Source organism: Flavobacterium sp. 140616W15, assembly GCF_003668995.1.
Taxonomy (GTDB): domain Bacteria; phylum Bacteroidota; class Bacteroidia; order Flavobacteriales; family Flavobacteriaceae; genus Flavobacterium.
The window spans coordinates 1,960,828-2,018,498 of record NZ_CP033068.1 but is presented as its reverse complement, the minus strand read 5'-3'; the positions used below and the strand labels follow the sequence as shown (position 1 = coordinate 2,018,498).

Genomic DNA, 57,671 nt, shown 5'->3' with positions numbered 1-57,671 from the left:
GTAAGGGTAACTTCTCCCAACTTAATATTTGTAAAGTCCAAACCAAGCTTTTCAAGTTCATCTTGAACTACCATTATGCAGCGGTTACAGACCATGTTTTTAACGAATAATGTATTCATGTTCCTTGTTTTATATTATAAATATATTAGCAAAATTAATATTAAAATTCAATTAACTATTCATTATAAATAGTAAACGGAGTAAAATATTTTAAGGCTTTAAAGAGCTAATAACTTATAAAATGACAATCTGAATTTATGAACTGATTAATAATAGGAGCTTTTTTTACCATTATAAATTTTTGTTAATCAGTAAAAGTTACAAATCAAAAAGAGAATATGTAGAGAGGATACTGAACAGATTATCTAATTTTGTATTTGTTCATCCTAATTTTTTATGTGGGTGCAAGTAAAAGGTAAAAAATGGAAAGATTAGAAAAAAATTACTGAATAGAAATATAAAACCAACTTCGGTGAGGCTGTTAATATTCAAGAGGATGACTGAATTTGATAAAGCGTTTAGTTTAACTGATCTTGAAATTGAACTAGAAACCGTAAATAAATCGACCATTTTTAGAACTTTGACTTTGTTTCATGAAAATTTGCTTATCCATACTATTGACGATGGATCTGGTTCTATGAAATATTCAATTTGCATGGAATCCTGTATGTGTACGCTTGGAGAGTTACATGTTCATTTTAACTGCAACCATTGTCATAATACCTATTGTCTTGAGAGCATTTCGATTCCACCAATTCAACTTCCTGAAAAATTCTTATTAGAAAGTGTCAATTTTGTAATGAAAGGAATTTGTAAAAAATGTTCTAAGTCATTTTAGATTCTACATCAATAACAATTCATTGGATCAAAACACACCATATTGTATTTGCAACTAGGTTCCCAAAACAGACTTATAACTTTGTCATAGAATTATAAAAATAATTAGAAATGTCAAAACAATGTTGTAGTACAGATACTTATTTAGAATCTCAAACAAAAGAGGAAAATAAGCATAATCATGGTCATAGTCACGTAAAAAAGGAGAAAAAAGGAGATCATCATAATCATAGTCACGGACATGATCATGACCACAGTCACGATCTCGAGGGAAAAACCACATTTCAATTATTCTTGCCATCTGGAATTTCATTAATCTTATTATTTATAGGTATAGGATTAGATAACTATTTTCCACAGGATTGGTTTACCAACTGGGTAAGATTGGGATGGTACATAGCCGCATATATTCCAGTTGGATTACCAGTAATAAAAGAAGCTATAGAAAGTATTCGTTATAAAGATTTCTTTTCAGAGTTTTTTCTTATGGTTATCGCTACAATGGGAGCTTTTGTTATAGGCGAATATCCCGAAGCAGTAGCTGTTATGTTATTTTATGCAGTAGGTGAGGTGTTTCAAACACTTGCAGTATCGCGTGCTAAAGGAAATATCAAAGCTTTATTAGATCAACGCCCTGATGAGGTTACGATATTAGAAGGAGGTAAGCTGGTAGTTATAAAAGCAGAAGAGGCAAAAATCGGAGATATTATCCAGTTAAAGCCTGGAGAAAAATTGGGACTAGATGGTGAACTAATTTCAGAAACTGCTTCATACAACACAGCCGCACTTACTGGAGAAAGTAAACCTGATACGAAAGCAAAAGGAGAAACGGTATTGGCAGGTATGATTAACCTGAATACGGTAAGTCAGGTAAGAGTAACTGCAGCTTACTCAGATAGTAAGTTAAGTAAAATATTAGAATTGGTACAGGATGCAACTGCTCAAAAAGCACCTACAGAATTGTTCATTCGTAAGTTTGCGAAGGTATATACGCCAATTATAGTGTTGCTTTCAATTGTAATTACATTATTACCAGCTCTTTTTGTTGATAATTATGTGTTTAGTGAGTGGTTGTATAGAGCATTGGTATTTTTAGTTATTTCTTGTCCTTGTGCGTTGGTAATCTCTATTCCTTTGGGATATTTTGGAGGAATTGGAGCAGCAAGTCATAATGGTATCTTGTTTAAAGGTTCTAATTTCTTGGATATTCTTGCAAATGTTCAAAATGTGGTAATCGATAAAACAGGAACAATGACCGAGGGTGTTTTTAAAGTTCAGGAAGTGATAATAAAACCTGAATTTGACAAAGATGAAATCCTTAAAATGGTTAATGCATTGGAAAGTCAAAGTACGCATCCAGTTGCTTCAGCTATTCATAATTATGTAGGAGAGGTTGATAACACCATTAATTTGTCTGAAACAGAAGAAATAGCTGGATATGGGCTTAAATCAACAGTAAATGGAAAGGAATTACTGGTTGGTAATTTTAAGTTGCTTGATAAATTTAATATTAATTACAATATAGATACATCAAATATTGTCTATACAGTAATTGCTGTTTCTTACGATAAAAAATTTGCTGGGTATCTTACAATCTCAGATAGTATTAAAGCAGATGCTAAAATAGCAATAGATAAATTGCACAGTATGAATATAAAAGTTACAATGCTGAGTGGTGATAAAAGTACCGTTGTGGATTATGTTGCAAGACAATTAGGAATAGATAATGCTTACGGAGATTTACTCCCTGAAGACAAAGTTAATAAGGTGAAAGAAATCAAGACTCGCAATGGCAGTGTAGCTTTTGTGGGTGATGGAGTAAATGATGCTCCAGTTATTGCTTTAAGTGATGCAGGTATTGCTATGGGAGGTCTAGGAAGTGATGCTGCCATTGAAACTGCCGATGTCGTAATACAAGACGATATGCCTTCTAAAATACCAATGGCAATACATATTGGTAAGCAAACCAAAAAAATAGTTTGGCAAAATATAGTATTAGCATTTTCTATAAAAGCAATTGTATTGATTCTTGGTGCAGGCGGACTTGCCACTATGTGGGAAGCTGTATTTGCCGATGTAGGTGTTGCATTATTAGCTATCTTGAATGCCGTTCGAATACAAAGAATGAAATTCTAAAGCCAAATTATTTATCGCTTAATCAGTAAATATCACAAATCATACAAGGAATATTGTAAACGAATTGAAAGGAGATCAACATAAATTTGCGGTATCAAATAATAATAAAAAATATCAATAAATATGGAAAAGAAAAATATTCAATTCAAAACAACTCTAAATTGTGGTGGATGTGTAGCGAAAGTAAAGTCTGATTTAGATAATAATGATGGTATCGGTCAATGGAATGTAGATACAGATAGTAGTGATAAAATCCTCACAGTTCAATCAGAAGGGATTACTGAAGAAGAAATAGTTGCTATTATCAAAAGTAAAGGGTTTAATGCAGAACCTATAAGATAATAGAAGATTAAAAGAATAAGTTTTAAAAAAAGAGGCTATTTCACCAACGTGAAATAGCCTCTTTTGATGTTTTATGGAGTGATTTGTTGTCTATTTAGACTAAAAAGGGTATGATGATTAATTTTTTATTTAAAATCTAAAAGGTCACATCATTTAAAATTTAAGGACTTATTTTAAACTGAAATTCACTTTTAACGATATAAATGTTTATTAGATTATTAAAATGTATTGGTAGCCATAAAAGGTTTAAAAATTAGCTATTTATGATTTGTTTTAAGAGTAGTAAGAGCTCCAGAAAATGTTGGATGATATGTTGTTTTTTTGATTCTTTGGAGGCAAAAATAAAAGGAATAATGAAATTAAAATTCTATCTAAATAATGTGTTGTAAGAATTCTTTATGAAAAAATTAAAAAGAGTGTGATTTTTAGATAGTATATTGCATAACAAGAACGAACTACTTTTTTGTATCAGATAAAAAAGGATTCGTAATAATTAAATTTGATTAGAATGAGATTGAGGAGAAAACCAAAAATGACCTTAAAGCGCTATTTTGAAGAAAACTTTAAAGACCAAAAGTTATGGGAATATAACAAAGGGAATGTAGAGTTACTGGTAGAATTAGTGAATTTGGTTCGTCCAAAAAAAATAAAAAAAACAACTGTTGTAGATTTATCAGAACTTATTGATTTGCTTAAGGGAAATCAAAATTATCGTGATGGTCTGATGGACTGTGTTAGTGCCCATTTAGAAAAGAAAAAATTTAATAAAATCCTTTCTGATGCAGGTATTCTACAGAATGCCAATTTCTTTTATGAAGTCCGCAGGCGATTATTTGCTAAATTAATTCCTGAACAACCCGAAAAAGACACGTTACAATTTATACTAAATCAGGTATTCTTTGTTAAGACAGATCCGCTATGGATTAAAAAAATACCTGAGGAGCAAATATGGGAGTTGTACTCTTTATTAGAATTTCGTTCTATTTATGAATCGAGCGATGAGAAGTCATCGCTTACCGAATTGGTTTTTGCGATGGAAGTTATTACCTATCGTATATGTGGATGTGCGATGGAAACTGATGTAATCCAGATGGTACCTGAATATGAAAATTATGAAAGTCCATTTCTTGCCTTTCAGCGAGAGCTGTTGCTAATAAGTGAGAAACTGATTGAATCTAGCGAAAACTTTATGCATCCGGATGATCTTGGTTATAAACAATTGATTATCCTGCACAAACAATGTACAGATTATATAGAAACTGCCTTTAAAAACAGTAGTAAATTTGGAATTTCATTACGAGTAAATCAGAGCTTGTTACGAATCCATCAGCAACTTAATCGTCTTAAATCATTATTGCCACTTTTAATACAGGCAGAAGAGAAAGATGCTGATAAGAATACAATTTACCTCTCTTATATATTGATTAAATACAATTGTGATAAAAATAATATCGATAAACTAATCAATGAGAGTACGCAGCTTCTATCTTATGAAATAACACAGCATACAGCCAATACAGGAGAACATTATATTACAAACAGCCGTAAGGAATATTACAAGATGTTTTATTCTGCAGCTGGTGGTGGGTTTATAGTTGGTTTATTGTGTATCATCAAACTATTATTAGGAAAAGTAGAGGCTAGTGGCTTTGGTCATGTTTTCTTATACAGTATGAATTATTCTATAGGATTTATTATAATTTATATCCTCGGATTTACATTGGCAACAAAGCAACCAGCGATGACAGCCTCTGCATTGGTAAGAGCCTTACAAGAAGGTTTTAAACACAAAGATCAAGATAAGAATGAGTACAAGTATAAAGAGTTTGCTATATTTTTTGCTCGTGTATTCCGCTCACAGTTTATTGCATTCGTTGGGAATGTTATTATTGCCTTCCCAGTTTCATTACTAGGAATCTGGCTAATTGATGAAGTTTTTCATTATAATATTGCTAAAGAAAAGTGGCCTGTTTTAATTAATGACCTGAATCCTATTTATTCTGCAGCAATTTTTCATGCGGCTATAGCTGGAGTTTTTCTGTTTCTATCAGGAATTATAGCCGGAAGTATTGCTAATCGTGACAAGCATAATCATATTTATTACCGTATTCAAGAACATCCATTGCTTAAGCTAAGTTTAGGAAAAAGAATGACAAAAAAATTAGCTTCATTGTATGAAAAAAAATGGGCAGGAATTATATCTAATTTCTGGTTTGGTGTTTTTATGGGAAGTACTGTTTTTATTGGAATATTCTTTGGATTAAATATTGACATCAGGCACATTACTTTTGCTAGTGGAAATTTTGCTATGGGATTATATGGTGCCGACTTTGTTATTACTGAATGGATGTTTTTCTGGTCAGTTCTAGGTATCGGTCTTATAGGATTGGTCAACTTTATGGTTAGTTTTAGTTTGTCACTAGGACTTGCTTTTCGCTCGAGAGACATTCCAATTTCTGAATTAAAACAAGTGACAAGCGCAATCATTAAGTATTTTCTAAGTAAGCCATCACATTTCTTTTTCCCACCAAAGAACAGTAGCTCACAGTAGTATTTATAATCTGTAGACAACAAATAGTTGTTTTTGTTTTAAGAGATTATCAGAGCACACACACATAATTTTAAAAGAGAATTTATAAAAGTTTAAAAAAATAAAATGGAGCTTATTACTTTAGAAAATATTGAAATTGATAGTATCGTTGAGGTATTAAATTTATCATTTTCAGATTATATTGTACCATTTAAACTCAATTCAGAACAATTAGAAGCTAAGATTATAGCAGAAAATATAAAATTAGATTTGTCAATTGGTGTTCTGTCATCGGGTAAATTAGTTGGGTTTATGCTTCATGCTATAAATGAATTAGATGGGCAATTAATTGCCTATAATGGTGCAACAGGAGTTATCCCAGGTTATAGAGGACAAGGTTTAGTAGCTAAAATGTATGATTATCTACTACCTAAACTAAAAGATTTAGATGTAAAGGAAATGATACTCGAAGTTATTGTAGGTAATAATGCAGCAATTCGAGCGTATGAAAAAATGAATTATAAAGTTCATAGAACCCTTAATTGCTATGGAGGATCTATTGGAATAAGCAATAAAAAAGTGTTGCTACAATTAAAGAATTGAAAAATTTTGACTGGGATACTTTTACTTCTTTTTGGACTATAGAGCCTACTTGGCAAAATACAGTTAAGAGTTTAGACAATAGCAAGGAACGTTGTGGTATCCTAGAGGCTTATATCGAAAATGAACCTGTAGGTTATTTAGTTTATAATCGTATGTCAAGACGAATTTTACAAATTGCTGTAGCTGTTAAGCATAGGCGTAATGGAGTAGGAGCGCAATTGGTAAATAAAATGTTAGAAACAATCGATTCTACAGAAGTATCTATGAACAATATTGAAGAAAATTCAATAGAAACAAATGCTTTTTTAAAGAATTTAGGACTTGTAAATAGGGTGTCTCAATACGAAATGAAAAGGAAAATTTAAATTTAAACTTCAAGATGGTTGACAGAATAATTTTGACATGAATTTGTTGAAATTCATGATGAGTTCAGAAGAAAATCAAAAAACTGATAAATAGATAAACTTTGTTTCATCTCAATAAAAATTGATTTATATACTCACAGTTTGTACTTTTGTAATTTTATGAATGATAACTTTATAAATGAATATTTTGGGATAGGAATACAAAACGGTAAAACTCCCGAAAATTTAGGTGTTTTGTGGCGATCAGCTCAAAATTTAGGTGCTACTTTTATATTTACTATAGGCAATCGATATGCCAAACAAGCCTGTGATACTCATGATGCGGTAAAAGCAATTCCGTATTTTCATTATGATACTTTTGACGATTTTTTTGAAAATTTGCCTAAAGGAGCACGATTGGTAGGTGTTGAATTAGATGAAAAAGCATCCGATTTAGAAACCTTTCAACATCCAAGACGTTGTGTGTATTTGTTAGGAGCAGAAGATCATGGTTTATCCAGAAAAGTAATGGATAAGTGCCATAATCTAGTCAAATTTAAATCTGAGAAAAGTTTAAACGTGGCAGTGGCAGGAACCATTATTATGTATGACAGAAACTTGTCTAAACCACGCTCTTAAAACAAATGCTTACTTCTAACTTAACTTCTGATGCTAATTGCTGATTTAGAGTTAATGTGCAAATAGAATAACAATTATATTTTGTTCCTTTTGGGAGAAGTTATAAAACTCTAAATATAAAACAATAGAGTAATTTAGCTATCAATATGTATTGATAATCATTTTTTATAAAATATTAAAAGCCTTTAAAAATCTAATTTTTAAAGGCTTTTTGTTTTAAAATTTCTAGTGTTTACTTTAGCTTAAATTGATCATGAAGTATCAATAATATTTAAAGTTATAACAGATTATTTTTTGAATATAGTTTTTCCTTCTTTGATGGTTTCTAATACTTTGATGTCTTTTAATTCAGTCGGATTTATTGTAAGCGGATTTTTATCTAAAATTACAAAATCTGCTAGTTTTCCTTTTTTAAGTGAGCCTTTTAAATTTTCATCAAAATACTCGTAAGCAGCATTTATAGTAATGGCTTTTAAAGCCTGATAAGGAGTTGCTCTTTCGGCTTCACCAATCACTTTTCCTGTTCTTGAAGTACGATTTACCGCTGTCCATACTGTAAATAAAGGGTTGATAGGGGTTACAGTAGCGTCGGAATGATTTGTATATTTTAATCCCATTTTTGCTGCAGTGGCTATCGGACTTAAGAAAAATGCTCTGTCTCTTCCTAAATTTTCTACGTGTACATCTCCCCAAAAATAGGCATGATTAGTAAAAAATGAAGGTTCGATTTTATATTTTTTATAGATCTCTAATTGGTCAGGACGAACAAATTGAGAATGAATAGCAATAGTTCTTCGGTCTTTATCTAATGGCTGAGAAAGCTCCTTACAAGCATATTCGTGTGCTTTAATAAGCATATCAATAGTAGCATCGCCATTACAATGTATAAAAATTTGATTGTCGTTAGCGTACGCTGTTTTGAAGATTTTGTTCAATGCATCTTGCGTCAGGCTAGGAAGCCCCCTGCAATCATGTGCACAGTCAGGAACAGGAGTTAAAAATGGTTTTGTAAAATAGGCTGTTTTACCCTGTGGAGAACCATCTGCTACAATTTTCGTTCCTTGTACTTTAAATTTATTCTTATACTGTTTAAAATGAATAGAAGAATCAGCTACATTTTTATCTAAATCGGCGTACCCAGCCAATGAAATTAAATCAATTTTTAATTTACCGCTAGCAGCTTGTTTTTTGAAAAATTGAATTGTATTGCGATCTGTCATTCCATCTTGCGCAGTTGTAAGTCCATTTTCTGCGTAATAATTTTGAGTCTTATCAAAATACTCTGCTTGTTTAGTGCTAAGAATCTTAAGCATATTACCCACAAAAGGATACATTGCAGTTTCTTGTACTAATCCGTTTGGTTCCTTTGAGTTTGACATTCGACCTATATTTCCTCCTGCAGGGTTTGGGGTATCCTTAGTTACATTCATTTCTTTTAGACCTAAAGAATTTGCAACTCCCATATGTCCGCTAGTATGTTGTAAATAAACAGGGTTTTTAGGAAAAACAGCGTCTAACTCCGTTTTGTTTGGGTGACGTTTTTCAGTTAATTGACTTTCGTCATATCCCCATCCAAATACCCAGTCACCATCTTTTATTTTGTTGTCTGATTTATATTTTTTTAATGCTTCTAGCATCTTAGGAATACTCGAAATTGTGCCAACTGGAGGAGGATTTAAATCAACTTGTCCCATAGTATTTGAAACCATCCCAAAATGGCTGTGTGGATCTATAAATCCTGGTAACAAAGTTTTACCATCCAAATCTACTTTGGTGCTTTCTGGAAATAATTTTTTGGCCTCTTTAAGATCACCAACAAAGACAATTTTTCCATTTTGTTCCACTATTGCTTCAGCATAATTAGCTTCGTCGGTTTCCATAGTTATAATGTGCCCATTATAATAGAGTTGAGATTCAGAAGTTTTTTGTTCGCTTAAATTTTTATTTTCTTTTTTTCCACAACTAATTAATAGTATCAAGGATAGAATAAGGAGTGATGTTTTTGTCATTTTATTCGTCAGTTTTAATTTATTAAATAGGATTACTTAATAATGCCTAGAACACTTTTTAGTTTTGTGAAGTTGCAGTAATTTATACTATTCAGTTTTATACTAAATCTAGGATAGTATCAAACTCATTTGGTTGTATGCCACTAAGATACAAATGTTTTTTGTAAGAAACGATTTTTTAAGGTGAATGAATAGATGTACTAACTTAAAATAGTGTTCTGCTTAGTTTTAGCGTATAAAATAAAAAAGTAAAATTTATTATTGGATTTTTAAAGGGGTTGGAAGTTACATTAAATGATGAATAAAGACTTGTGTTTGATAAAATAGAAGCTTCAGAATTGTAATAAATTTATAACAGGTTCCAATCAACTAAGGCTTCATTTTGCCTTTTAAGAGTAACGAAGCCATAGTAGTTTTTTTAATTATACTTTTTAAAAAAAGTTGTAAATGACTTGTATAACTCTTCCGGAGCTTCGGCTGGTACGTTGTGTGAAGCGTTCTTTATATAGACTAATTCTTTATGTTTTTTAGGGACATTTTTAAGAGATTTATAAATCATTCTACCAGATTCAATACCGATCGCATAGTCGAATTCTCCTTGAATGATTAAGATAGGGGTTTTAATAATAGCAATTTCATTTAAAATATTGAGATTATTGTATGCTTCTTGGCTATGAAATACTTCATTTATGTATTCAAATCTTACCATCGATTTTTCTAAAAGTTCGGGAGTGTATTTGTTTCTGGTATAAAAATCTGGATTTTTCAGTAGCTCATCAATTTTTGCTTTCTTTTCAGGTTGTGCCCAATAAACATTAAAACCAAGGTCTTTTGGGAATTGGTATCTTATTGTATCCATATCAGCAAAGAAGTTTTTAAATCCGCTTTTTTCTATAACATCTAACTTTTCAAGAATTTCTTTATATCTGTTTATTTTGCTCGGATCATTTGTTTCTTTGATAAGCTTATTTGCTAGTTTTTTTTCATGATCAATTAAAGCAAAGCTATTATTTTGGATATTTGCAGTACCTGAATTACTAATAAATGAATTGATTTTTTCTTGATGTTTTATTAAATATAAAAAACCAAGTGTTCCACCCCAAGATGAGCCTAAAAGGTTTATTTTTTTATTTGGATATTTATTTTTTATGTAATCTACCACAAGGTCTAAATCTTTTACAAATTGTTCAGTTGTGAGCATCGTTTTATCTTTCCATTCATCTGATTTACCACTTCCTCTTTGGTCAAAATAGACCATTAAATAATCTTTTTCAAATACATCTCTGTAAAATTCGTGGTCTAAATTAAAAGCCCCAGGCCCACCGTGTAATGTTATGATTATGGATTTATCAGGATTACCAACGACTTTTGTATAAAGATTTGATTTTTCAATGGGTATAAAAAACTCGGTATCTATTTGTTCATTTGGAGGCTGATTTTGTTTTTGTGCAACACAAGTATTTGAAAATAAAAAAGAGATTATTAGAGATAATAAAAGTAATCGTTTCATTGTTTTTTTTACGGTTTAGTTAAATGGCTACCAAACATTATTTTATGAAAAAAATGAGTTTAGGCTTTTCAAAAGTAGCTGAATTATTTTTGTTAAAAAAAGAAAATTTGGATATTAAATAACACTGTAAATCAGATGGTTTTAGCTCGTGATTTGCAATTGTACTATAAAACAAAACCCGATTTATAGCATGTTCTTTCCTAAAAACAATATAACTTTTGTTGGTTCTGTCGTATCTAAAGCTAAGTTTTATTTTTGCCTTTTTTTAATTCTTAAATTGATGAATACGAAAGGTCATTGCTACCCGAAGTTTATTATATTGCAGACAGTATATTTTAAGCTTAGGTTTACATTAAGCTATCGGGATGTTGAAGTGATTATGAAAATGCGAGGAATTTCTGTTGATCATACTACTATTCAGCGCTAGGTTTAGTTCATCTCAAAAATTAAAATCTGACAGCGTAAATATCTTAATAACATTGTAGAACAGGATCATCATTTTATTAAATGGTACATACAAAACGGATAAGGATTTAAAAAATTTGAATCTGCAAAGAGAGCTCTAATCGGTATTGAAGTTGTCCTTATGCTTAGAAAGAATTAGGGATATCTATGTTTAAATCATTTTTGTAAGTTAGTAGTCTATTTAAAATCACTTAAATTTTTATATTTGATTCTGATAGATGTGATAGAACCAGTTTTTTACCTTATAATAAAAAATAATTAATACAACACAATGAAGCAAGTTTTTAATATTTCGTTACTACTTTTCAGCACGGCTCTATTTGCACAAATTAAGGTAAGGGGTAGAATTGTTACAAAAGAAAACATTCCTATAGCATCTATTGAGGCTTTATTAATGAATACAGATTCATTATTTGTTAAAAGTGAACTCACCAATGAAAAAGGAGAATTTTTACTGGATGCTAAGCCAGGTCTTTACACATTACAGATAAGACAAAATGCAAAAATAGTTGCTTCTCAAAATTTTGAGTTACTTACAGATAAGGATTTGGGACAAATTGCTGTAAGTGAAACTGTTGAGTTAGAATCTGTTGTTCTTGTTGCAGGAGCAAGAAAAAAATTGATAGAAAGAAAAATTGACAGGGTAGTATTTAATGTAGAAAATTCAATTAGTTCTTCAGGGGGTAATGCCTTGACAGCACTTAGCGTAACACCTGGTGTACGAGTTCAAAATGAGATTATAAGCATCATTGGAAAAAGTACGCTTGGCGTTTTGGTTGATGATAAAATTGTACAACTTTCCGGAGATGATCTTATTAATTATTTAAAAACAATACCTTCAGATGCTATTCAAAAAATTGAAGTTATTACAACCCCTCCTGCTAAACACGAAGCTGAAGGAAATAGTGGATTAGTTAATATCATTATGAAGAAAGCAAAAGAAAATTCGTGGAATGCGTTAGTACAATCTACTTATATTCAAAAAACGTATGCTGGCCAAGCTACTATGGGAAGTTTTAATTACAATAAGAATAAATTAAGTTTCACTTCAGTTATTAATTACAGAGATGCAACTGATACATTTAAAAATAATCAAGAGACTTATTTTTCCGATAATTTGTGGTATTCGAGTAATCCTTTTAAAATTAATGCTAAGAGCTTAAATTTAAATGTAGGAGTGAATTATAAAATCAAGCCTTGGTGGACTATGGGTGCACAAGTTTTATATGTACAGAATAAACGAAATTTTGACAGCAAACCATACACATCAATTAATGATTACACATCAGGTAACGTTAACAGTTACTTAGCGTCAGTAGTTAATGCAAAATTAAAACCAAATATTAAGTCATATAATTTTTACAATGATTTCAAACTTGACACATTGGGAAGAAAGCTGACTTTAAATTTAGATTACTTTAATTTTAATAATAATGATTCCAGAGTTTATGATGGTAAATCTGTTACTCTAAACCCTGAACCTGCTTCTGAAGAATATTATGCAGGGGAAAATTCAAATATTCAGGATATTACCAATTTATCTGTAAAAGCAGATATTGAATATCCAACGACATGGGCCAAATGGAGCTATGGAGGAAAAATTTCCAGTTCTAAATCTAAGAATGACATTTACAGCTTCAATAGTGGTGTAGTTGATAATCCAGTTTCAGATTTTCCTTTGACTTATTCCAAATTCGATTATACTGAAAATATTCAGTCAGCTTATCTGTCTTTAAATAAAAAATAAATAAGAGCTGGGAATCACAATTTGGATTAAGAATGGAAGCTACGCAAACTGAAGCATTTGCAGAAGAATCAGGAACAACAGAAAATAATTATTTAAAACTTTTTCCAACATTTTACTTGGCTTACACAATAAATGATAATTCTTCACTTAGCATAAATTATAGCAAAAGAATATCAAGACCTGGTTTTGCTCAATTAAATCCAAATATATTTTTCAGCAATCCTTTTCAAAGCCAGAGAGGCAATCCGCTGTTGCAACCTGCTTTTATAGATAATGTTGATTTAAATTATACATTTAAGGATATTCAAAGCAAGGTTTATTTTAGTTATTCAAACAATTTATTTGCTGGTATCGAAATAACAGATCCAACTACAAACACAGTTATATCGAGTACTGAAAATTATTTGGACACACAAAGATATGGTGTTTATGAAACCTACTCTTTCAGTAAATTTAAATGGTTAGAAAGTTCATTTTCATTAGATGTTAACTATTCTATTTCTAAATCAAGGCTTGCAATTACCACACAGGAGCAGAAGGGATTCAATTCTTCGGTTTCTGTTGATAATCAGTTTACTTTAAATTCTAAAAAGACGCTACTTTTTTTGCAAATTATTGGTACGATTTCCCCGGAATAAATGGGATATATAAAAATAAGGCAACAAGTAATTTATCTTCTGGATTTCAATACCTACTAATGGATAAAAATTTGAAAATCTCTTTAAATGTGAATGATATTTTTAAAACAGCTGGACCTCGTCGAAATGCTACAGTTAATAATGTACTGAATAAGACTGTTATGTATTTGGACAGTAGAAATCTCCAATTTTCTGTTTCTTATAAATTTGGAAACAGTAAAATAAGAGTACAACAAAGACAAACGGGCAATCAAGAAGAGAGAAGAAGGACTGGAAATTAGTTTCTGTCGTATCTAAGGCTAAGTTTTATCTTTGCTTTTTTCAATCCAGATATAGGTAATGTCGGAAACCCACACTTGACTTTGATTATTTACTTTAGAGTCTTGATTTAATAAATTTGCTGCTATAGGATATTTGGAAGAAGAAATTGTAGTTCTTTTAATTTTGGAGTGTTATGAAGACGACCTGTCTTTAAAGTTGTAGTGACTCATTTATTTTTAAATAAATCAGGCGGAAGTTTTGCTAAAGCTTAGAACGATTAGTTATATTCAGAGCTTCATAAATAATCTTTAAATGGTACTTTACAGTGTTTTCTGATATGAATAATTCTACACCAATTTCTTTATTTGTTTTACCTTGTTTTACCAAAGCAATAATTTGATTTTGTCTTTCTGTTAAGTTATAGTTGGCTAGGTTTATTTTTGACTGTCCGGATTCACTTAGCTCTTTTGTTACATTTTCTAATTCATTACTGATATTATTAATTTTAAGTTCTGCAACTGTACGTTTATGTTTAGCAGATTTCAAAAGAAAGAATAAAACAAGTAAAATGATTACAAGGGAAATGATAGATATCGTAAGAACTGTACGTGTGTAATTTTGATTTTCGTTATCGAGATCTTTGCTTTTTTGTAGAAATTTTTTTTCTAACAGATGTAATTTTCCATTTCTATTGGTTGCATCGTATTTTGTTGATAAACTAAGTATTTTTTGCTGAGCTAGCGCGGCATTTTTAGTATCACCTATTTCATTATAAAAATGAGAAATATCATTATACATAGCAATAACATAGATGTCCATCTTGTATTTTTTTGCATAATACAATCCTTTCTCAAAGCTTTCTAGTGCCTTTTTATATTGTTTGAGATGCTTGTAAAGCCCTATTTTTTTTTTATAAATAAGAGGAAGATGTTTTGGAGCAGATTTCAATAATATCACTAAGGCTTCATCTAAATATATTTCACCTTGTCTGAAGTTTTTCTTACGAAGCTCCATTGTGCCCAATATCGATAAATAGAATGCTTTCGTTTGCGGATTGATATGTTTTAATTGCTCTTCCGAAATAGTCGGTAAAATTTGTGTAACCTTATCAAATTCAAGTAGATCAAAATGGATGAATAGTTTTTCGATCTTAATTTGTATTTCTACTTCTTCTTTTTTATTGCTCAGAAGTCCAGCTTTTAATGCTAAATCTAAATTGTTTAATGCCTCAGTATAATTAAACAATCTTTTATAAGTTTGGTATTTTTGAAAATATGCATTATAAAGATCGTAATGAGACGACTTTGGATTAGTAATGATCTTTTCTAAGTAAATGATAGATTTTTCGTAATTGTGACTATCGTTGAAAGCATTTATTTGTGCATTGAGTTTTGTATACTTATCGTTATTTCCAAAGCTAATTTGAGACGATAAAAAAATAAATATAAGGATGGCTGTGCGTAACAAGGTATTTTTTTTCAAATAGTATTTTACAAATATAGGTTGTTTTTATTCTTAATTCAAAGAGACTGGTTCGGTAAAAAAGCTTGTATCTACAATATATTACGAAGAGTAAGAGGTTAATTATTGACTTTTTTTGACTCGTTGTTTTAAAATTAAAAAAGGCATGTTCTAAATTTTGATTTGTTTTTTCTGTCATTTTAAAATTTTAATTTATTAATGTGTTGTTTGTTATTGTTTTAACGCTACCACTACCCATAGAGTAGTAGGGTAGTTCTCTTTAAACTACCCATTAACTACCTTGTTGTATTTTGTAGAAGTTGTAGAAGTTGTAGAGTTTTGTAGGCCTTTAAAAACAGGTGAAAATGATTTTTTTTTCTTGAAAAAAGGATAAAAAATGTTTAAAAAAACTTTACAAAATCAAAATTATTATGAACAAAAAGCTATCTCTATTAGTTTTATTTTTTTCTGGCGTATTACTTCAGGCGCAAGATCGAATTGGAATTGCATTTATTCCAATAAGCTATGATCAAACTACAATCTCTACTTCAGATGCGAGACTCGTACAAGAATACGTACTTAATTCATTTGTTGCAGCCAAGAAATTCTCGGTAGTTGATAGAGAGAAATTAGTAGAATTAGAAAATGAAAAGAAATTACAAAAAACAGAATCTTTTATTGACAGTAAAGCGAGTATTCAAGATGGGGTTAGTAAAGGAGCTAGTTATTTAATAGCTACAAATATATTGAGTTTAAGGCATTCAGAGGTAAATCGTCATGGATGGGAATCATTATTACAGTTGCAAATTAAAGTGTTAGATGTTTCTACAGGAGAAATTTTAGCAACAGAAAACATAAATAGCGAGTTTAAAGAGCCTGAAAAAATAGTAGTAGAATCTCGCCAAAGATATGCTGATAAAAAAGAAATTAAGGCAATAGAACAAAAAGAAGAACGCTTAAAAGCAATTCAGAAACATAAAGAGGATGCTTTTAACTTGGCATTGGAACGTTTGGTAGAGAATGTAGTAAAGTTTTCAAATACCAATTTTCCAGTTTCTTTGGAAATCCTGAGCTGGGATCTTAAGGATAAAAAACAATTTTCCATTGCAGCCGGTAGTAAAATCGGGATGCACAATGGTCAGATGTTAGATGTTGTGCAGGTAACAGAAACTTTAGTTGGAGGAAAAACAATTCAGAGAAATCAAAAAATTGCTCTTGCATGTGTTGTAAAAGTTGATGATGCAAACTTTTCGGAAGCGGTTATCATTTCAACAGAGAAAAATTATAAGAAGGCACGTGAGACAGAGAGCATATTAAAAGTATTAACACGATAATTATTTACATATAAAATTTAAAAACCATGAAAAAAATTTACTTAGCATTAGCAGTTATTGGCCTAGCATTAGGTAGTTGTTCAAAAAAAGTTTATAACCCGTATTCTGATTCTGAGGTTGTTGCGCACCCGACACAAGGGTCAGTAACTTTAAGTGGAAAAGGTGATGAAGTAGAGAATAACAGAAAAGATGAGGGAAAATCCGTAGCAGTTAAACTAGCACATAAAAAAGCACTCCAACAGTTGTTTTATTTTGGATTTACGGGGACAGACTTTAAAAATCCAATGATTCGTGAAGGAAAATCGGTAGAGGATAAACATAAAGCTTACTTTGATGAGTTCTGGAATAAAGGGTATGAGCGCTTTGTTACGAATTCTAGCAGTACTTTTTATGACTGTAAAGGAAGCAAAAAATGCATTAGTGCGGTATCAGTATTTACTGTTAACTACAATATGTTACGTAAAGAGTTTGAAAACAATAAAATAATTAATAAAATAGGTTTCTAATGCATATTTTAAAGAATTACATTAATTACCGTTTTGTATTTATTTTTGTTTTGATCTTTTGTAGTAATTGTTTTTTTGCGCAGGCACCACAAATTGCTGGTACGCAAAGTGATGAATCTACTCGTGCAGCGGCAAAGATTATGGTTGTCCCTTACAATAAACAAAATGAAGATATAAGAACTGTATTGGATGATAATCCTCATATAAGAACAGCAGTTTCTAAAGTAAAGGAGGCATTTGATCAAAGAGGGTGGTCTACTGTTGATTTTGTGGCTAATCTTAGAGCAGCTCAAGCTAATGCTGCATTTACTTCTGATAGACAATCAAATTTTAAATCAGATTTATTAACAACTTCTGGTGCCGATTTTTATGTTCAAGTCGATGTACAAATTACTACTGATGAAAGTGGCACGAATACTGTACTGAACCTTACGGCATTTGAAACACATACAGGTGCAAGTTTTTCTAATAAAACAGGTACTAGTAAGTTTGCAAGCAATGATTATGAAAAACTTATTACGAAAGCTTTTGAACGTATTCAGGAAGAGTTTCTAAATACATTAATGGTTAAAACGGATGAAATACGTGACATTGGTCGTGCCTGTATGGTAGAGTTTAATTTAGATGAAAATGTAGGGATCGATTTTGATAGCCCGATAGCATCTGGCGAATATCTAAACGAGCTTATTGAAGATTGGATTGCAAAAAATGCTTATAAAGGTAGAGCTAATCTAAGTGGCATATTAGAGAATAAAATGCTTTTTGACGAAGTAAGAATACCCCTCTACGATCAGGAAACAAATAAACCTTATAATTTGAATCGATTTGCAACGGAGGTAATTAAGTATCTTAGAAGTAAAGGTGTACAAGCTACCAGAAATATACATGGGCAAAAAATGTATGTCACTATTAAATAGGTTTTTATGAAATTTAAAAGAAATAAAAAAGTTTTGATGGGGCTGTTGTTTTGTTTGTGTTATCAATTTCACGGATTTGGACAAACTAAGGATTACAAGGCAAGTTATACTTTTGACAAGCCAAAGGGGAATCAAATAGCAAGCGAAGAACAATATGAGAATTTGATTGCGATTGTAAAAGACACCTATCCATCAAAGAATCTTTTTTCAAATCAGAGTCCTTTTGTTGTTGTGCCAGCGATTACTATTATCAGCGAAAAGGTCGCTGGTGAAGTCCAGGTTGTAAAAGTTGTAAAACTCGAAATAAGATTGACTGCGCAAGGAAAAGACAATGATTATGTGTATAATAAGTTTACTAAAGTATTTACGTTAACTGCAGATAATGTAAGTAGTGCAATTTCTAAAGCTATATTGTCAATCAGGAATGATCCTAAAATTATAACTTTTTTTGATCAAAGTAATCAGAATATTGTTTCTTTTTACCAAAAGAATTGTAACGTTATTTTGAATACTGTAAAGGTTAATGTTGACAGAAAAGAATATGCAAAAGCATTCGATTATCTGAGGTATGTTCCAGAAACTGTTACTTGTTTCAAAGAAGCAGAAGGAATTATGACTAAAATATTTTTAGATTTTAAAGAAGAAAATTGTCGAAAATTAGTGCAAAATGCTCAGGTTGCAGAGGCGCAAAAAGAGTATAAGACAGCTCTGTTATATTTACAGTTTGTAGATACAAATGTAGGATGCTATACGGACGCTGTTGCACTAGTAAAAAAAATTGGAGCGCGTGTTGATGAAAAAACACTTCGTGATTTCGAAATGGAGAAACTAGTATTTAGTAAGTTGTCAGATCTAAAAAAAATGGAAATTATAGCTAAAGAGGTTGATTATTTTGGTGTTACAATTAATGAGTAAACAGTCTTATTTTTAGATTAGTACGGATAGAAATCAATTATAATTAATTTTATAGATTTAATAAAAATCATACTTTAGGTAATGTTTCAGATATGTGGTGCGTAATTCTTTCAAAACACATTTAGAGACAACTAATAACTTGTAGTAGTTAAAAAAAAACAACCTTCGGGTTGTTTTTTTTGGTTTTATCGCATCTGAGAATAACTTTTTTATTTAGAACTTTAAACCGATTAAAAAATGAATATTAAAGATCATTGTTATTCAAAATACATAATACTTCAGGCAGTATATTTTAAATTAAGATTTGCACTAAATTACCGAAATGTTGAAGAAATAATGAAGATTAGAGGAATGATTGTAGTTCAATTGGTTGCCAAGAATCAGCCTTAAAGTTTTATGCCCCCATATTGTTTATTCATTCTGCATTTATCACTGCAATATTTAACTTCATCCCACACTTTTTCCCATTTCTTTCTCCATGAAAAAGGACGATTACAAACGGGACAAGTTTTAGTGGGCAGATTTTCTTTTTTTACTTTTCGCATTAGAATTGTTACTATTTCAATTACTGGACTTTAATTTCTTCTTTTTTCTGATGCCCCAAATAGCGGTACTTGCCTTTTTTCGGGTCTCTTCAATATCTATTATCGGAAATGGATAATCCTTAACAATTTCACATTCATACAATTGCTGATCAATCAAACCTAATTTCCACGGTTCATGAAGTAGATGCGGGGGAATATAGGAAAGCTCGGGAATCCATTTTTAATAAATATTCCTTCGCTGTCATGTTCTTCAGAGTTTTTAATGGGATTATAAATTCTAATAGTTCCGGTAGCAGTTACACCCACTTGCATTGGTAACCCTTTTGACATTTTAAATTAATTCGTCGATTTCGTCGACTGTAAATAAATCCTGTTTTGGACAATCTATTAATCGCTTAATTTTATTAGGCTCAGTGTCTTCATTAAATTTATAATCGTCAGTGATTTTTCTATCATAAATAATTGCAGTATTAAAAATAAAAAATTACCACAAAACTTTTAATTATGCTTTGGATGAAATGATTCTTCATTGTGAAAGTTAAATTAATATGTTCCAAAAGGAATTTTATTTTACATCAGATTTAAGAAAATCATTTAATAAAGAGTATTCAAACCAAACATCAAATTTAAAATTAATGACTATCTTCATTCAAAATATTTGGATAACGAAAGTATAAAAAGCGATATTGAGGAAGAATTTGGAAAACATGAAGAATCAAAACATAATTATGTTTCAACATTGATTCATAGGAGTATGAATTGGCATTTTATAGATAACCAAAGATTTAATGAAATTAAATCCGACTATCTGGCTAAGTCTTATTTAAATCAAATTAAATTTTAAAAAAAAAGTATAATGAAAAAATTGATTCTAATTTTATTTATCATATATCAGCAATTTGGATATGCTCATAATAATATAACAGAAGTTAAGAAATTAGTAATTACTGCTAAAGTTTGGGGCTTTTTAAAATATTATCATCCAAATGTTGCTGATGGAAGTAAAAATTGGGATGATGAATTACTGCAAATTTTACCACAAATCGAAAAGGCGACAACTACTGCCACATTTTCAAAAGTAATCGAAAATTGGGTAGACTCATTGGGGATTGTGAAAAATGTGAATATTGTTCCTGTAAAAGATATTGTCTATTTTGAACAAAATTTTGATTTATCTTGGATAAATCAAAATGAATTTTTATCTAATGACTTATCTATAAAACTTAAGCATATAGAGACTAATAGATATCAAGGTACGCCATTTTATGTTGGTCAAACCCTAGCGGGCAATATATTTTTAATGAATGAAAATTTTTCCAATTTCACTTGGAAAAAGAAGGATTTACGGATAGTAGCACTTTTTAGATATTGGAATGTAATTGAGTATTTCTATCCTTATAAATATTTAATGGATTATAAGTGGGATATTACTTTAGAACAGATGCTTACTAATTTTATCAATGTAAAGAGCGAAGATGATTTTAAATTGGCAATGCTGAAATTAGTCGTTCGCCTCAATGATACACATGCTACATTTTACTTTAAAACAGATGAAACTATTGGAAAATTTAGAAAATTTCTTCCTGTTAAATGTGTCATTTTAGATGAGAAAATGGTAGTGGTTGAAATTTTAAGTGATTCATTGGCAGAAAGGTATGATATTCAGATAGGGGATGTAATAACTAAAGTAAATAATAAATCAGTGTCACAAATTATTCAGGATGAAAGAAATAATATTAGTGCCTCTAATGAATCTGCATATCTGTTAAATTTGGTTACTAAGATTTCTTCTGGGTATGATGATACTATGAATTTGGAAGTTATTCGTAACAAAATTACGAGTAACAAAACCATTGAATGCTTTGATTATAATATATCACATAGTAATGAATTTAAGAAAACTAAAACAGAAAAATTTCACATATTAGAAGATAATATTGGTTATGTAAACATGGGTAAACTTAATGTGTCTGAAGTGCCTGAAATGATGGATAAGTTTGCAAACACAGAAGCTATAATTTTGGATTCTAGAAATTACCCAAGAGGTACAAATTTAGAAATTTCAAAATATTTAAATTCTAGTTCTAGGGCATTTGCTAAATATACATCTCCAGATTTGAGTTATCCAGGTAAATTTTATTGGAAAAAAGAAATGCATTTTTGTGGTATTGATAACAAAAACAGCTACAAAGGAAAAGTAATAATATTAGTAAACGAAAAGTCGTTAAGTCAATCTGAGTGGGCAACTATGAGTTTTCAAACCGCAGATAATGCTACTGTAATAGGTAGTCAAACAGCAGGTGCAGATGGTAATACGAGCCACATCGATTTTATCAAAGACTTTAATGCTCCCTTTTCAGGAATTGGCGTTTATTATCCTGATGGAAGAGAGACTCAAAGAATTGGAATTATTCCAGATATAGTTGTAAAACGTACTATTTTAGGTATTCAACAAGGAAGAGATGAAATATTAGACAGAGCTGTTCTTTTTATTAAAGAAAAAGGTTAATCGAACAAAATAATAAGATAAAAGGTTATTTTTCATTAATATCCAGTAAAAATATAATTTGCCCCTATTCTATAAAGTTTAGAAATTTAATAATATAGGGTTTGCTTTTTAATTAAAGTTTAACCCTTTTTTCAAATATAGTTAAGAACTGATTGAGGATTAATCACCTGTAGCATCTTAGCATTTTTGACTTTGGAGTCAAAAGTTAGCAAACCTTTGTTTATTGAAGTTTAATAGTTTTAGGTACAATGAGAAATCAGGGTTCTCTCGCATCTGGGAATAACTTTTATCTTTAGAATTTTAAAGCGATCAAAAAATGAGTACTAGAGGTTATTGTAATCCAAAACACATAATTCTTCAGGCTGTGTATTTTAAATTAAGATTTACACTTAGCTATCGTGACGTTGAGGAAATAATGAAGATTAGGGGGGTGATTGTGGATCATGCAACGATTCAGCGTTGGGTATATAAGTTTGCACCTTCACTTGAGGCAGAGATGAAGAAGAGAAAAGGCAGAGTGGGGACGAGTTGGAGATTAGATGAGACTTATATCAAAGTAAAAGGTATTTGGTGTTATTTATATAGAGCAGTAGATAGGGTCTGGTAATACAGTTGATTTCTTATTAACTAAGAGAAGGCAGAGGATGAGTGCCCAGTCATTTCTAATTAAAGCAATTAGTAATAACTACCGGCCAAGAGTAATAAATATTGATAAAAGCGGTTTTAATACCGCAGCAATTAAAGTTTATAACAGGCGTTCTTTCTCAAAGATTAAAATTCGGCGGTGTAAATATCTCAACAATATTGTCGAACAGGATCATCGGTTCATCAAGTGGCGCATCCAAAACGGATTAGGTTTTAAAAGTTTTGAATCGGTCAAACGGACGTTAAGCGGAATTGAAGTTGTACATATGCTAAGAAAGAATCAGATGGTTAGGCCAGGATTATCTATGTTTAAATCATTCTGTAAACTGGTGAGCTAATTTTTAAATTACTTAAATTCTTATATTTGATTCTCGCAGATGCGACAGAGCCGTCTGAAACGTTCATACTTCGTTGTCGACATATTCAAGTGATCTGGTTTGGAAAAAGTTGTAATTTGCAACTTATTTCAAACCTTAATTTGATACATTGTTGATTTGATACATTGTTGATTTGATACATTGTTGATTTGATACATATTCATTACCATATCTTACATAAAATCATTTGTTATATTTATCAGCACATAAATTCAATGTTTATTTTAAGATATTACTCACTTTAATGAAAACTACCTCGCAGTTACTTTATTTTTGTAAATTCGTGCATCTTTAAAAATAAGACAATGAAAACTAAATTTTATCTTCTAATAAGCTTATTGATTTCAACAAATACTTTTTCTCAAGCAGAACAACTGTCGAATGTAACTGTAGGAACTAAGTTTGACATGGTTTACGAGCCTATCACAGTGCAGGCCGAATATTCAAGATCACAAACAATATATTACCCTGATGAGATGCGTTTTAGAGGTACTATCACTTCACTTAAATATTTTCTAGAATTTTCATCTTCTACTTTTGAAAACTCCACTATATGGCGTGTAGCAATAGGTTATACCAATAAAACAGAATTTGCTCAAGGTGATCCCAATATCCCAGATAGTGAACTTACCGAAGTTTTTAATGGTAGAATCAGCGGGTCTGGAAATACTGTCATTTTAACATTCGATAAACCTTTTTACTATGATGGTCGACAAAATCTAGTGATCGATGTACAGGAAATAGAACCTGGAAAAACTGCCAGTCAATTTACAACTTTCAAAGGGGTTAAAAACTACAACAAACCACCTACAAGAACCCGAATGACAATGTCTGGTGGAGCAGCTATATATGAAAACGTTTATGCGTGTACCGAATTTGGAGGATCTTTGGAACGATGCGAACCATTCTATGGGGGTACGTTTAGTATCGTCACTGCTACATCTGTATTGGCAAATTGGCCCAGTAATGTTATATCGCCTGCCTTCCGCTATATGATTCAAAAGTTGGGAGATCCTATGCCAACTACCTATAAAGTTGTTAATGGAAAAAATGTGCTGTTGGAAAATCTGCAACCTGCTACTGGCTATACTTTCTACCGCAAAACGGATTGTGACATTACACCTACTAATTATTACTCTCAGCAGTTTACTACTGGCCCCTATAATCTTAAGGTTCCTACAACCATTACCTTTGACGGTAATAATACATTCGACTATTTTCTGACGGCAAGTAAAACTGTCGGAGTTTACATTTCACCAATTGCGGCTTCAAATTCTGAAAACGGCATACTTTTCAGAGGAACAGATGATGTGATAAAGTCCGGGGAATGGAAAACAACTACCAACGATTCTTGGAATGACAATCCGGCGTTCATTTCAAGAGCTTATTTTACCATTGATTTAACCAATTATACTGGAAATCCGATACTTCAATTTGATCTGAGGCAGACAAAAGATTCCAAATTCAGAATCGCGACAATAACGAACTCAGATTACGCACTAATTTCTGGAGTTTATACATCAACTACCGACAATTCTGACGAATTTAAAACCATAACGATTGATTTATCTGAGTCAAATGGAACTAAATTTGATTTGATTATGCAACATCTTGGTAGATATACCACCGAAGCTTCTCCGTATAATACTGCCTTTGTAGATAATGTAAAACTAATTGAAATGCCAGTTTGTAATCCTCCGCAAAAGATCATAGTCGCAAGGACAGAAAATAGTATAACACTCAATTGGACTTCTGCTGCCGACGAATGGGAAGTGGCATGGGTCGATCACGATATGACTGCTCCAAACTCTGGTACGGTCACAAAAGACAAGTTTTTTACCATTACAGGACTGACAGTTGCCAAATCCTATGATATATATATTAGAAACAAGTATGAAAACAGTTATTGTGAATGGAAGAAAATAATAGAATCGACTAATCCTACTACAGTAAAAGTACCATATCAACAGCTTTTCACAACCGCTACAACTAATTATGCTCCAGAATTACAAGATTTTTCGAGACAATTTTTGTATTCGAATGCATTAAACTTCTATCAAAAACTACAAGGAAATGGCTCAGCTTGGGTTGGTGGATCAACTACTACAGAACAGCAGGCATGGAATGACAACAAGGCTTTCACATCAGGAATTTCTTTTAGAGTTGATGCGACAAACGTAAGTAGTTTGAAATTGGCAATCACAATGAAGCAAAAATATTACTATAGCAAAAATACTTCTTGGTTCAGAGTATTGGTAAACGGAGTCCAACAAGGCTCCAGCCGAAACCCAACTACTTCTTATAATGATGCTTATGTAACATTAAACTATGATTTAACAGCATATGCAGGTACAGCTTTAGATGTTACTTTAGAACATTGTGGCAGGTATATGAATAATTACTATAATAATGCGCCAATGGATCTCACAATGGTAAGTAATGTACAGTTTAGTGGTCAGACTTTGGATACTGAGGATTTTAAACAAAAATCTGGCATAAAGGTATTCCCTATGCCATCTGATGGTTTTATCCATTTCAGTCACACCGAACCTATAGATGAAATAACAGTTTTTGACTTAAAAGGGACAGTATTGATGACAGTTAGTACTAAAGATAAAACGCAGGAAATTACTTTAAATATTGCTTCTTTAGCAACAGGGATATACATCGCAAAAATAAAGAGTAATGGAACCTATCAACATACGAAAATAGTACGTCAATAATGTGACAGAAACATTTGATAAAGTTGAAATTTGAATAGGAGTACAAAAATAAGCTTCATTTAAGTTTAACTTAGTTGTTTTTTTTTAAATATGTTTTTAGAAAATTTGTAGGTTCTGTCGCATCTATGATTAAGTTTTATCTTTGGTTTTTCAAAACTAATAAAAAATGAATACCAAAGGTCATTGTTATCCAAAATACGTAATCCTGCAGGCAGTGTATTTTAAATTAGGATTTACACTTAGCTATCGTGACGTTGAAGAAATAATGAAAATTAGGGGTGTGATTGTTGATCATGCCACGATCCAACGCTGGGTTTATAAGTTTATGCCTTTCATTGAGGCAGAGAGGAAGAATAGAAAAGCCAGAGTGGGGAAGAGTTGGAGAATGGATGAGACGTATATTAAAGTAAAAGGAATTTGGTGTTATTTATATAGAGCAGTAGATAAATTAAGCAATACACTAGACTTTCTTTTGACCAGATAAAGACAGAGAATGAGCACTCAGTCTTTTCTAATTACTGTAGCGATCAGAGTATACAACAAAGGTTCGTTCTCAAAGATTAGAATCAGACAGTGTAAATCAGATGATGATATGGCTCTGGTTGAATATTTTATAAATACAATGCTTTTTTTTAAAGTTTTTTTGTTTAAAAAACAATAAAGAAAGAAAACACTTCATAAAAAACATAAAATTTAAATGTATAAATTTGCTGTTATCAGGAAGTTAAGAAAAAGTGATGAAAAAGATTGTAAAAAATCGGCAGAATGCATTGTTGATCCTAGTAAACTGACTACTTTTGCATCCGCTTTGAGAAACAAGCGATACAGAAATAAAGATAAAGTTCTTAGACATATTGAATTGACAGCCGTTTCGAGAGAGATTTCGAAACAAAGAATAAAGAGTAATAGAATCGCAAGATTTGAATATAACCGATAGAATCTGAAGTCGCAATATAATATAAAAAATATACGATGAAGAGTTTGATCCTGGCTCAGGATGAACGCTAGCGGCAGGCTTAACACATGCAAGTCGAGGGGTATGCTTCTTCGGAAGTAGAGACCGGCGCACGGGTGCGTAACGCGTATGCAATCTACCTTTTACAGAGGGATAGCCCAGAGAAATTTGGATTAATACCTCATAGTATTATAGAATGGCATCATTTTATAATTAAAGTCACAACGGTAAAAGATGAGCATGCGTCCCATTAGCTAGTTGGTAAGGTAACGGCTTACCAAGGCTACGATGGGTAGGGGTCCTGAGAGGGAGATCCCCCACACTGGTACTGAGACACGGACCAGACTCCTACGGGAGGCAGCAGTGAGGAATATTGGACAATGGGCGCAAGCCTGATCCAGCCATGCCGCGTGCAGGATGACGGTCCTATGGATTGTAAACTGCTTTTATACAGGAAGAAACCCTGGTTCGTGAACCAGCTTGACGGTACTGTAAGAATAAGGATCGGCTAACTCCGTGCCAGCAGCCGCGGTAATACGGAGGATCCAAGCGTTATCCGGAATCATTGGGTTTAAAGGGTCCGTAGGCGGTTTAATAAGTCAGTGGTGAAAGCCCATCGCTCAACGGTGGAACGGCCATTGATACTGTTAAACTTGAATTATTAGGAAGTAACTAGAATATGTAGTGTAGCGGTGAAATGCTTAGAGATTACATGGAATACCAATTGCGAAGGCAGGTTACTACTAATTGATTGACGCTGATGGACGAAAGCGTGGGTAGCGAACAGGATTAGATACCCTGGTAGTCCACGCCGTAAACGATGGATACTAGCTGTTGGGAGCAATCTCAGTGGCTAAGCGAAAGTGATAAGTATCCCACCTGGGGAGTACGTTCGCAAGAATGAAACTCAAAGGAATTGACGGGGGCCCGCACAAGCGGTGGAGCATGTGGTTTAATTCGATGATACGCGAGGAACCTTACCAAGGCTTAAATGTAGTTTGACCGATTTGGAAACAGATTTTTCGCAAGACAAATTACAAGGTGCTGCATGGTTGTCGTCAGCTCGTGCCGTGAGGTGTCAGGTTAAGTCCTATAACGAGCGCAACCCCTGTTGTTAGTTGCCAGCGAGTCATGTCGGGAACTCTAACAAGACTGCCAGTGCAAACTGTGAGGAAGGTGGGGATGACGTCAAATCATCACGGCCCTTACGCCTTGGGCTACACACGTGCTACAATGGCCGGTACAGAGAGCAGCCACTGGGCGACCAGGAGCGAATCTATAAAACCGGTCACAGTTCGGATCGGAGTCTGCAACTCGACTCCGTGAAGCTGGAATCGCTAGTAATCGGATATCAGCCATGATCCGGTGAATACGTTCCCGGGCCTTGTACACACCGCCCGTCAAGCCATGGAAGCTGGGGGTGCCTGAAGTCGGTGACCGCAAGGAGCTGCCTAGGGTAAAACTGGTAACTAGGGCTAAGTCGTAACAAGGTAGCCGTACCGGAAGGTGCGGCTGGAACACCTCCTTTCTAGAGCCCTATATGTTAGCAGTAATGCACGTTAGGGAAAGAAGACGAAAGAATTTAAAGGTTCATCTCTAAAGATTATATTACTCTGCTGTTAGTTCAAATAATAAATTTAAGTAAAAACAGAGTCTCGTAGCTCAGCTGGTTAGAGTACTACACTGATAATGTAGGGGTCGGCAGTTCGAGTCTGCCCGGGACTACTATTTAAACTTAAATAAAAGGAAATTTTAGAAGTTGAGCATTTATGAGCGAATTCATAACTCATAATTCATCATCATTTTAAAAATGGGGGATTAGCTCAGCTGGCTAGAGCGCCTGCCTTGCACGCAGGAGGTCAACGGTTCGACTCCGTTATTCTCCACAGATCAATCCCTTAGTTGGGAGCGATAAAAGTTCATTGACATATTGAGATAAGAAAATAATAAAAGTAGAAAGCGTTTTTATTAGCGATAATAAAAACAAAAAAAAACGGTCATATTAATTTATGATTGGTACAATAAGCAAAATAAGGGCGTATGGGGGATGCCTTGGCTCTCAGAGGCGATGAAAGGCGTGATAAGCTGCGAAAAGTTACGGGGATCGGCACACACGAATTGATCCGTAAATACCTGAATGGGGCAACCCACTATGTTGAAGACATAGTACACCGATAGGTGGGCAAACCCGCTGAACTGAAACATCTAAGTAGGCGGAGGAGAAGAAAACAAAAGTGATTCCGTAAGTAGTGGCGAGCGAACGCGGATTAGCCCAAACCAATGTTGTTACGGCAATGTTGGGGTTGTAGGACCACGATATTTGTTGCACAAAGAATTAGAATCTACTGGAAAGTAGAACCACAGAGGGTGATAGTCCCGTATAGGTAATGAGTGTAAATGATAGTGGTATCCTGAGTAGGGCGGGGCACGTGAAACCCTGTCTGAATTTGGCGGGACCATCCGCTAAGGCTAAATACTCCTGAGAGACCGATAGTGAACCAGTACCGTGAGGGAAAGGTGAAAAGAACCGTGAATAACGGAGTGAAATAGATCCTGAAACCATACGCTTACAAGCGGTCGGAGCCCTTTCGTGGGGTGACGGCGTGCCTTTTGCATAATGAGCCTACGAGTTAACGTTGCTGGCAAGGATAAGTGGTTAAGCCACGGATCCGTAGCGAAAGCGAGTCTGAATAGGGCGCTTTAGTCAGTAGTGTTAGACGCGAAACCGTGTGATCTACCCATGGGCAGGTTGAAGCTGTGGTAACACACAGTGGAGGACCGAACCGGTTGACGTTGAAAAGTCTTCGGATGACCTGTGGGTAGGGGTGAAAGGCCAATCAAACTCGGAAATAGCTCGTACTCCCCGAAATGCATTTAGGTGCAGCGTTGTGCATAAAGTTATATAGAGGTAGAGCTACTGATTGGATGCGGGGGCTTCACCGCCTACCAATTCCTGACAAACTCCGAATGCTATATAATGTTTCACAACAGTGAGGGCTTGGGTGCTAAGGTCCAAGTCCGAGAGGGAAAGAACCCAGACCATCAGCTAAGGTCCCCAAATATATGTTAAGTTGAAAGAACGAGGTTTGTCTGCCCAGACAGCTAGGATGTTGGCTTGGAAGCAGCCATTCATTTAAAGAGTGCGTAACAGCTCACTAGTCGAGCGGACGAGCATGGATAATAATCGGGCATAAACATATTACCGAAGCTATGGATTTAGAGTTTACTCTAAGTGGTAGGGGAGCATTCTAACAGGGTTGAAGGTGTGTCGTAAGGCATGCTGGACTGGTTAGAAAAGAAAATGTAGGCATAAGTAACGATAATGCGGGCGAGAAACCCGCACACCGAAAAACTAAGGTTTCCACAGCTATGCTAATCAGCTGTGGGTTAGTCTGGTCCTAAGGCGAACCCGAAAGGGACAGTCGATGGCTAACGGGTTAATATTCCCGTACTACTAATTACTGTGATGGGGTGACGGAGTGATGAAAGCGCCGCGAACTGACGGAATAGTTCGTTGAAGTACCTACCTATAAGATCTGCAGGCAAATCCACAGATTTTGGGGAAATACGATAGTACTCGGAGACTTCGGTTGAAGAGATAGTGCGCCTAAGGGCTTCCAAGAAAAACCTCTAAACTTCAGGTAATTAGTACCAGTACCGTAAACCGACACAGGTAGTTGAGGAGAGAATCCTAAGGTGCTCGAGAGATTCATGGCTAAGGAATTAGGCAAAATAGACCTGTAACTTCGGGAGAAAGGTCGCCAGCAGCAATGCTGGCCGCAGTGAAGAGGTCCAGGCGACTGTTTATCAAAAACACAGGGCTCTGCAAAATCGTAAGATGAAGTATAGGGCCTGACACCTGCCCGGTGCTGGAAGGTTAAGAGGAGATGTTATCTTCGGAGAAGCATTGAATTGAAGCCCCAGTAAACGGCGGCCGTAACTATAACGGTCCTAAGGTAGCGAAATTCCTTGTCGGGTAAGTTCCGACCTGCACGAATGGTGTAACGATCTGGACACTGTCTCAGCCATGAGCTCGGTGAAATTGTAGTAGCGGTGAAGATGCCGCTTACCCGCAGTGGGACGAAAAGACCCTGTGCACCTTTACTATAGCTTAGTATTGACCTTGGATAAATGATGTGTAGGATAGGTTGGAGACTGTGAAGTGGCGTCGCTAGGCGTTGTGGAGTCATTGTTGAAATACAACCCTTTGTTTATCTGAGGCCTAACCCCGTTATTGCGGGGGACATTGCTTGGTGGGTAGTTTGACTGGGGTGGTCGCCTCCAAAAGAGTAACGGAGGCTTCTAAAGGTTCCCTCAGTACGCTTGGTAACCGTGCGTAGAGTGCAATGGCATAAGGGAGCTTGACTGAGAGACATACAGGTCGATCAGGTACGAAAGTAGAGCATAGTGATCCGGTGGTTCCGCATGGAAGGGCCATCGCTCAAAGGATAAAAGGTACGCCGGGGATAACAGGCTGATCTCCCCCAAGAGCTCATATCGACGGGGGGGTTTGGCACCTCGATGTCGGCTCGTCACATCCTGGGGCTGGAGAAGGTCCCAAGGGTTGGGCTGTTCGCCCATTAAAGTGGCACGCGAGCTGGGTTCAGAACGTCGTGAGACAGTTCGGTCTCTATCTACTGTGGGCGCAAGAAATTTGAGTGGATCTGATTCTAGTACGAGAGGACCGAATTGGACAAACCTCTAGTGTATCTGTTGTTCCGCCAGGAGCACCGCAGAGTAGCTACGTTTGGAAGGGATAAGCGCTGAAAGCATATAAGCGCGAAACCCACCACAAGATGAGATTTCTTTTAAGGATCGTGGGAGATGACCACGTTGATAGGCTATAGATGTAAAGGCAGTAATGTCATAGTCGAGTAGTACTAATAATCCGTAAGCTTATGTACGCCTTTTCCCCCGACGCAAGTCGGGGGGAGAAACTTTCTAAAAAATTATTTTTTCTTTATCTCAGTGTGTTAAGATATTATTGTAATTATTAATTATCAATTGTTAATTTTTATTACAAAAGTTGCCTAAAGCAACTAACGACCTTAAGGTGGTTATTGCGGCGGGGCTCACCTCTTCCCATTCCGAACAGAGTAGTTAAGCCCGCCTGCGCAGATGGTACTGCAGTTATGTGGGAGAGTATGTCGTCGCCTTTCTTTAGAATCCTCATCATGAATTTGATGAGGATTTTTTTTTGTTCGTAACTTTTTGGTTGACAAAAAAATACCGCAAAGAGCGCAGTCCCGATAGCTATCGGGATACGCAAAGGTTCGCAAAGTTTAATTAATAGACTTTGCGCTCTTTGCGGTAAAATTATGGTTGTTTTGTGTTTAAACAAAGCCTTTGTGTCTCTGCTACTTTGCGAGAACGAAAGATCAATCCTAAGCTAGTGGAGTTATAAAAAATAAGATCTCATTTAAATCTTTTTAAAAGACATATAATTATTCTTGCTTACCAAGGAATCAATTTAGGTAAATAAGCGTTTTTAGAGTTTTATATTGGGCTTGTATTTGATGATCTGGATTTGTTACGACATTAAAAATTATCTATTAAATTTATAATACTCTAAATCTTGGTGAGAAGTGCCGTTTAATGAGGCAATAATAGAATTCATAGCCATTACACTAAAAGTAATTCCATTTCCGCCAAAGCCTAAAACGTAATGTTCTTTTTTTGAGAATCAGGTTTGCCAAAATAGGGCAGTGCATCCTGAGTTTCTCCAAAGGTACCAGCCCATGAATAATCAATTTTGAAATTTATATCTGGAAAGCATTTTTTAAATTGTTTTAAAAGGTAGCTTTCTTTTCGTGGTAATAGTTTATCCCGTTTTTCGGGGTTGTGAAATTCTTCATCTCCACCACCCATTATAATTCTATTATCGGATGTTGCTCGAAAATATAGATAGGGTTCTGATGTATTCCAATAAATAGCATTCTTAAATACTTCTGGGACTTTTGTAAAACTCTCTGAAGCCAATGCATAAGTACTTTTTAAATCAACTACTTTTTCAGTAAGTGTTTGGGTACTTTCATAACCGCTACAATGAATACTATTTTCGGTTGTAATTGTGAACTTATCTTCTGTTATGGCAAGTGTTTTTCCGTTTTGCTGTTTAAATGCTATGATATTTGTGCGGTCATATATTTGCATTCCTTTTTGTGTGCAATATTTTAAAAGATCATAAGCCAGTTTATAGGGATCCATTACGCCTCCCGACTCAGATTTTATTGCAGCAAAAGCATTTATTCCCTGTTTTTTTAATTCAATTTCATCTAACCATTTTACTTTAAAACCGTTTTCTTTACGTGCTTTAAATTCTCTTTCTAAAAACGGAATATCTTTTTTTACAGAACAAAAATAAACACTCTTTTTAAATTCAAATTGGCAATCACTTTTTATTGAATCTATTATTTTTTTGAGGTCAAAGATTGCTTTTTCACAATTCTTATAACTAGATACTGCACAATCAAAACCTCTTTTTTCTATTAATTGATGTAAAGAAATATCAATTTCATATTACAATAGTGCAGTGCTTGCAGCTGTACTGCCATTACAGATATCACGTTTATCTACAAGAGTTACTTTTTTCCCTTCGGTTATCAATTTATAGGCTATTAATGCTCCAGTAATTCCGCCGCCGATAATTAAAATTGGTGTGCTGATATCAGCATTCAAAGAGGGATAACTTGTATCCATAGCATTTTTGATTGGCCAAAAAGTTTCGGTTGAATGTAGTTTCATGATATTATCTTTTGATACTAATTATTATTACTTTTTTTAGAACTAATAATTTTATTTGAAGCCTAAGTAGAAATGTTTCCTATATTATTTTTTTACATTGTCTTTTTCCTTCGAAGCTTCCTCTTTTTTATCTTTTTCTTTCGCTTTTTCTTTTTCCTTCTCTAATTTTTCATGTTCATCCTTAGCTTTTTTATCTGCTTCTTCTTTTTCTTTTTCCTTTTTTTTGAAATATCCTCTAAACAGGAAATTACTTTTGGCTGCTTCCATGTTTTGGCTAAATCCCTGCGTGCCACTTTCAAGATTGGTAATTGTTTTAGTTAATGTGTTTGCAAGCTTAGGATCGGTCATTAATCTTGATAATGCACCGTCTCCATTATTCATATTATGAGTAAATACGGCAAGCTCCTCGGATATTATTCCTGCATTATCTACACTTTTCTTTACACTTTTCATAATGTCATCCATTTCGATGGCATCTATAGAGGCTATTTTTCCATCATTAGCAATAATTCGGTTAGATTTATTACCTGGAGAAATAGTTAGGACTTTGTCTCCCATTAATCCCTCAGAACCAATACTGGCTCTGGCATCTGTTTTTATAAATTGTCTGACTTCATCTTTGATAATCAGTTTTACTACTACTGACGAATCGTTTATTAATTGTATGTCTTCAACAGTACCTATATTAATTCCTGAGAAACGCACGTTATTACCCACTTGTAAACCACTTACGGTTTTAAAAGTCGATGTTATATGGAATGTCGAACCAAATAAATTTTGTTGTTTTCCAATAAAATAAATGGTTAGCATAAAAAGGATTAAACCTATTGTTACAAACATTCCTAGTTTCCATTTAAATCCAGATTCCTTATTCATAATTTCTTATTGTTAAATGTTTATATAAAAAATGATCTTACCCATTCATCTTCACTTTTTCTAATTCTTCGTATTTTCCTTCGGCATGTATTACGCCATCTTTTAATATCATAACCCGATCGGCCGTTAATTTGGCACAAGACATATCGTGTGTGATGATTATAGATGTTGTCTTGCGTTTCTTTTTGATATCTAATATTAGTTCGCTTATTTCTTTTGATGTAATTGTGTCTAGTCCAGTAGTAGGTTCATCATATAAAATAATTTCTGGTTTTAGAATTAATGTACGGGCAAGACCAATTCGTTTTCGCATACCGCCAGATAATTCTGAGGGCATCTTATCTACAGCATCTTCCAAACCCACACTATCAAGAACATCCATAACTTGGGATTCAATTTCCTGCGCTGTTAATTCTTTAGAATGTCGCTTTAATGTGAATTCTAAATTTTCTCTTACCGACATTGAATCATATAAAGCGCCACTTTGAAAAAGAAAACCAATTTTGACTCTTATTTTATTTAGTTCACTTCTTTTTAATCCAATTATTTCCTCTCCTAAAACACTTATATTTCCTTTATCTGGAATTACCAATCCTACAATACATTTTATTGTAATAGATTTTCCTTCGCCAGATCTTCCTAAAATTACTAAGTCTTCCCCTTTGTTTACAGTGAGATTTACCCCTTTTAAAACATCATTATCGCCAAAAGACTTATGCAAGTCTTTAATCTCGATTACGGGAGTTCGTTTGTTAGGAGTAGTTTTTTTTACTATATTTTCTTGTTCGGTTTTCATACTAAAAGAATAAATCTGTGATTTGTACTGCGAGCATATCTAAAATAAAAATGGTTAATGATGCGGTTACTACAGCCGAATTTGCTGCTTTACCTACGCTCTCGGTACCATTTGAAGCATTAAAACCTTTATAACAGCCTATCATTCCTATAAAAAAACCAAAGAAAAAAGTTTTAATAGTAGCAGGAATGATATCTATAAAGTCTAGTGATTCAAAAACTTGCGAGATGTATCGGTATGCATTTACATCACTATGAATTGTTATTCCGACATAACCACCTAATATTCCGATTGCATCTGCAAAAATCACTAAAATCGGAACCATTAGCGTTGTCGCCAAAATGCGTGTAACTACTAAATATTTAAAGGGATTTATGGCAGCAACTTCCATCGCATCTATTTGTTCTGTTACTTTCATAGAACCTAGTTCGGCTCCAATTCCTGATGAAATTTTCCCAGCACAAATTAATGCTGTAATTACGGGAGCAATTTCTCGAATTAATGATAAAGCGACCATGCCAGGTAACCATGATTCTGCTCCAAAAGTGGCTAATGTAGGTCTTGTTTGTAATGTGAGTACTAATCCCATTATAAAGCCTGTAACAGCCACCAACGGTAACGATTTATATCCCATGAGATAACATTGCCTAAAAAATTCTTTGGTTTCGTAAGGAGGTATAAATACTTCCTTGAAGAACCTTTTAGTAAAAAGCGTTACATCACCTATATCTGTAAATGTATTTTTAAAGTATAAAGTTGGCATAATATATTTTTAATGGTGAAAATTATTTTATATTCTTCCTGAGTATAAAAAATGTAAAAAAATCTTGTGTTTATACTAAAGTATGCCCTTCTTAGAGATTCCTATAATTGAAGATTGGCTGCCTTTAAAAATCAAATTATTTTAGTTTGTATTTTAAATAATTGATTTGTGTGAGTTATGCTTATAAGCATATTGATAAAGGTCAGTATTTTATATACGGTTTGCTTTATATAACTTTAAAAAATAGTTATATAATTAACATAATGCGAATATAATTGTTTGTAAAAACGGAATTAGGGTATGCTAAATGCAAAATATGTTGACTTAGCTAAAAGTAGAATAGTAAAGAATTGTGATTTATAGAACGAGATAATTTCGTAATTTAAATCATATTAGGTGTTTAGGGAATGCTTTTTTAGGTTTAAAGCAATAGTCTAAATCCAAAAACAGGAAGCTCTCCTTGCATGAAATCTAAATCTTTGGATCTTTTAAAACCTAATCTTTCATACATTTTCCATGCAGTTTGCATTGCCATAGTCGAATGGATAATCAACTGTTGCTGTTTTTTTTCTTTTGCTTTTTCAATACAATCCTTTATTAAGAGCTTGCCAATGCCTTGCTCTCTGTTCATCGGATTTACAGCTAGTAATCTAAAACCTGAAGTATTTTTTTCTTTAGTTGCAATTCCTCCTGAACCATAATATTGCATATCGCCAAAATAAACTACGCCACCAACTATTTTATCATCAGAAGTAACTGCAACCAAAAGTTCTGTATTGGGTTTGGTAGTTAAGTCACCAATGTTAGCAAGCATTTTGTAATAATTGGGCTGTTCCGATTCTTTTGGAAAACCTTCTAATTGCGAATAAACCAGAACCATTAATTTTCCGATCTCCTCAAATTCATTTGCTTTAGCATTTCGGATGGTATGTTCTTGGTTGGTCATGATTTAATATGGTTTTGAATATTAGATAGGTAAATATATTAATTAACTATAATATCATGTTTAAAAAGCAATCCTTTGACTTCTTTTAAAGCAAAAATTGCTTTTTTAAGTTTTACTCTCGATGGATCTATGGTATAATTGTAACTGGTTTTAAAGTCGGCTTTGTTTGCAATTGCTTTATCAAATTCGGCGCGGTATAAATCGCAATTATCAAAAACTACATTTGTGATATCGCTAGCCATAAAATCTACAGCTACTAAACTGCAATCGGTAAAGGAAGTTCCTTTTATTTTTAAGGTATAAAACTTCGAAAAATCTAAAACACAATTATTAAAATTTACTTCGAATATAAGCTTATCGCACATGGCAAAATTTACATCTTTAATTTCGCAGTCATTAAAAGTAGCAGTTCTAAAAGCCACATAATTTATTTTGGCTTCGCTAAAAGTACAATTGTTAAATATACAATCGATAAAAGTAACAGCTAAGAAAGTACAGGCTGAGAAATTACAATTGCTAAAAGTACAGCATTCAAAATCCTTGAAATTCAGATCATCTCTGTTGTAAGTGATGTCTTTGTATTCTTTATCAAGGAAATAGTCTGTCATGTTTGTTGTGATGCAAAAAAGTAAATGGCTGTTGCAAATAAACAAAATTATTTAGTTGCGTATTCTAGATTTGAATTTAATTTTTTTGTGTTTTTTATTGAAATCAATCCTGTTGTAATTCTAAAATAACTTCCCATTCCTTACGTTTTATTTCAAATGATTTACTGGCATTGGCAGGACTTGTAGAGGGTAGGGTAATTAGTTTATAATCATCACTTAATGGAATGTGTTTTTTGAAAAAAGCAGCTGCTTTTTGTCCATTAAATAGGATGGTTTTAATATCGGAATGTTCTTTTAAGAATGCTTCAAAATCGTTTGTGATTTCATTTTTAATGGCGCTATCGAGACTTCCAACTCGATCGCAGTATTTTAAAACATCCCATAAAGCAATGTTGTTTTTTAAAAGAATTTCTTTTTTAGCTTGATAATCATCTGTTATGTCTTCTTTAAAAATGCTGAATACTAATTTCCAAAAGTTATTTTGTTTATGTCCATAGTATTGCCCTAATTCCAAAGATTTTATTCCAGGCATGGTTCCTAGAATTAAAATTGTGGCATTTGGTGATGCTATAGGTTCAAAGGAATAACTTTCCATTAGATTATTTGCTGTTTTGAGATATTACAATTAAAACTATTGCTATTAAGGCTAAGAAAAGACCAAGGTAATTCATCTTGGATTGTTTTTCTTTAAAGATTAAAATACCAATAAGACTTCCTAAAATGATGACTCCCATGTTCATTCCTGCAAAAACTGTCGAAGGATTTTCGGCAAATTCTTTGTGTGCTTTTAGATAAAAGAGAATATTACCAAAATTAAGAATACCTACCAGTCCGCCAAAAAGGATATTATTTGCAGTTAGTTTTACTTTCTTAATAGTAGTTTCATAAACAACAACTACTATCATTATAGCCATTGAGATTGTAAAAATAGCAAACAATGAAGTAGTGTAGGGAAGGTCGGTATGAGTTGCTATTTGTTTAAAAAGGATATCAATTACTCCAAAACCTAATAGAACTACTGCTGGATAAATCCATTTATTGGTCGTTTTTTCTGTGGGTTTATTCAGGATAAGCAATAAGGCAGGCAATGCAATTAAAAGCGCTATGATTTTAAGGAAATTAAAATCTTCTTTAAATAATAACCAAGCGGCTAGAATAGGAATAAATAACGAAAGGCGCTGTGCAGCATCTGTTTTTACAATTCCCATATGTTTTATGGACAGTGCCAAAAATAGAAATATAGAAGGCAATAAAATTCCAATTACGATATAAAGATTCCAAGGAGCAGCGGCTGAAATTGCAGTAATATCTGGGCTGAATGACAGATAACAAAGTGACAAGGCAAAAATATAATTGTAAGCCACAATTTGAGTATTGCTGGTATTGTATTTTCGTGCTATTTTAAATAAAACACCAACACTCACACTGCATAAAATACTTAATATTAGAAATAACATATATTTTCGGGTTTATTTTCGACGAAATAATTCGCTCCCAAATTTACTTCTATTTTAATTAAAAAAGCCTTCAAAAATTGCTATTTTGAAGGCTTTGTATTTGGCTGAAAATCAGTTTTATTTAATGAAATCCATTTCGACATGATCGATTCCTGCATCTACAAAATAATTGTCGGTTACTTTAAAACCATTCTTTATATAAAATTGTTGAGCAACAACCTGAGCATGTAAGTATATTTTTTCTTCTGATTTTACATCATCTAAGATTTTAAGTAATAGCGCTTCTCCAATACCTTTTCCTCTGTAGTTTTTTAATACTGCAATGCGCTCAATTTTGGTTCCTTTTTCTGTCTTTCTGTATCTGGCTGCACCAGCTGGTAACTCATTGTAAGTAGCTAAATAATGAACCGATTCGTTGTCATCCATCGATTCGCGTTCTACAGATACATGCTGTTCTTCTACAAAAACTTGTCTGCGAATAAAGAAAGCCAGATCTATTTGATCTTTGTCATTAACTAATTCTGTTTTGATTATATTGGGCAAAGTGTGATTTGATTTAGTCTCCATTTTATTGATTTTATACTGTCAAAAAATAATTTATATGCAAATATACGTAGTTGACTACATATATTCAAAATCAAAGATGAAATTTTAAGTTTTATTAATATTCAAAACCGATATCTTTTGGTAAACGAATAAAAACAGAGAATAAACGAGGAATTTATTTTTTGAATATTATAATTCTTTATTTTTGATTAGAACACTTTTGAATATGTATTATCAGAATTAGTCTGCAAAAAAGGATATAAATGAAAAAAGAAATTTTAGATAGAATTCAACAACTAGGAGGGAACATAAGTAAAGTAAAAGGATTGTCTTCGAATAACGATATTTTGTCTATTACTTTTGATACTGTTCTTTATAAAAGACCAATTGATACTCCATGGGAAAAAGCAGAGGATTCGGAACCTATTTATGGAATTTCGGAGTTTATTAACGAAAATCATGAACTTTTTAAAAAAGACCCAAAAGCTTTTTATGATAAGATAATCGAAAAATATTATCGATTAACTATTGAAGGTTATGGGCAGATGTTTTGGGAAGGACAGCCTTTCACCCCTTATAAACAGGGTACAGAAGATTACGAAGAGTGGAATGATGAGTTTATCGAAGATGATATTGATTTAAGCGAAATAACTAAGGTAACGAATGAAACTACTCCAGATTTTATTTACCTTTTTTCTAGTTATGGTTATCCCGATAATTATTATATCTGCTTATCTGATCCCAATCCTGAGAATCCCACATTGTTTGGTACCGATCACGAAGTCTTTTTTAGAGAAGTTACCAATGAAGGAAACCTAGAAGATTTCTTAAATATTTTTATGACGAAAGAAGAACTTTTAGAAATAGTAAAAAAACGAATTGAAAGTTAAATAATCTCAATAGGTTTAGGCGATAAAAACGTGAGGTTTTTTTCGTGTCCGTTATGATAAGATGTTAGATAGTTTAAATCTGTGTATTAAAAACAACAACTTTGTTTGCGTACACGAAGATAATTTCTGTGCTATTTATTTTTTAGGATATTTTTCAGGACTTTGAGAAGTATGAAAAATTGCATTCAAAAATACAGTTTTTGATTGTTCATCAACAATAAAAAATGCTATATATGGAAATTTTTTAAAAGGTAAAAAGCTATAATTATTATCGTGAAATTGGTAAAAAGGGTTTCTTTGTATAGATTTAATAGTCTTTTTATAATCATTAAGAAAATCTAATGCTACTTTTTTATTTGCTTTCAAAATATAATATTCAATTGCGTCTTCAATATTTTTGGAAGCTATAGGTGAAACAATAATCTTATAGCTCATACTTCTTTTTTAAATCAGTATAAAGTGATTCAGCGTCCGTGTAAAGATTTTTGTCTAAGTTTATTTGACTATCTAATATATCCTGTTGCTCAGAAGATAAGTTATAGGGTTTTGTATTTGCAATTTCGAATTTTATCTTTAATGCTTTCATAAAAGCTTTTACAGCTTCAATTTGAGAAGCATCCTCTGTGTATGCTGTGATGTTTATTACTTGCATGATATAAAATTTTAATAATGTTCATTGCTAACAAAGTTAAGACAAAATTATTTAATTAAGATTATAACAGAAAATAATAAGGGGAGGAGTTTTTATTATGACTTTACACATATTAAATTATTTTATGGACGCAAAGTGGTTCTTGAATAACTCTATATTCCATAAATACGCATCCAAAAGAAGTTCCTTCTATTCCTTCTATAACTAACCAACTTAATATCTCTCTATTTATAAGTTGATATAATTGATATTCAATATAATCAGGAGTATAATTTAATTTTTGATAATCAGGATGAGTTCGAATAAACTCTGAAAATTTCCATTGAGAAAATTGAATTTCATTGATTTCAATATCATAAGCATAAATCACTCCATTTTTTTGGGCTGTGCATCCAGCTCCGTGAAACCAATATTCAATTTCATTGATAGTACCTTTTCTTTCAAAAAAAGTTCTAGAAAATGAACATGGGTTTATGTCTTGTTTATATTTATTTTTTAGTAAAGCTTCAAAATCTCTTATGAAATTGATGTAGTCAGTTAAAATTGTTTCGATCATAATGTGGAGCAAATTTACTAATTACAATCCAATATAAATCATTTTATATGATGCTTAGAATTAATGGAGAAGTTTCTTTTTTTTGCTTTTTTAGTCGATATAAAAACTAACTGCTTCTTTATTATAAATGAAAGTTTTGTATTACAAATTTATTTCCTATATTTGGTATTCTTAAACTACGACCTTAAGAACGAAATAAAATTTGCCCTTGTGATATGGGGATAGCATTGAGAAGAATAAAAAAGCTCTTAACAATGTGGTTCATCTTAGCAACTAGGGTTTTATATTCACTAAAATGTCGAGTTATGAGTACAAACCACCTTTCAGAAGAAGCCAAAACAAGGCTTATTAATTTTTTTAGCCATGTAATAGAACCAAAAGAGATGGCTAAAGTAATTAGGCAAGCAAACTATCTTCTTGCTATAAGTGCTATTAGAGAAAATCAAGATCTTCAGAACGAAATGATAAACTTTGAAAACAGCTTTTATTGGCTCAATGAATTAGCCGAAGCTTTAAATCCTTATTTGAGTGTAAAATAAGTTTTAATTAGCATATTTTTAAAACCCTCGATTTTATTAAATAGAGGGTTTTTGTTTATTTTTTATCATTTAGTGTTTTCAGAAGTAATCTATAATAATCGGGTATTGCTTTTTCAAGTAATGATTTTATTTCAATGAATTCTTTTATGCTATTATTTTTTTCAAGGAAAAAATCATTTCCGTAACTATCATTAATTATTTTTTTACAGGGTTCATAATCTAAATTTTTAAGATGATATGTTTTGACCTGTGATAAAATTGTTTCTAAGTTTTCTAATGAGAAATAATTATCTTCTTCATTTATTTTTGTAATTATGTTTTCAATATGATTGATTACAATATCTTTCATTTCATCTGAAAAAATAAATTCAGTAAAATTTAGAAAACCAAACGTATACTCTAATATATTATCAATATTTGTAACTAACTCATTTTGTAGATCAGTAAATTCTTTATTTTCATTTTTAAGTTGGTCAAAAAGGAAAATATAAAATGGCAACAAGAATGCATCATTGATCCAAAGTTGCCTGCCTCTAAATTTTAATTGACTTTCTGATGACATTTTACAGGATTTTTTTTTTATTATTACTAGGATTTAGTAGTGTTTTTTGACTAAGCGTAAATAGAAATGCAAACTTTTTTCAGTACGAGACAGGTATATGAAGATTTCGTAGAGTTGGATTAAATATTCAGACCAGTAGGTAGTAGGGGGGTAAAATTATGATAATACGGATGATTATTCCATGAGAAGATATTCATCTCATCACTTACTAAAAATTCATTTAGTCTATAGTCTTCATCATGTACAAATATTGTTTCGATTTCATGATTTTCATAATTGAATGTATAATATGCATATTTAGAATTTATTCTTTTAAAGACATTTATATCTCCATAAAAATATTTTCTTTTTCATCAATTTCATTCGTTATTAAATCTTTAATACAAGAAGCTAAAAGTTGCCCATTTTTATTATACACTTCTATACCTTTTCTTTCCAAAATACCGTTATAAAAAAACTGATATTCCCATTTTTCATCATTATTAGCATTGGTCTCTTTATTGTAATAAAAGAACCAACTTATTCCTATTGGGAGATATTGATTAATTATATTATCAAGATTTTCATCTGGTGACAAATAATATTCTCCACCACTATAGGATATCTCTCCTTTTCTCCCTTTAAACCAATATTTCTGAATTAATTTAAGTTCTCCATTTTCATAAGTTTCCTTATGATATTCTTTTGATTTATCAATTTGCTGTTGAGTAATCTCTTCAAAATCGGTGTTTGTATATTTAATCATTGCAGTAAAAATTATGAAGTTGATATTGTTTCATTAGTGAGATACTCGTGGTAGGGGAGGCTTAAAGTTGTTTTCTTTTGCTCTATTGAGAGATTTAAAAAATTTCGTTATCTTCCTAGGTCATAATTGATTTATAAATTAAAATTATTAATTCTGTTTAATTTTGATATTTCTTCCAAATAATTTCCATTAAAATTTTTCCTTTTGGACTTTGATAGAATGCTTTAATTTTTTGATGTCTTTCGTATCAATTTTACCTTTATAAAATTCGCCTGTTTCAATTAAGAATTTAGCGTCAATTTTTAAATCTTTTGATTTTACGTGGAAATGAGGCGGATTATGGTCGTTAGGATAGATAATAATTTCGAGATGTTCAATCGTTTCTATTCGTTGTTTGTCCACTACATTTGGATTCTCTAGAAGAAATTCAATGAAAGAATCATCATAGCTTAAATAAGTACGAAGTGTTTGTGTTATTGCATTGAGTATAATTTCATTTGACATAATTTGATTTTAGACGTTTAGAAAATCATCTCTAATTCATAATTTATTCACTCATAAATGGCTACAATCTAATCAATTTAGACTGGCTTTATGTCACTAAATGTAAATATTTATTTAGCTAATATAGAGAAAATTTGTATAAATTATCATTTACTCGAGTAGGGAATCTAAATCGATGATGTCAAATATTATCTCTCTAAAAAATACCTTTTCGAGAAACTATTGATAGCTTTATTTTCTAAAAAAAAAGCAAATTAATTTCCATTAAACACCATTTTCTAATATAAACAACCACGTATTTATACTTGTTTATTCTATATGGACACAAGATTTCTAGTCCTGTCTCGATAGCTAGCACAATAGCTCCTAAAGAAACTCTAAGAGCTTTCATTTGATTAAAAATTTTAAAAAAATATAACAGAAAGTATGTCATTTCGAGGAACGAGACCCGAGCGATAGCGAATAGACGAAGTAAATCTTGGAGAGTATCTCTACAAAGATTGACGATTTTCTATGCGGAGCTTCTAGTGGAGATTTCTCCTGTGTCGAAATGACAAAAAATGAGAATCCAACTTTCGTAGAGTTAGTTGGGAAGATTGTTTCGGCATTTCGTTATCGCTTGGGTTTCCGATTGTGCTCAGAACGGCAAAAAATGAGAATTTAATCTTTGTAGAGTTACTCGTGAAGATTTCTCGTTCCTCGAAATGACAAGATTGGGGAGAAACTTTGTGAATCTTTGCGCTTTTTCGCGAATCTCTGAAAACCTTTTAAATATAAAAAAAGAGCGATACTAAATAAAGTATCGCCCTTTAAGGCAAAATTTAATTTGCATTCTAAAAACAGATTTTAAAATGCGGGATTTAAAAATTGCGTACAGTTCCTGTTATCTATAAAAAGAAAGCTAGTTATTCTTTAATGACATCACCTTCTTTAATTTCTTGGCTGGCAATTTTTATCAGTTTATCATTGGTATTTAAATTGCTATAGGTTTCGATTTTTAAAAGATTATATTTTTTTGTAAATGCAAGTTTTCAAATATTTGAATCATCTTCTTCATCAAAAGAGTTATTACTTTAATTTCTGAAAATTCTTTAGTTTAATATAATCTAAACTCTTTCGTAGTCGCCTTTCCAATCGTTGATTGATTTTTTTATAGAATTTCCAGAAAGATTTTCATTCAATGCTTTTTCGGTAAGTATAACCATTTCATTATCTGGACTAAATCGTAAAGCAAACAATTGTTCATCGGTTAATTGCTCTTCAAATTCTTCTAGTCTTTTACCTGTTATGACAAAATACCGATATCGAAGTTCTAATTTTACTATTCGGTTTTGTAATGTTAGTGCATAATGCTGACGTAGCATAAATGCTAATCCAAATAAAACTATAAAAATGAAACTAATAAATATCCAAATTAGTTTTTCTTCTGATGTAAACGAAAAGTAAATGCTAAATAGGAGCAAAATTAGTAGTACAGGATAATATACAAAATGATGGGGTGGGTAGTACTGAACATGATTCTTATAAGATTGAGTTTTCATAAGTATTAGTTTTTTTTAAAGGTAATCAAAACTGTAGTTTCCTAAGTGGTATTTATCAATACGTTAAGAGTTAAAAGTTTTGTTAAAAAAAACTAATTCATCATTTAATTAATTTGGGTATTGGTAAAGTAAGCTGAATCTGCGCTAAAGACTTATTGTTTTAAATTCCTATTTCCATTTATTCTTGAATGCTTCACTAGCAGCAATAAGTTCATTAAGTCGTTTTATTCGGGTAATTTCTTGTTTGGCACTCATGACCCAATTTTTAGAAACTTTTTTATAAGACGGAGCTAGGGCCTGAAAGTAATCCCATGCTTTTTTATTGGCTTTAAAGATTTTCTCAAATTCTTCTGAAAAATGTACTTCGGGAATTTCGTGTGTATATATTCTGGATTTATCTTCTTTTCGTAATTTAAAACTAGCAATTCCTGCGGTTTGCATTAATCCTAGTTGGGTTAAATCTTCGACCTTTTTGATATTTATAGCACTCCAGATACTTGTTGCTTTTCTGGGGGTAAACCGTATAGAATAACTATTCTTGTCTATCGATCTGCGTACACCATCAATCCATCCAAAACAAATTGCTTGATCTACAGATTGCGACCATGTCATACTCGGTTTATTGGTGTTTATTTTATGAAAACCTACTACTAATTCGGTTTCGTGTAGGTGATTTTGTATTAGCCATTCTCTAAATTCAGATTGGTTTTCGAAAAATAATGGTATCATTTAATTTGTTTCTACTAGTTTTTTTATTTCTATCAAAATCGGATTCCATCCTTCGCCATTATTTAATGCCTCGCAATATCTTCTTTGACCGTCTGCTACCTTAGAGTAATCGCCTTGCGAAATATTCAAAATTGTTTTTCCGCTATTTTCTGTCAATTCATAAGTTACATTCAGATAATTTTCTGGTATATCTGCAATTGTTGAATTTGGGTCGAAAGTAGAATAAATAAGTTTTTTATTGGGTTCGATGTTTACAATATGTCCTTTTACAAAAACTAAGTTTTGACCTTCGTAATTGGCTTGCCAAAGAAGTTCGCTTCCAATTTTCCAGTCGGATAAAGCTTCACAACCAAACATATAAACTTTTGTTTTCTCTGGATTTGTTAATGCATCCCAGACTTTTAATGCGGGAGCATTTATCTCGATGCTGTTGTTAATCGTTAATTGATTCGACATGATTATTTTGTTTTAGCCTGTTGTCTGTGTAAAAAAATAACACATAGAAACATAAATTTTAAATTATAACCTAAGATGAGTTTCTAGAAACTTCTGGGTCATTTTATTTGAGCTATGTTGCTATGTGTTAACCTAAATTTATATAACAGCTTACTATTTACTTTAAGTAAAATCTGTTATAAAATTATACTGCTTTTGCTGCTTCCAGAATTAGCTCTAATACTCCTTTTGGATGTGATGCTAATGAAGCATGGCTTGCATCTAAATGAATTATTTTCTTCGGATTCATTCTGTTTGCCATTTCTATTTGAGTGGCAGGTGGAATCATATGATCGTTATTAGATACTTGATACCAACTTGGTTTAGTTTTCCATGCTGGTTCGCCAGATTCTGCTCCAAAGCAGCTACCATGAATTGGTTTTTGTGCCAAAGCCATGGTTAAGGTTTCATTTTCATTGAGATCTTGACAGAAACTTTTGTGATATTCATCGTATTTAATCCATAAAAAACCTTTGCTATCTGGATATATGCTTGCTCCGCCCGCTGGTTGTTCTCTGCGCGCAAATATACCTCCCAGACTTTCACCTTTATCAGGTGCAAATGCAGCGATGTAAACTAAGCCTACTACTTTATCATGATGTCCTGCGCCACTTATTACCGAACCTCCATATGAATGACCTACTAATAGTACTTTACCATCTTGTGCATCGATTAAATCTTTTGTTCTCTGTATATCATCATCGAGAGATGTTAGCGGGTTTTGCACACTTCGAACTTTGTATCCTTCTTTATGTAAAGCAGGAATAATATGCTGCCAATGTGAGCCGTCGCCCCAAGCACCATGAACCAATACAATGTTTAAATCTTTTGTTGCCATGATAATAATTTTTAAGTTATTTTTTTTTAAAGCGCAGGTTTTATCTCATAGGGATTTCTTCGATAATCAGTTGTTTGATGTTTTTGGATAGTATTTTTTTGTTATTAATGCAATGGGAAGTCCAATGCAAAAAACATGTATTAAAATGGATAATAATAAAGGGAAATCTAAATTTTTGGCAGGTAAAACGGGAAATACAATTGGAAGAACAATTAGGTTCATTACAATCCATACAAAAATGCCATATGCAAATCCTGAGATTATGGTTTTCGTTTTTAAAAAAGGAATAAATGGATAAATTATAAAATAGAATAAAGCAAAGATAGTAGCAATTATAAAATGAAAAATCAATCCGTAAATTGCCATTTTTGGATCACCTGAGTAGGCATCTTGTTTAAAAACTCCACTTGCAATAGATTGTAAAATTTTAATTGCAGTAGTTTTTTGAAGTATAACTGCATAAATGAGAATAGGGGTAACAATATCCAATATACCAGCAACTAATCCTGATAATAAAACTGCTCCAACTTTTGATTTCATATAAATGATTGTTTTTAGCGCTTAAAAATACTGGATAAACTCACTGACTTGTTACAGCTCGGAAAATAGCATTTAATTGCTTTATATGTCTTTGCATATGAATAAGTGTGAAATTAATCCATTCGTAAATTGTAAATTTTACAAATGATGGAATCTCAAAACTGAGACACGTTAAAGTTAAATCATAAGTTTCGGATATGTGTAATAAATCTTCTTCTATTTTTTGAAGAGATAAAGTTAGCGAATTCTTATTGTTTTTAAATATTCTGAAGTATTATAAATTCTATATGATTGTGTTTTTTATGTATTGTTGTAAGTAATTAAGTGTTTAGGACTTAATGGTTTTGCCACAGATTAAAAGGATTAGAAGGATTTTTATAAAATGGAGTATTTGCTCTATTGGTTTTATCGTAATCTTGTTTCTCTGAGAGAAACCGAAGAGTTGTATGGGCTTCGACTCCGCTCAGCCTGACAAAAAGGAGAGAAGAAAGGATTAAGTTTTTTTACCATTAAGACATTAAGGGAAATTAAGTTTAATGCCAGAGATTAAAAGCATTAGAAGGATTTTTATAAAATAGAGTATTTACTCTATTGGTCTTATCGTAATCTTGTTTCTCTGAGAGAAACCGAAGAGTTGTATGGGCTTCGACTCCGCTCAGCCTGACAAAAAGGAGAGAAGAAAGGATTAAGTTTTTTTACCATTAAGACATTAAGGAAATTAAGTTTAATGCCAGAGATTAAAAGCATTAGAAGGGTTTTTTTATAAAATAGAGTATTTACTCTATTAGTTTTGTCGCAATCTTGTTTGTCTGAGAGAAACCGAAGAGTTGTATGGGCTTCGACTCCGCTCAGCCTGACAAAAAGGAGAGAAGAAAGGATTAAGTTTTTTACCATTAAGACATTAAGGGAAATTAAGTTTAATGCCAGAGATTAAAAGGATTAGAAGGATTTTTATAAAATAGAGTATTTACTCTATTGGTTTTGTCGCAATCTTGTTTCTTTGAGCGGAGCCGAAGAGTTGTATGGGCTTCGACTCCACTCAGCCTAACAAAAGGGAGAGTAGAAAGGATTAAGTTTTTTTACCATTAAGACATTAAGGAAAATTAAGTTTAATGCCAGAGATTAATAGCATTAGAAGGATTTTTTATCTTTTCACTCACATTTACTCACATTTTTTGTCACCCTGACGTAGGAAGGGTCTCCGCTAGTAGCTCGACATAGATTATGGAGTTTCTGGTGGAGATTCTTCGTTCCTCAGAAAGACAATATTATGAGAATTAGATTGTCAAAAACGTAGCGGTCTTTACAGTTAATTTTCCTTAATGGTTAAAAAAATCACTCGTTTTTTAAAATGTAATTTTTTATGATAAACAAGTCTTCAAAGCCAAGTTTGGTATAGATTCCTTTTCCCATTACAGATGCTTGCAATAAAGCATATTCGGCATTCAAATCTATAGCAAGATTGAGTGCATATTTCATTATTTCTTCGGCAAAACCTTTTCTTCTCATTTCTGGGATAACACCAACTCCATGGATTCCAATATTATTTTCGGTTTGGAATAACATAAAAGTACCGATTGGTTGGTTTTGGTATGTAACTAAATGAAATTGTACTTCATGGTAATTATGAACTAGAATTTCTTTACTAATTATATAACCAAATGCATTGGGATATAAGTCGGACCAGATTTTTGCATCTTCGTCATTCCATATACGTTTGAATTCTAGTGTGTTTTGTAGCTCAAATGGTTTGTCTAGTCTTAATGCCATGGCTACTTGTTCTGTTTTTTTTACCAAACCTTTGGCTTCTAGTATTTCATTAGAACTTGTTCCGTAAATATCCCAATATGGAATTACCAAATTAGGGTTGGCTTGTAGTGTTTCAATTGCTTTTTCGGCACTATGTTGATTAACATCCTGACTAAACCATAATTTATTTGGCCAACCTGAATTTTCTATTTTGCAATATTCGAAAGTATCATTTTTATGATTCGATTGAAAAGGAGTTCCTACTGTTTTCCATAAACGGGTAAGATTGTTAATGTTGTCTGCTATAAGATTTGTATTTTTTTCCATTTTCAATAAAGTTTAGAAGAATTTAAGTCAAAGATAAGTTTGGTATTTTATTTAAACCTTTACCTATGTTGATTTAGGTCTTCTGATCTAAACTTTTTCTTATTCGGCTTAGTTGTGTTGGAGTAATTCCTAAATGTGATGCTATATGGAGTAGGGGGATTCTATGCGAAATATCTGGATGCTTTGCTAGTAAATCGAGGTATCTTTCGGTAGTATTTTCCATAACGAGCGAAATCTCTCTTTGTTCTTTTTCGATTACCCAGTTTTTTTCAAGGTAAGCAATATAATAGTTTTTTAAATCTTCATTTTGGTTAATTAACTCTCTGTATTTTTTGTAGTTAATAGCAATAAGAACACAATCTTCTAACGCTTCGATTGTAAAATCAGAAGGTGTTTGTTGTAATAATGAAACTGTTGACCCTGCCAAAAAGCCTTCTAAGAAAATGTTCTTGTTATAGATATTTCCTTCTATATCGGTAATATAAGCTCTTAAAGCACCTTTGCATATAAAGTAAATCTCTTTGGCAATTTGTCCATTCCGTAAAAGGATTTCGCCCTTTTCTAAAAGTTGAAATTCAGCAATGTTTTCTATTAATTTCCAAGAGGTTTCTGTAATAGGTGCATAGCTTTGGAGCTTTAATTTTAAATCGCTGCCATATTTATCTTTATTGATTGTCATGAGTTTTTATATGTTCTATCAAAAGTATTTAATTATGCTGAATGAATTTTAAGTTGATATGAATATTTTGGTTTTGATACTGAAGTTTTGAATTGCCTCCAGCTTTAGCTGGAGACAATTTAAAAAATTTAGCAAATTACAATTGTTGATATGTTTTGCGGTCCTTCGACTCCGCTCAGGATGACAAAAATACGGATAAAAGATTCGGATAAATACAGGTGAAAAATTTGTATTAATCCACGTTTTCGGGATAGCAAATCCATGTCATCTGTGTACCATTAAGCACAATGTTTTTTATGAAAACGAGTGCTCTAGCCCTGATGGAAACGGCATCCTTTTGTGGCGGTGTTCACCATAAAAGATATAGTGAACAGCAGGTCCCGATAGCTATCGGGATAGCTCCTTATTCTGCTTAATTCTGGATAATAAAAAACGCTGTAAAACCTAAGTCTTACAGCGCCTTCTCAAAAAATAAATAATTAACGGGTAACAGGTATTATTTCCATCCTCCACCGAGTGCTCTATATAATTCGGTATTGGCGGTTAATTGTTCGCGTTTGATGTTGGCTAGTTCCAACTCGCTTTGTAATATATTTGCTTGTGCTGTAATAACTTCCAGATAATCTGCCATTCCGTTTTTGAATAGCATATTTGAGTTGGTTGTTGCTTGCTGCAATGTTTTTACACGCTCTTTAAGAAAATATTGTTGACTTTCTAGTTTTTCAATTTTAACCAAAGCATCTGATACTTCACTTACAGCAACGAGCACTGATTGTCTGAAGTTTAAGACTGCTTTTTCTCTCTCCGCTTTAGCAATATTGTACTGTGTTCTTATTCTTTTACTGTTTAACAGAGGTTGTGTTAATCCGCCAAGTGCAGTTCCGAATAAAGAAGCTGGGATATTAAACCAATTACTTGTTTCGAATGAATTTAATCCTCCGCTTGCTGTAATTTTAAGAGTTGGGTATAAGCTTGCTTTTGTAATTCCAACAGTAGCATTTGCTTTAACCAATGCTAATTCGGCACTTTTTACATCGGGTCTCTGTCTTACTAATGATGATGGAATTCCAGTTGTTAAATTTTGTTTTAATTCGATTGAATTCAGTGTAATTGTTCTTTCTTTTGAGCTAGGGAATGAACCTGTTAATACGCTTAATGCGTTTTCCTGAATGGCGATATTTTGCTCCAATAAAGGGATCAATTGTGCGGCAATTAGTTTTTGTGCCTCTGATTGCTGAATTGCTAATGATGTTACCTGACCTGCATCGTATTTTAATTTGATGATGAAAGTGGTACTATCATTTAATTTCAGGTTTTTTTTGGCAATTTCTAATTGTGAATCTAGCATTAAAAGATTGTAATATCCTTTGGAAACATTAGAAACTATAGTCGTTTGCAATGCTTTTTTTACTTCTTCTGACTGAAGATATCCTGCATAAGCTTCTTTTTTCTGACTGCGAATTTTACCCCAAATATCTGCTTCCCATGATAGTCCTATTCCAGCGGAATAATCTTCGATATGACTTTTATTTAAAGATTGATTCAGATTATGTCCATTGAAACTATTCTTAGATGGATTATTGATGCTTCCGTTTATAAAAGCATTTACTTCGGGGATATTTCCCCATTTTGCCTGCGTTAATTGATATTGTGCAATTTCAATATTTTTAGTTGCGATTTGCAAATCATTATTTTTTGTAATTGCACTGTCTATCAGTTTTACGATGTCTTTCTCTGTAAAGAACGTTTTCCATTCCATAGTAGCAGTACTTGTAGTATCGCTTGAAGCGGATGCACCCCTGAAATTATCAGGAAATGCATCTTTTGGAACTTCAATATCCTTTGAAACTTTACAGGATATGAATGTTGTGATGAGTAACAATACCACAACAGTTTTTGTTATATAATTTTTCATTTTATATGGTATCATTAATTTTTTTGACATTTATCTTCTGGTGCTTCAAGTACTTTTGAAACTTTCCAGGATATTAATGTAAAGACAACAAATACTGTTATCAGAACTGATGTTATATAATTTTCCATTTTTTATTTTTCTTCGTTATGTATTACGGCTAATGATTTTCCAGAAACCTTTTCTTGTAAATGTTGGAATACGATAAACAGAACTGGGATGATTAATACCCCAAGGATTACTCCTGAAATCATTCCGCCTGCGGCACCAATACTGATAGAGTGGTTTCCTTTTGCAGATGGACCTGTAGCGCTCATCATCGGGATTATTCCCACGACAAATGCTAATGATGTCATGATAATTGGTCTAAGTCTTAGTTTTGCAGCTTCTATTGATGCTGCGACTAATGATTTTCCTGCTTTTCTTCGTTGCGAAGCAAATTCGACAATAAGAATGGCATTCTTGGCGAGTAATCCTATAAGCATGACCAGAGCTACTTGTACATAAATGTTATTCTCGATACCAGTTAATCCGATAGCTACAAATACTCCAAATACTCCAACCGGGATTGATAAAATTACTGCCAAAGGCAAGATGTAACTTTCGTATTGTGCAGCAAGTAGGAAGTATATGAATATAAGACAAAGTAAGAAAATCGTTGTTGATTGTCCTCCTGAAGATATTTCTTCACGTGTTTGTCCTGAAAATTCATAGCTATATCCTGTTGGCAATTGTTGTGCGGCAACTTCTTCAATTGCTTTAATGGCATCTCCTGAACTAAATCCTGGCTTTGGAATGGCATTAATTGAAATTGAGTTGAATAAGTTATATCTCGAAGCAGTTTCGGATCCATAAATACGAGTCAGTTTTACCAAAGTATTGATTGGAACCATTCCGCCATTTTTGTTTTTTACAAAGACGTTATTAATTGATGATGGTTCAGCTCTATCTGCAATATCTGCTTGTACAACAACTCTATAATATTTACCAAATCGGTTAAAATCGGATGCTTGTGCACTACCAAAATAGGCTTGCATTGTTTGTAGAATGTCTTTTACATTAACGCCTAGCTGATCTGCTTTTTCATCATCGATATCCAATTGTAATTGTGGATAATCAGCTTTAAAGGTGGTAAATGCTACTGCAATTTCTGGTCGTTTCATCAATTCACCGATAAAGGTTTGTGAGATTCCGCTAAATTTATCTAGTTTACCTCCAGTTTTATCTTGAAGTACTAAATCTAACGCTTCTACGTTACTGAAACCTGGGACAGTTGGGAAGCTGAATACGAAGAAACTACCTCCAGAAATTGTACCTAGTTTTGCTTGAACATCGGCCATAATTTGATCGATATTTTTAACTGCTCCACGTTCTTCATTTGGTTTTAGTAATACGAAAATTACTGCAGATGATGGACTTGTTGAATTTGTTAATAGGTTAAATCCTGAAATTGCAGTTACAAATCTTGATGGATCTAAACCTCTTAATGTGTTTTCTGCCTCAGTCATTACTTTTTGAGTTCCATCTAATGATGTTCCTGATGGTGTATTAACTGCAATTGCAATAAATCCTTGATCTTCTGTTGGTATAAAGCCTGCAGGAGTAGTTTTTACCATTAAGATAGTTGCTGCAGTTATTACAGCTAATCCTCCTAAACTAACCCATTTATTACGGATTAAGAATCTTAAACTTCCAACATAACGGTTGGTTAATGAGTTGAAGCTTTTATTGAATCCTATAAAGAATTTTTCTTTAAACCCTTTTTTAGCTTCAGGATCAGTTGCATGCGTTGCATGATTATTTTTTAAGAATAAAGCAGCAAGTGCAGGACTTAAAGTTAATGCATTAACTGCCGAAATTAGAATTGCAATTGCTAATGTAAAGGCAAACTGGCGATAGAAAACTCCTGTAGAACCTTCCATAAAACCTACTGGCAAGAATACCGCAGCCATTACCAAGGTAATAGAGATAATTGCTCCTGTAATTTCGTGCATTGCTTCATTTGTAGCTGCTTTAGCCGATAAATTCTTATGCTCCATTTTAGCATGCACTGCTTCGACGACGACAATTGCATCATCGACGACAATACCAATTGCAAGAATCAAGGCAAATAATGTTAGCAGATTTATCGAAAATCCAAATAGCTGCATGAAGAAAAACGTACCCAAAATTGCAACTGGAACTGCAATTGCAGGAATTAATGTTGATCTAAAATCTTGAAGGAATATAAATACTACAATAAATACTAATATAAATGCTTCTACCAAAGTGTGTTTTACCTGATCGATAGATTGGTCTAATGAAACTTTTGTGCTATAGAATACATTTTGTTTTATTCCTGCAGGGAAGCTTTTAGCTGATTTTTCCATCAGCTTGTTAATTGCTACCTGAATATCATTTGAGTTCGATCCTGCTAATTGTATGATACCTATTACAACCCCTTTTTTACCATTTAAACGAGTTAAACTATTGTATGAATAAGCTCCAAGTTCAACTCTTGCAACGTCTTTTACACGAAGTATTGAACCATCGGCATTAGCGCGTATAGCTATTTTTTCATATTCTTCAGGTTTTGTTAATTTACCTTTATACTTGATAACGTATTCAAAAACTTCTTTACTGCGTTCTCCAAATTTACCTGGAGCTGCTTCTAAGCTTTTATCTTGTATCGCTTTCATTACCTCGTTTGGCGTAACCTGATAAGTTGCCATTTGTGTTGGATTTAGCCATACACGCATCGAGTAATCTCTTACTCCACCAAATATGCTCGCTGAACCTACTCCAGGAATACGTTTTATTTCAGGAATAATATTGATTTGAGCATAATTGGCAATAAATGTCTGATCATATTTAGCTTCGTCTTCGGTATATAAACCTATACCCATGATAAAGCTATTTTGTTGTTTTGCAGTTGTTACTCCTTGCTGAACTACCTCTGATGGCAATTGACTTGTTGCTTGTGAAACTCTGTTTTGAACGTTAACTGCAGCCTGATCTGCATCTGTACCCAATTTAAAGAAAACAGTAATGGCTAGCGTACCATCATTACTAGCTGTTGAGCTCATATAAGTCATGTTCTCGACACCATTTATTGACTCTTCTAGTGATGGTGCTACCGAACGTAAGACAGTTTCGGCACTTGCTCCCGGATATACTGCTGTTACCAAAACCGATGGAGGTGCAATATCGGGAAACTGTTGTAAGGGTAGTTTTGTAAGTCCAAGTACACCCAATATCACCAATAAAATGGAGATAACAGTTGCCAGTACAGGTCTTTGTATGAATATTTTGAACATTTTCGTTAAATTATTTTTTGTTAATTATTTGGGCAACTTTAGCAGTCGATTTCTCGGGCTGAATTACTTGACCTTCCTGAAGTTTATCGATACCACTTAATACAATTTGATCACCAGATTTAACACCATCTTTGATCAGGTAATCTGTTCCCATTTTTCCGATAATTGTGATCGGCATTTTGTTTACCTTGTTTTCTTTACTTAGTGTATAAACAAAAACTTTGTCTTGCATTTCTATAGTAGCTGATTGCGGTACCAAAATGGCATCATCATGCTGAATTCCTAAACGAATTTTCCCTGTGTTTCCTGAACGTAATGTTCCATTTGAATTAGGGAAAGTTGCTCTAAGTGTTATTGCGCCAGTATTTTTATCGAATTGGCCATCAACCATATCGATTTTCCCTAATTGTGTATAAGCATTACCATCTGCAAGTATTAAAGATACTGGTGGTAAGTTTTTGATTTTATCTCCAACAGTATTTCCAGAATATTGAGTTTTGAAATTGATAAAATCGGTCTCTCCTAATGAGAAATAGGCATATACCTCATGAACATCTGATAATTTTGTTAATGGTTCTATATCAGATACTGAAACTAAGCTTCCTTGTTTTTTTGGAAGTCTTCCGATGTATCCGCTTACTGGAGCTGTAATTGTGGTATAACTTAAATTAATTTTAGCAGATTCTACCATTGCTCTGGCTTGTTCAATGTTTGCAGCAGCAATTCTATGAGAGGCTTTTGCCGTTTTTAATTGATAATCAGAAACTACTTTGTTTTGTACCAATGGAGTTAGTTTATCAATTTCTAGTTGAGCATTGATTAATGCAGCTTCGGCTCCGTGGAGGTTTGCTAATGCATTGTTAAGTTGTTCACGAAATGGACGTTCGTTTATTTTGAATAGTGATTGTCCTTTTGAAACGTAAGCTCCTTCATCTACTAAAACCCGGTCTAGGTTACCGCTCACTTGTGGACGAATTTCTACATCAATCGTTCCTTGTATCGAAGCAGGATATTCAGAATCTGTTGTAGCATTTGTGTTTTTAATAGCAAGTATTGGTAATAATGGGGCAGTAGGAGCAGGCGCTTGAGCCTTATCTGCACATCCTATTACAACTAAGGCAATAAGGACACTGGTAATTATTATTTTTTTCATTTTAGCATTGATTTTAATTTGTTGAACATTTGAGTTATTTAAATTTGGATTGGGTTTTGTATTAATTTGATTCACATTTAATTGTATTAAACTATTTAACGATGTTAAGTATAAAAGCGTAAAAATTCATATAATTATTCCTTCCAGTTATAATGAATTATAATTGGTATTAAATTATTTATCACTGTTAAGTGAAGCCTTAAAAAAAATCCGATTCAGTTCAAAACGATATGATGGGATTCGGAAACTCTATTAAATTATTTATCAGTGTTAAGTAGAA

48 protein-coding genes, 2 tRNA genes, 3 rRNA genes and 5 pseudogenes (1 of these 58 running past the window's edge) are annotated in these 57,671 nt (G+C 32.7%); 26 read left to right on the top strand and 32 right to left on the bottom strand.

Features of this window, described 5'->3' with window-relative positions; all coding sequences use genetic code 11:
- A protein-coding gene (locus EAG11_RS08570) for an AraC family transcriptional regulator (RefSeq protein ID WP_129538820.1) crosses the window boundary here: on the bottom strand, positions 1-119 show its beginning. 445 nt of this gene lie to the left of the window's left edge; the window shows 119 of its 564 coding nt (coding positions 1-119); it begins with the start codon at positions 117-119; its stop codon lies beyond the left edge, outside the window.
- A gap of 377 nt (positions 120-496) precedes the next feature.
- Between EAG11_RS08570 and EAG11_RS08565 the strand changes: the two genes are divergently transcribed.
- From EAG11_RS08565 to EAG11_RS08540, 7 genes are all read left to right on the top strand, one after another.
- Complete coding sequence (locus EAG11_RS08565; RefSeq protein WP_129538819.1) at positions 497-838, top strand: Fur family transcriptional regulator; 342 nt, start codon at positions 497-499, stop codon at positions 836-838.
- A 110-nt stretch (positions 839-948) separates the two neighbouring features.
- On the top strand, positions 949-2,973 hold the full coding sequence (locus tag EAG11_RS08560; protein WP_129538818.1) for a heavy metal translocating P-type ATPase: 2,025 nt from the start codon (positions 949-951) through the stop codon (positions 2,971-2,973).
- A gap of 123 nt (positions 2,974-3,096) precedes the next feature.
- Positions 3,097-3,315 (top strand): heavy-metal-associated domain-containing protein, encoded by a 219-nt coding sequence (locus EAG11_RS08555; RefSeq protein WP_129538817.1) that lies wholly within the window; start codon positions 3,097-3,099, stop codon positions 3,313-3,315.
- A gap of 532 nt (positions 3,316-3,847) precedes the next feature.
- Positions 3,848-5,866 (top strand): site-specific recombinase, encoded by a 2,019-nt coding sequence (locus tag EAG11_RS08550; protein WP_242499305.1) that lies wholly within the window; start codon positions 3,848-3,850, stop codon positions 5,864-5,866.
- A 105-nt stretch (positions 5,867-5,971) separates the two neighbouring features.
- Entirely contained in the window at positions 5,972-6,448 is a 477-nt protein-coding gene (locus tag EAG11_RS22190) for a GNAT family N-acetyltransferase (RefSeq protein WP_242499304.1), read from the top strand.
- Complete coding sequence (locus EAG11_RS22185; protein WP_242499303.1) at positions 6,445-6,813, top strand: GNAT family N-acetyltransferase; 369 nt, start codon at positions 6,445-6,447, stop codon at positions 6,811-6,813. The genes EAG11_RS22190 and EAG11_RS22185 overlap by 4 nt, the downstream gene beginning before the upstream one ends.
- A 159-nt stretch (positions 6,814-6,972) precedes the next feature.
- Positions 6,973-7,431 (top strand): RNA methyltransferase, encoded by a 459-nt coding sequence (locus EAG11_RS08540; RefSeq protein WP_129538815.1) that lies wholly within the window; start codon positions 6,973-6,975, stop codon positions 7,429-7,431.
- Positions 7,432-7,718: 287 nt separating this feature from the next.
- Here EAG11_RS08540 and EAG11_RS08535 read toward each other — a convergent pair whose 3' ends face one another.
- Both EAG11_RS08535 and EAG11_RS08530 read right to left on the bottom strand, forming a co-directional pair.
- Positions 7,719-9,440, bottom strand: a complete 1,722-nt coding sequence (locus EAG11_RS08535) for an amidohydrolase (RefSeq protein ID WP_129538814.1) — start codon at positions 9,438-9,440, stop codon at positions 7,719-7,721.
- Between the two features lie 418 nt (positions 9,441-9,858).
- Positions 9,859-10,950 carry an alpha/beta hydrolase gene (locus EAG11_RS08530; RefSeq protein WP_129538813.1) on the bottom strand — a complete coding sequence of 364 codons (1,092 nt, stop codon included), beginning with the start codon at positions 10,948-10,950 and terminating at the stop codon, positions 9,859-9,861.
- Positions 10,951-11,686: 736 nt separating this feature from the next.
- Here EAG11_RS08530 and EAG11_RS22780 point away from each other — a divergent pair.
- Both EAG11_RS22780 and EAG11_RS22775 read left to right on the top strand, forming a co-directional pair.
- Positions 11,687-13,800 (top strand): annotated as a pseudogene (locus tag EAG11_RS22780) (TonB-dependent receptor domain-containing protein).
- Positions 13,797-14,081 carry an outer membrane beta-barrel protein gene (locus tag EAG11_RS22775; protein WP_129541059.1) on the top strand — a complete coding sequence of 95 codons (285 nt, stop codon included), beginning with the start codon at positions 13,797-13,799 and terminating at the stop codon, positions 14,079-14,081. Before EAG11_RS22780 ends, EAG11_RS22775 begins: the two are co-directional and overlap by 4 nt.
- Positions 14,082-14,129: 48 nt before the next feature.
- Here EAG11_RS22775 and EAG11_RS22175 read toward each other — a convergent pair.
- Positions 14,130-14,246 (bottom strand): annotated as a pseudogene (locus EAG11_RS22175) (IS3 family transposase); the annotation flags it as partial.
- Between the two features lie 76 nt (positions 14,247-14,322).
- Positions 14,323-15,543, bottom strand: coding sequence for a helix-turn-helix transcriptional regulator (locus tag EAG11_RS08505; protein WP_129538810.1), 1,221 nt, complete (start codon positions 15,541-15,543; stop codon positions 14,323-14,325).
- A 410-nt stretch (positions 15,544-15,953) separates the two neighbouring features.
- Between EAG11_RS08505 and EAG11_RS08500 the strand changes: the two genes are divergently transcribed.
- The 5 genes from EAG11_RS08500 to EAG11_RS21660 all read left to right on the top strand — a co-directional run bounded on the left by EAG11_RS08500 (position 15,954) and on the right by EAG11_RS21660 (position 19,584).
- Complete coding sequence (locus tag EAG11_RS08500) at positions 15,954-16,856, top strand: CsgG/HfaB family protein (RefSeq protein WP_129538809.1); 903 nt, start codon at positions 15,954-15,956, stop codon at positions 16,854-16,856.
- 26 nt (positions 16,857-16,882) lie between these two features.
- Positions 16,883-17,362: a hypothetical protein gene (locus EAG11_RS08495; protein WP_129538808.1), complete on the top strand. Its 480-nt coding sequence runs from the start codon at positions 16,883-16,885 to the stop codon at positions 17,360-17,362.
- Positions 17,362-18,279, top strand: a complete 918-nt coding sequence (locus EAG11_RS08490) for a DUF6175 family protein (RefSeq protein ID WP_129538807.1) — start codon at positions 17,362-17,364, stop codon at positions 18,277-18,279. The genes EAG11_RS08495 and EAG11_RS08490 overlap by 1 nt, the downstream gene beginning before the upstream one ends.
- Positions 18,280-18,285: 6 nt before the next feature.
- Positions 18,286-19,194, top strand: coding sequence for a hypothetical protein (locus tag EAG11_RS08485; protein WP_129538806.1), 909 nt, complete (start codon positions 18,286-18,288; stop codon positions 19,192-19,194).
- A gap of 237 nt (positions 19,195-19,431) precedes the next feature.
- The gene (locus EAG11_RS21660) at positions 19,432-19,584 is read left to right on the top strand and encodes a hypothetical protein (RefSeq protein WP_164998676.1); all 153 of its coding nucleotides are present in this window, start codon (positions 19,432-19,434) and stop codon (positions 19,582-19,584) included.
- Here the strand turns inward: EAG11_RS21660 and EAG11_RS08480 are convergent.
- Both EAG11_RS08480 and EAG11_RS22170 read right to left on the bottom strand, forming a co-directional pair.
- Complete coding sequence (locus EAG11_RS08480; protein WP_129538805.1) at positions 19,581-19,739, bottom strand: DUF2256 domain-containing protein; 159 nt, start codon at positions 19,737-19,739, stop codon at positions 19,581-19,583. The two genes, EAG11_RS21660 and EAG11_RS08480, sit on opposite strands and share 4 nt — an antisense overlap.
- Positions 19,740-19,755: 16 nt before the next feature.
- Positions 19,756-19,935 (bottom strand): FAD-binding domain-containing protein, encoded by a 180-nt coding sequence (locus tag EAG11_RS22170; RefSeq protein ID WP_305775268.1) that lies wholly within the window; start codon positions 19,933-19,935, stop codon positions 19,756-19,758.
- A 660-nt stretch (positions 19,936-20,595) separates the two neighbouring features.
- Here EAG11_RS22170 and EAG11_RS08470 point away from each other — a divergent pair.
- The 10 genes and pseudogenes from EAG11_RS08470 (at position 20,596) to rrf (ending at position 32,107) form a co-directional block, all read left to right on the top strand.
- Positions 20,596-22,248, top strand: a complete 1,653-nt coding sequence (locus tag EAG11_RS08470) for a S41 family peptidase (protein WP_129538804.1) — start codon at positions 20,596-20,598, stop codon at positions 22,246-22,248.
- A gap of 316 nt (positions 22,249-22,564) precedes the next feature.
- Positions 22,565-23,231 (top strand): IS6 family transposase gene (locus EAG11_RS08465; protein ID WP_371414633.1). Its coding sequence is split into 2 segments (ribosomal slippage): positions 22,565-22,846 and positions 22,848-23,231, totalling 666 coding nucleotides; the frame shifts between segments, so codons are not numbered across the junction.
- Positions 23,232-23,575: 344 nt separating this feature from the next.
- Positions 23,576-25,993 (top strand): T9SS type A sorting domain-containing protein, encoded by a 2,418-nt coding sequence (locus tag EAG11_RS08460; RefSeq protein ID WP_129538803.1) that lies wholly within the window; start codon positions 23,576-23,578, stop codon positions 25,991-25,993.
- Between the two features lie 166 nt (positions 25,994-26,159).
- A pseudogene (locus tag EAG11_RS08455) lies at positions 26,160-26,468 on the top strand (IS6 family transposase); the annotation flags it as partial.
- Between the two features lie 222 nt (positions 26,469-26,690).
- Positions 26,691-26,930: a hypothetical protein gene (locus EAG11_RS08450; protein WP_129538801.1), complete on the top strand. Its 240-nt coding sequence runs from the start codon at positions 26,691-26,693 to the stop codon at positions 26,928-26,930.
- 32 nt (positions 26,931-26,962) lie between these two features.
- Positions 26,963-28,476, top strand: a 16S ribosomal RNA gene (locus EAG11_RS08445).
- Positions 28,477-28,599: 123 nt separating this feature from the next.
- A tRNA-Ile gene (locus EAG11_RS08440) sits at positions 28,600-28,673 on the top strand.
- Positions 28,674-28,760: 87 nt separating this feature from the next.
- Positions 28,761-28,834, top strand: a tRNA-Ala gene (locus tag EAG11_RS08435).
- 133 nt (positions 28,835-28,967) lie between these two features.
- Positions 28,968-31,852: ribosomal RNA gene (locus EAG11_RS08430) — 23S ribosomal RNA — on the top strand.
- 145 nt (positions 31,853-31,997) lie between these two features.
- A 5S ribosomal RNA gene (gene rrf / locus EAG11_RS08425) occupies positions 31,998-32,107 on the top strand.
- The 16S, 23S and 5S rRNA genes sit together here with 2 tRNA genes alongside, the layout of an rRNA operon.
- A 496-nt stretch (positions 32,108-32,603) precedes the next feature.
- Here rrf and EAG11_RS08420 read toward each other — a convergent pair.
- The 9 genes and pseudogenes from EAG11_RS08420 to EAG11_RS08380 form a co-directional block, all read right to left on the bottom strand.
- Positions 32,604-33,647 (bottom strand): annotated as a pseudogene (locus tag EAG11_RS08420) (NAD(P)/FAD-dependent oxidoreductase).
- A 129-nt stretch (positions 33,648-33,776) separates the two neighbouring features.
- Positions 33,777-34,568 carry an MlaD family protein gene (locus EAG11_RS08415; RefSeq protein ID WP_129538800.1) on the bottom strand — a complete coding sequence of 264 codons (792 nt, stop codon included), beginning with the start codon at positions 34,566-34,568 and terminating at the stop codon, positions 33,777-33,779.
- A 20-nt stretch (positions 34,569-34,588) separates the two neighbouring features.
- Positions 34,589-35,364 (bottom strand): annotated as a pseudogene (locus EAG11_RS08410) (ABC transporter ATP-binding protein).
- A 1-nt stretch (position 35,365) separates the two neighbouring features.
- A complete protein-coding gene (locus EAG11_RS08405) occupies positions 35,366-36,127 on the bottom strand; it encodes an ABC transporter permease (protein WP_129538799.1) in 762 nt (253 codons plus the stop codon).
- Between the two features lie 421 nt (positions 36,128-36,548).
- The gene (locus tag EAG11_RS08400; RefSeq protein WP_129538798.1) at positions 36,549-37,073 is read right to left on the bottom strand and encodes a GNAT family N-acetyltransferase; all 525 of its coding nucleotides are present in this window, start codon (positions 37,071-37,073) and stop codon (positions 36,549-36,551) included.
- A gap of 38 nt (positions 37,074-37,111) precedes the next feature.
- Positions 37,112-37,681, bottom strand: a complete 570-nt coding sequence (locus EAG11_RS08395; RefSeq protein ID WP_129538797.1) for a pentapeptide repeat-containing protein — start codon at positions 37,679-37,681, stop codon at positions 37,112-37,114.
- Between the two features lie 103 nt (positions 37,682-37,784).
- A complete protein-coding gene (locus EAG11_RS08390) occupies positions 37,785-38,276 on the bottom strand; it encodes a DNA-deoxyinosine glycosylase (protein WP_129538796.1) in 492 nt (163 codons plus the stop codon).
- 4 nt (positions 38,277-38,280) lie between these two features.
- Positions 38,281-39,138, bottom strand: coding sequence for an EamA/RhaT family transporter (locus tag EAG11_RS08385; protein ID WP_129538795.1), 858 nt, complete (start codon positions 39,136-39,138; stop codon positions 38,281-38,283).
- A 117-nt stretch (positions 39,139-39,255) separates the two neighbouring features.
- The gene (locus EAG11_RS08380; RefSeq protein ID WP_129538794.1) at positions 39,256-39,705 is read right to left on the bottom strand and encodes a GNAT family N-acetyltransferase; all 450 of its coding nucleotides are present in this window, start codon (positions 39,703-39,705) and stop codon (positions 39,256-39,258) included.
- 242 nt (positions 39,706-39,947) lie between these two features.
- On the opposite strand from EAG11_RS08380, the gene EAG11_RS08375 reads away from it, so the two are divergent.
- Positions 39,948-40,574 (top strand): hypothetical protein, encoded by a 627-nt coding sequence (locus tag EAG11_RS08375; protein ID WP_129538793.1) that lies wholly within the window; start codon positions 39,948-39,950, stop codon positions 40,572-40,574.
- A gap of 135 nt (positions 40,575-40,709) precedes the next feature.
- Here the strand turns inward: EAG11_RS08375 and EAG11_RS08370 are convergent, their stop codons facing one another.
- The 3 genes from EAG11_RS08370 to EAG11_RS08360 form a co-directional block, all read right to left on the bottom strand.
- Positions 40,710-41,009 carry a type II toxin-antitoxin system RelE/ParE family toxin gene (locus tag EAG11_RS08370; protein ID WP_129538792.1) on the bottom strand — a complete coding sequence of 100 codons (300 nt, stop codon included), beginning with the start codon at positions 41,007-41,009 and terminating at the stop codon, positions 40,710-40,712.
- Complete coding sequence (locus tag EAG11_RS08365; RefSeq protein ID WP_129538791.1) at positions 40,999-41,226, bottom strand: DUF2683 family protein; 228 nt, start codon at positions 41,224-41,226, stop codon at positions 40,999-41,001. The genes EAG11_RS08370 and EAG11_RS08365 overlap by 11 nt, the downstream gene beginning before the upstream one ends.
- 112 nt (positions 41,227-41,338) lie before the next feature.
- Positions 41,339-41,782 (bottom strand): hypothetical protein, encoded by a 444-nt coding sequence (locus tag EAG11_RS08360; protein ID WP_129538790.1) that lies wholly within the window; start codon positions 41,780-41,782, stop codon positions 41,339-41,341.
- Positions 41,783-42,087: 305 nt separating this feature from the next.
- On the opposite strand from EAG11_RS08360, the gene EAG11_RS08355 reads away from it, so the two are divergent.
- Positions 42,088-42,321 (top strand): hypothetical protein, encoded by a 234-nt coding sequence (locus tag EAG11_RS08355; RefSeq protein ID WP_129538789.1) that lies wholly within the window; start codon positions 42,088-42,090, stop codon positions 42,319-42,321.
- Between the two features lie 55 nt (positions 42,322-42,376).
- On the opposite strand, the gene EAG11_RS08350 is transcribed toward EAG11_RS08355, so the two are convergent.
- The 13 genes from EAG11_RS08350 to EAG11_RS08290 all read right to left on the bottom strand — a co-directional run bounded on the left by EAG11_RS08350 (position 42,377) and on the right by EAG11_RS08290 (position 57,391).
- A complete protein-coding gene (locus EAG11_RS08350; RefSeq protein ID WP_129538788.1) occupies positions 42,377-42,883 on the bottom strand; it encodes a hypothetical protein in 507 nt (168 codons plus the stop codon).
- Between the two features lie 322 nt (positions 42,884-43,205).
- Entirely contained in the window at positions 43,206-43,628 is a 423-nt protein-coding gene (locus EAG11_RS08345) for a hypothetical protein (protein WP_129538787.1), read from the bottom strand.
- 189 nt (positions 43,629-43,817) lie between these two features.
- A complete protein-coding gene (locus tag EAG11_RS08340) occupies positions 43,818-44,132 on the bottom strand; it encodes a DUF4160 domain-containing protein (RefSeq protein WP_129538786.1) in 315 nt (104 codons plus the stop codon).
- A 1,106-nt stretch (positions 44,133-45,238) separates the two neighbouring features.
- The gene (locus tag EAG11_RS08335) at positions 45,239-45,673 is read right to left on the bottom strand and encodes a DUF6526 family protein (protein ID WP_129538785.1); all 435 of its coding nucleotides are present in this window, start codon (positions 45,671-45,673) and stop codon (positions 45,239-45,241) included.
- Positions 45,674-45,841: 168 nt separating this feature from the next.
- Complete coding sequence (locus EAG11_RS08330; protein ID WP_129538784.1) at positions 45,842-46,402, bottom strand: YdeI family protein; 561 nt, start codon at positions 46,400-46,402, stop codon at positions 45,842-45,844.
- Positions 46,403-46,858: an SRPBCC domain-containing protein gene (locus EAG11_RS08325; RefSeq protein ID WP_129538783.1), complete on the bottom strand. Its 456-nt coding sequence runs from the start codon at positions 46,856-46,858 to the stop codon at positions 46,403-46,405. It lies immediately after the preceding gene.
- Between the two features lie 184 nt (positions 46,859-47,042).
- Positions 47,043-47,735 carry an alpha/beta hydrolase gene (locus EAG11_RS08320; RefSeq protein ID WP_129538782.1) on the bottom strand — a complete coding sequence of 231 codons (693 nt, stop codon included), beginning with the start codon at positions 47,733-47,735 and terminating at the stop codon, positions 47,043-47,045.
- A 66-nt stretch (positions 47,736-47,801) separates the two neighbouring features.
- Positions 47,802-48,275: a DUF1440 domain-containing protein gene (locus EAG11_RS08315; protein WP_129538781.1), complete on the bottom strand. Its 474-nt coding sequence runs from the start codon at positions 48,273-48,275 to the stop codon at positions 47,802-47,804.
- 1,335 nt (positions 48,276-49,610) lie between these two features.
- Positions 49,611-50,351: a GNAT family N-acetyltransferase gene (locus EAG11_RS08310; protein ID WP_129538780.1), complete on the bottom strand. Its 741-nt coding sequence runs from the start codon at positions 50,349-50,351 to the stop codon at positions 49,611-49,613.
- A gap of 73 nt (positions 50,352-50,424) precedes the next feature.
- Positions 50,425-51,030, bottom strand: a complete 606-nt coding sequence (locus EAG11_RS08305; protein WP_129538779.1) for a Crp/Fnr family transcriptional regulator — start codon at positions 51,028-51,030, stop codon at positions 50,425-50,427.
- Positions 51,031-51,526: 496 nt separating this feature from the next.
- A complete protein-coding gene (locus tag EAG11_RS08300) occupies positions 51,527-52,945 on the bottom strand; it encodes a TolC family protein (protein ID WP_129538778.1) in 1,419 nt (472 codons plus the stop codon).
- Positions 52,946-53,076: 131 nt separating this feature from the next.
- Positions 53,077-56,238 (bottom strand): efflux RND transporter permease subunit, encoded by a 3,162-nt coding sequence (locus EAG11_RS08295; RefSeq protein WP_129538777.1) that lies wholly within the window; start codon positions 56,236-56,238, stop codon positions 53,077-53,079.
- 10 nt (positions 56,239-56,248) lie between these two features.
- Positions 56,249-57,391 carry an efflux RND transporter periplasmic adaptor subunit gene (locus tag EAG11_RS08290; protein WP_129538776.1) on the bottom strand — a complete coding sequence of 381 codons (1,143 nt, stop codon included), beginning with the start codon at positions 57,389-57,391 and terminating at the stop codon, positions 56,249-56,251.
- Between the last annotated feature and the right edge of the window lie 280 nt (positions 57,392-57,671).

Bases quoted from the DNA above. Each gene is read 5' to 3' on its own strand.
- EAG11_RS08565 (WP_129538819.1), top strand. From the start codon at position 497: ATGACTGAATTTGATAAAGCGTTTAGTTTAACTGATCTTGAAATTGAA.
- EAG11_RS08560 (WP_129538818.1), top strand. From the start codon at position 949: ATGTCAAAACAATGTTGTAGTACAGATACTTATTTAGAATCTCAAACA.
- EAG11_RS08555 (WP_129538817.1), top strand. From the start codon at position 3,097: ATGGAAAAGAAAAATATTCAATTCAAAACAACTCTAAATTGTGGTGGA.
- EAG11_RS08550 (WP_242499305.1), top strand. From the start codon at position 3,848: ATGACCTTAAAGCGCTATTTTGAAGAAAACTTTAAAGACCAAAAGTTA.
- EAG11_RS22190 (WP_242499304.1), top strand. From the start codon at position 5,972: ATGGAGCTTATTACTTTAGAAAATATTGAAATTGATAGTATCGTTGAG.
- EAG11_RS08540 (WP_129538815.1), top strand. From the start codon at position 6,973: ATGAATGATAACTTTATAAATGAATATTTTGGGATAGGAATACAAAAC.
- EAG11_RS08535 (WP_129538814.1), bottom strand. From the start codon at position 9,440: ATGACAAAAACATCACTCCTTATTCTATCCTTGATACTATTAATTAGT.
- EAG11_RS08530 (WP_129538813.1), bottom strand. From the start codon at position 10,950: ATGAAACGATTACTTTTATTATCTCTAATAATCTCTTTTTTATTTTCA.
- EAG11_RS08500 (WP_129538809.1), top strand. From the start codon at position 15,954: ATGAACAAAAAGCTATCTCTATTAGTTTTATTTTTTTCTGGCGTATTA.
- EAG11_RS08495 (WP_129538808.1), top strand. From the start codon at position 16,883: ATGAAAAAAATTTACTTAGCATTAGCAGTTATTGGCCTAGCATTAGGT.
- EAG11_RS08490 (WP_129538807.1), top strand. From the start codon at position 17,362: ATGCATATTTTAAAGAATTACATTAATTACCGTTTTGTATTTATTTTT.
- EAG11_RS08485 (WP_129538806.1), top strand. From the start codon at position 18,286: ATGAAATTTAAAAGAAATAAAAAAGTTTTGATGGGGCTGTTGTTTTGT.
- EAG11_RS21660 (WP_164998676.1), top strand. From the start codon at position 19,432: ATGAATATTAAAGATCATTGTTATTCAAAATACATAATACTTCAGGCA.
- EAG11_RS08480 (WP_129538805.1), bottom strand. From the start codon at position 19,739: ATGCGAAAAGTAAAAAAAGAAAATCTGCCCACTAAAACTTGTCCCGTT.
- EAG11_RS08470 (WP_129538804.1), top strand. From the start codon at position 20,596: ATGAAAAAATTGATTCTAATTTTATTTATCATATATCAGCAATTTGGA.
- EAG11_RS08460 (WP_129538803.1), top strand. From the start codon at position 23,576: ATGAAAACTAAATTTTATCTTCTAATAAGCTTATTGATTTCAACAAAT.
- EAG11_RS08450 (WP_129538801.1), top strand. From the start codon at position 26,691: ATGTATAAATTTGCTGTTATCAGGAAGTTAAGAAAAAGTGATGAAAAA.
- EAG11_RS08415 (WP_129538800.1), bottom strand. From the start codon at position 34,568: ATGAATAAGGAATCTGGATTTAAATGGAAACTAGGAATGTTTGTAACA.
- EAG11_RS08405 (WP_129538799.1), bottom strand. From the start codon at position 36,127: ATGCCAACTTTATACTTTAAAAATACATTTACAGATATAGGTGATGTA.
- EAG11_RS08400 (WP_129538798.1), bottom strand. From the start codon at position 37,073: ATGACCAACCAAGAACATACCATCCGAAATGCTAAAGCAAATGAATTT.
- EAG11_RS08395 (WP_129538797.1), bottom strand. From the start codon at position 37,681: ATGACAGACTATTTCCTTGATAAAGAATACAAAGACATCACTTACAAC.
- EAG11_RS08390 (WP_129538796.1), bottom strand. From the start codon at position 38,276: ATGGAAAGTTATTCCTTTGAACCTATAGCATCACCAAATGCCACAATT.
- EAG11_RS08385 (WP_129538795.1), bottom strand. From the start codon at position 39,138: ATGTTATTTCTAATATTAAGTATTTTATGCAGTGTGAGTGTTGGTGTT.
- EAG11_RS08380 (WP_129538794.1), bottom strand. From the start codon at position 39,705: ATGGAGACTAAATCAAATCACACTTTGCCCAATATAATCAAAACAGAA.
- EAG11_RS08375 (WP_129538793.1), top strand. From the start codon at position 39,948: ATGAAAAAAGAAATTTTAGATAGAATTCAACAACTAGGAGGGAACATA.
- EAG11_RS08370 (WP_129538792.1), bottom strand. From the start codon at position 41,009: ATGAGCTATAAGATTATTGTTTCACCTATAGCTTCCAAAAATATTGAA.
- EAG11_RS08365 (WP_129538791.1), bottom strand. From the start codon at position 41,226: ATGCAAGTAATAAACATCACAGCATACACAGAGGATGCTTCTCAAATT.
- EAG11_RS08360 (WP_129538790.1), bottom strand. From the start codon at position 41,782: ATGATCGAAACAATTTTAACTGACTACATCAATTTCATAAGAGATTTT.
- EAG11_RS08355 (WP_129538789.1), top strand. From the start codon at position 42,088: ATGAGTACAAACCACCTTTCAGAAGAAGCCAAAACAAGGCTTATTAAT.
- EAG11_RS08350 (WP_129538788.1), bottom strand. From the start codon at position 42,883: ATGTCATCAGAAAGTCAATTAAAATTTAGAGGCAGGCAACTTTGGATC.
- EAG11_RS08345 (WP_129538787.1), bottom strand. From the start codon at position 43,628: ATGATTAAATATACAAACACCGATTTTGAAGAGATTACTCAACAGCAA.
- EAG11_RS08340 (WP_129538786.1), bottom strand. From the start codon at position 44,132: ATGTCAAATGAAATTATACTCAATGCAATAACACAAACACTTCGTACT.
- EAG11_RS08335 (WP_129538785.1), bottom strand. From the start codon at position 45,673: ATGAAAACTCAATCTTATAAGAATCATGTTCAGTACTACCCACCCCAT.
- EAG11_RS08330 (WP_129538784.1), bottom strand. From the start codon at position 46,402: ATGATACCATTATTTTTCGAAAACCAATCTGAATTTAGAGAATGGCTA.
- EAG11_RS08325 (WP_129538783.1), bottom strand. From the start codon at position 46,858: ATGTCGAATCAATTAACGATTAACAACAGCATCGAGATAAATGCTCCC.
- EAG11_RS08320 (WP_129538782.1), bottom strand. From the start codon at position 47,735: ATGGCAACAAAAGATTTAAACATTGTATTGGTTCATGGTGCTTGGGGC.
- EAG11_RS08315 (WP_129538781.1), bottom strand. From the start codon at position 48,275: ATGAAATCAAAAGTTGGAGCAGTTTTATTATCAGGATTAGTTGCTGGT.
- EAG11_RS08310 (WP_129538780.1), bottom strand. From the start codon at position 50,351: ATGGAAAAAAATACAAATCTTATAGCAGACAACATTAACAATCTTACC.
- EAG11_RS08305 (WP_129538779.1), bottom strand. From the start codon at position 51,030: ATGACAATCAATAAAGATAAATATGGCAGCGATTTAAAATTAAAGCTC.
- EAG11_RS08300 (WP_129538778.1), bottom strand. From the start codon at position 52,945: ATGAAAAATTATATAACAAAAACTGTTGTGGTATTGTTACTCATCACA.
- EAG11_RS08295 (WP_129538777.1), bottom strand. From the start codon at position 56,238: ATGTTCAAAATATTCATACAAAGACCTGTACTGGCAACTGTTATCTCC.
- EAG11_RS08290 (WP_129538776.1), bottom strand. From the start codon at position 57,391: ATGAAAAAAATAATAATTACCAGTGTCCTTATTGCCTTAGTTGTAATA.